General features: G+C 63.3%; 52 protein-coding genes (2 of these 52 cut by a window edge). 25 read left to right on the top strand and 27 right to left on the bottom strand.

All coding sequences use genetic code 11. The features are described from left to right. From ACN0TK_RS09730 to ACN0TK_RS09720, 3 genes are all read left to right on the top strand, one after another. A protein-coding gene (locus tag ACN0TK_RS09730) for a PQQ-binding-like beta-propeller repeat protein (protein WP_417309285.1) crosses the window boundary here: on the top strand, positions 1-2,202 show its 3' portion. Its footprint begins 363 nt before the window's first position; 2,202 of the gene's 2,565 nt are visible here — the last part of the coding sequence; its start codon lies off the left edge, out of view; its stop codon occupies positions 2,200-2,202. A gap of 96 nt (positions 2,203-2,298) precedes the next feature. Beyond that, positions 2,299-2,976: a cytochrome c oxidase assembly protein gene (locus ACN0TK_RS09725; protein ID WP_417309284.1), complete on the top strand. Its 678-nt coding sequence runs from the start codon at positions 2,299-2,301 to the stop codon at positions 2,974-2,976. Next, complete coding sequence (locus ACN0TK_RS09720; protein ID WP_417309283.1) at positions 2,973-3,473, top strand: CopD family protein; 501 nt, start codon at positions 2,973-2,975, stop codon at positions 3,471-3,473. Before ACN0TK_RS09725 ends, ACN0TK_RS09720 begins: the two co-directional genes overlap by 4 nt. Here ACN0TK_RS09720 and ACN0TK_RS09715 read toward each other — a convergent pair. Next, positions 3,454-3,921 carry a DUF2231 domain-containing protein gene (locus ACN0TK_RS09715; RefSeq protein WP_417309345.1) on the bottom strand — a complete coding sequence of 156 codons (468 nt, stop codon included), beginning with the start codon at positions 3,919-3,921 and terminating at the stop codon, positions 3,454-3,456. The two genes, ACN0TK_RS09720 and ACN0TK_RS09715, sit on opposite strands and share 20 nt — an antisense overlap. A 99-nt stretch (positions 3,922-4,020) precedes the next feature. On the opposite strand from ACN0TK_RS09715, the gene coxB reads away from it, so the two are divergent. The 4 genes from coxB (at position 4,021) to ACN0TK_RS09695 (ending at position 8,376) form a co-directional block, all read left to right on the top strand. Beyond that, entirely contained in the window at positions 4,021-4,689 is a 669-nt protein-coding gene (gene coxB, locus ACN0TK_RS09710) for a cytochrome c oxidase subunit II (RefSeq protein ID WP_417309282.1), read from the top strand. Continuing rightward, the gene (gene ctaD / locus ACN0TK_RS09705; protein ID WP_417309281.1) at positions 4,686-7,184 is read left to right on the top strand and encodes a cytochrome c oxidase subunit I; all 2,499 of its coding nucleotides are present in this window, start codon (positions 4,686-4,688) and stop codon (positions 7,182-7,184) included. The genes coxB and ctaD overlap by 4 nt, the downstream gene beginning before the upstream one ends. Next, a complete protein-coding gene (locus ACN0TK_RS09700; protein ID WP_417309280.1) occupies positions 7,181-7,495 on the top strand; it encodes a hypothetical protein in 315 nt (104 codons plus the stop codon). The genes ctaD and ACN0TK_RS09700 overlap by 4 nt, the downstream gene beginning before the upstream one ends. Positions 7,496-7,740: 245 nt before the next feature. After that, on the top strand, positions 7,741-8,376 hold the full coding sequence (locus ACN0TK_RS09695; RefSeq protein WP_417309279.1) for a hypothetical protein: 636 nt from the start codon (positions 7,741-7,743) through the stop codon (positions 8,374-8,376). Positions 8,377-8,402: 26 nt separating this feature from the next. Here ACN0TK_RS09695 and ACN0TK_RS09690 read toward each other — a convergent pair whose 3' ends face one another. The 10 genes from ACN0TK_RS09690 to ACN0TK_RS09645 all read right to left on the bottom strand — a co-directional run bounded on the left by ACN0TK_RS09690 (position 8,403) and on the right by ACN0TK_RS09645 (position 18,305). Further along, positions 8,403-8,537, bottom strand: a complete 135-nt coding sequence (locus tag ACN0TK_RS09690) for a hypothetical protein (RefSeq protein ID WP_417309278.1) — start codon at positions 8,535-8,537, stop codon at positions 8,403-8,405. A gap of 37 nt (positions 8,538-8,574) precedes the next feature. Further along, a complete protein-coding gene (locus ACN0TK_RS09685; protein ID WP_417309277.1) occupies positions 8,575-9,651 on the bottom strand; it encodes an ABC transporter ATP-binding protein in 1,077 nt (358 codons plus the stop codon). 10 nt (positions 9,652-9,661) lie between these two features. Next, positions 9,662-10,507 (bottom strand): carbohydrate ABC transporter permease, encoded by an 846-nt coding sequence (locus ACN0TK_RS09680; RefSeq protein WP_417309276.1) that lies wholly within the window; start codon positions 10,505-10,507, stop codon positions 9,662-9,664. A gap of 4 nt (positions 10,508-10,511) precedes the next feature. Then, positions 10,512-11,468: a carbohydrate ABC transporter permease gene (locus tag ACN0TK_RS09675; RefSeq protein ID WP_417309275.1), complete on the bottom strand. Its 957-nt coding sequence runs from the start codon at positions 11,466-11,468 to the stop codon at positions 10,512-10,514. Between the two features lie 55 nt (positions 11,469-11,523). After that, complete coding sequence (locus tag ACN0TK_RS09670) at positions 11,524-12,711, bottom strand: ABC transporter substrate-binding protein (protein WP_417309274.1); 1,188 nt, start codon at positions 12,709-12,711, stop codon at positions 11,524-11,526. A gap of 92 nt (positions 12,712-12,803) precedes the next feature. Then, entirely contained in the window at positions 12,804-13,964 is a 1,161-nt protein-coding gene (locus ACN0TK_RS09665; RefSeq protein WP_417309273.1) for an enolase C-terminal domain-like protein, read from the bottom strand. 39 nt (positions 13,965-14,003) lie between these two features. Next, positions 14,004-14,894, bottom strand: coding sequence for a carbohydrate ABC transporter permease (locus ACN0TK_RS09660; RefSeq protein WP_417309272.1), 891 nt, complete (start codon positions 14,892-14,894; stop codon positions 14,004-14,006). 8 nt (positions 14,895-14,902) lie between these two features. Further along, positions 14,903-15,748, bottom strand: a complete 846-nt coding sequence (locus ACN0TK_RS09655; RefSeq protein ID WP_417309271.1) for a carbohydrate ABC transporter permease — start codon at positions 15,746-15,748, stop codon at positions 14,903-14,905. A gap of 139 nt (positions 15,749-15,887) precedes the next feature. Further along, positions 15,888-17,150 (bottom strand): ABC transporter substrate-binding protein, encoded by a 1,263-nt coding sequence (locus tag ACN0TK_RS09650; protein ID WP_417309270.1) that lies wholly within the window; start codon positions 17,148-17,150, stop codon positions 15,888-15,890. A 45-nt stretch (positions 17,151-17,195) separates the two neighbouring features. Next, positions 17,196-18,305 carry an ABC transporter ATP-binding protein gene (locus ACN0TK_RS09645; protein ID WP_417309344.1) on the bottom strand — a complete coding sequence of 370 codons (1,110 nt, stop codon included), beginning with the start codon at positions 18,303-18,305 and terminating at the stop codon, positions 17,196-17,198. 226 nt (positions 18,306-18,531) lie between these two features. Between ACN0TK_RS09645 and ACN0TK_RS09640 the strand changes: the two genes are divergently transcribed. Further along, the gene (locus ACN0TK_RS09640) at positions 18,532-19,188 is read left to right on the top strand and encodes a GntR family transcriptional regulator (protein ID WP_417309269.1); all 657 of its coding nucleotides are present in this window, start codon (positions 18,532-18,534) and stop codon (positions 19,186-19,188) included. A gap of 20 nt (positions 19,189-19,208) precedes the next feature. On the opposite strand, the gene ACN0TK_RS09635 is transcribed toward ACN0TK_RS09640, so the two are convergent. From ACN0TK_RS09635 to ACN0TK_RS09620, 4 genes are all read right to left on the bottom strand, one after another. After that, positions 19,209-20,465, bottom strand: a complete 1,257-nt coding sequence (locus ACN0TK_RS09635) for a cation:proton antiporter (RefSeq protein ID WP_417309268.1) — start codon at positions 20,463-20,465, stop codon at positions 19,209-19,211. Between the two features lie 183 nt (positions 20,466-20,648). Continuing rightward, entirely contained in the window at positions 20,649-21,851 is a 1,203-nt protein-coding gene (locus ACN0TK_RS09630; RefSeq protein ID WP_417309267.1) for a mandelate racemase/muconate lactonizing enzyme family protein, read from the bottom strand. Positions 21,852-21,951: 100 nt separating this feature from the next. Continuing rightward, positions 21,952-23,097: a mandelate racemase/muconate lactonizing enzyme family protein gene (locus tag ACN0TK_RS09625; protein ID WP_417309266.1), complete on the bottom strand. Its 1,146-nt coding sequence runs from the start codon at positions 23,095-23,097 to the stop codon at positions 21,952-21,954. A 146-nt stretch (positions 23,098-23,243) separates the two neighbouring features. After that, positions 23,244-23,936 (bottom strand): GntR family transcriptional regulator, encoded by a 693-nt coding sequence (locus ACN0TK_RS09620; RefSeq protein WP_417309265.1) that lies wholly within the window; start codon positions 23,934-23,936, stop codon positions 23,244-23,246. A gap of 262 nt (positions 23,937-24,198) precedes the next feature. Between ACN0TK_RS09620 and ACN0TK_RS09615 the strand changes: the two genes are divergently transcribed. The 8 genes from ACN0TK_RS09615 (at position 24,199) to ACN0TK_RS09580 (ending at position 33,357) form a co-directional block, all read left to right on the top strand. Beyond that, on the top strand, positions 24,199-25,707 hold the full coding sequence (locus ACN0TK_RS09615; protein ID WP_417309264.1) for an ABC transporter substrate-binding protein: 1,509 nt from the start codon (positions 24,199-24,201) through the stop codon (positions 25,705-25,707). 67 nt (positions 25,708-25,774) lie between these two features. Further along, positions 25,775-26,734, top strand: a complete 960-nt coding sequence (locus ACN0TK_RS09610; protein WP_417309263.1) for a carbohydrate ABC transporter permease — start codon at positions 25,775-25,777, stop codon at positions 26,732-26,734. Continuing rightward, positions 26,731-27,618: a carbohydrate ABC transporter permease gene (locus ACN0TK_RS09605; protein WP_417309262.1), complete on the top strand. Its 888-nt coding sequence runs from the start codon at positions 26,731-26,733 to the stop codon at positions 27,616-27,618. The genes ACN0TK_RS09610 and ACN0TK_RS09605 overlap by 4 nt, the downstream gene beginning before the upstream one ends. Before the next feature lie 46 nt (positions 27,619-27,664). Further along, positions 27,665-28,762, top strand: coding sequence for an ABC transporter ATP-binding protein (locus ACN0TK_RS09600; RefSeq protein WP_417309261.1), 1,098 nt, complete (start codon positions 27,665-27,667; stop codon positions 28,760-28,762). Between the two features lie 78 nt (positions 28,763-28,840). Continuing rightward, positions 28,841-30,193: a mandelate racemase/muconate lactonizing enzyme family protein gene (locus ACN0TK_RS09595; RefSeq protein WP_417309260.1), complete on the top strand. Its 1,353-nt coding sequence runs from the start codon at positions 28,841-28,843 to the stop codon at positions 30,191-30,193. Between the two features lie 7 nt (positions 30,194-30,200). Beyond that, entirely contained in the window at positions 30,201-31,412 is a 1,212-nt protein-coding gene (manD, locus tag ACN0TK_RS09590) for a D-mannonate dehydratase ManD (protein ID WP_417309259.1), read from the top strand. 13 nt (positions 31,413-31,425) lie between these two features. Further along, positions 31,426-32,577: a mandelate racemase/muconate lactonizing enzyme family protein gene (locus ACN0TK_RS09585; protein ID WP_417309258.1), complete on the top strand. Its 1,152-nt coding sequence runs from the start codon at positions 31,426-31,428 to the stop codon at positions 32,575-32,577. Between the two features lie 36 nt (positions 32,578-32,613). Then, positions 32,614-33,357 carry a ribonuclease activity regulator RraA gene (locus tag ACN0TK_RS09580; protein ID WP_417309257.1) on the top strand — a complete coding sequence of 248 codons (744 nt, stop codon included), beginning with the start codon at positions 32,614-32,616 and terminating at the stop codon, positions 33,355-33,357. A 109-nt stretch (positions 33,358-33,466) separates the two neighbouring features. Here the strand turns inward: ACN0TK_RS09580 and ACN0TK_RS09575 are convergent, their stop codons facing one another. The 6 genes from ACN0TK_RS09575 to ACN0TK_RS09550 form a co-directional block, all read right to left on the bottom strand. Further along, positions 33,467-33,688, bottom strand: a complete 222-nt coding sequence (locus tag ACN0TK_RS09575) for a hypothetical protein (RefSeq protein WP_417309256.1) — start codon at positions 33,686-33,688, stop codon at positions 33,467-33,469. A gap of 112 nt (positions 33,689-33,800) precedes the next feature. Next, a complete protein-coding gene (locus ACN0TK_RS09570; RefSeq protein WP_417309255.1) occupies positions 33,801-34,640 on the bottom strand; it encodes a DUF2793 domain-containing protein in 840 nt (279 codons plus the stop codon). 61 nt (positions 34,641-34,701) lie between these two features. Continuing rightward, a complete protein-coding gene (mce, locus tag ACN0TK_RS09565) occupies positions 34,702-35,127 on the bottom strand; it encodes a methylmalonyl-CoA epimerase (protein ID WP_417309254.1) in 426 nt (141 codons plus the stop codon). 49 nt (positions 35,128-35,176) lie between these two features. Further along, positions 35,177-37,312, bottom strand: coding sequence for a methylmalonyl-CoA mutase (gene scpA, locus ACN0TK_RS09560; RefSeq protein WP_417309253.1), 2,136 nt, complete (start codon positions 37,310-37,312; stop codon positions 35,177-35,179). A gap of 3 nt (positions 37,313-37,315) precedes the next feature. Next, positions 37,316-38,437 carry a zinc-binding dehydrogenase gene (locus ACN0TK_RS09555; RefSeq protein WP_417309252.1) on the bottom strand — a complete coding sequence of 374 codons (1,122 nt, stop codon included), beginning with the start codon at positions 38,435-38,437 and terminating at the stop codon, positions 37,316-37,318. A 24-nt stretch (positions 38,438-38,461) separates the two neighbouring features. Then, positions 38,462-40,438, bottom strand: coding sequence for an acetyl-CoA carboxylase biotin carboxylase subunit (locus tag ACN0TK_RS09550; RefSeq protein ID WP_417309251.1), 1,977 nt, complete (start codon positions 40,436-40,438; stop codon positions 38,462-38,464). Positions 40,439-40,664: 226 nt separating this feature from the next. On the opposite strand from ACN0TK_RS09550, the gene ACN0TK_RS09545 reads away from it, so the two are divergent. Further along, positions 40,665-41,567, top strand: coding sequence for a hypothetical protein (locus tag ACN0TK_RS09545; protein WP_417309250.1), 903 nt, complete (start codon positions 40,665-40,667; stop codon positions 41,565-41,567). An 81-nt stretch (positions 41,568-41,648) separates the two neighbouring features. Here ACN0TK_RS09545 and ACN0TK_RS09540 read toward each other — a convergent pair whose 3' ends face one another. From ACN0TK_RS09540 to ACN0TK_RS09515, 6 genes are all read right to left on the bottom strand, one after another. Beyond that, complete coding sequence (locus ACN0TK_RS09540; protein WP_417309249.1) at positions 41,649-43,181, bottom strand: acyl-CoA carboxylase subunit beta; 1,533 nt, start codon at positions 43,179-43,181, stop codon at positions 41,649-41,651. Positions 43,182-43,418: 237 nt separating this feature from the next. Further along, on the bottom strand, positions 43,419-44,165 hold the full coding sequence (locus ACN0TK_RS09535) for an ABC transporter ATP-binding protein (RefSeq protein ID WP_417309343.1): 747 nt from the start codon (positions 44,163-44,165) through the stop codon (positions 43,419-43,421). Between the two features lie 23 nt (positions 44,166-44,188). Then, the gene (locus ACN0TK_RS09530; RefSeq protein ID WP_417309248.1) at positions 44,189-44,962 is read right to left on the bottom strand and encodes an ABC transporter ATP-binding protein; all 774 of its coding nucleotides are present in this window, start codon (positions 44,960-44,962) and stop codon (positions 44,189-44,191) included. Between the two features lie 9 nt (positions 44,963-44,971). Further along, positions 44,972-46,174 carry a branched-chain amino acid ABC transporter permease gene (locus ACN0TK_RS09525; protein WP_417309247.1) on the bottom strand — a complete coding sequence of 401 codons (1,203 nt, stop codon included), beginning with the start codon at positions 46,172-46,174 and terminating at the stop codon, positions 44,972-44,974. A 2-nt stretch (positions 46,175-46,176) separates the two neighbouring features. Beyond that, a complete protein-coding gene (locus ACN0TK_RS09520) occupies positions 46,177-47,208 on the bottom strand; it encodes a branched-chain amino acid ABC transporter permease (protein WP_417309246.1) in 1,032 nt (343 codons plus the stop codon). A gap of 91 nt (positions 47,209-47,299) precedes the next feature. Further along, positions 47,300-48,658 (bottom strand): substrate-binding protein, encoded by a 1,359-nt coding sequence (locus ACN0TK_RS09515; RefSeq protein WP_417309245.1) that lies wholly within the window; start codon positions 48,656-48,658, stop codon positions 47,300-47,302. A gap of 189 nt (positions 48,659-48,847) precedes the next feature. On the opposite strand from ACN0TK_RS09515, the gene ACN0TK_RS09510 reads away from it, so the two are divergent. The 8 genes from ACN0TK_RS09510 to ACN0TK_RS09475 form a co-directional block, all read left to right on the top strand. Further along, positions 48,848-50,461 carry a helix-turn-helix domain-containing protein gene (locus tag ACN0TK_RS09510; protein ID WP_417309244.1) on the top strand — a complete coding sequence of 538 codons (1,614 nt, stop codon included), beginning with the start codon at positions 48,848-48,850 and terminating at the stop codon, positions 50,459-50,461. A gap of 97 nt (positions 50,462-50,558) precedes the next feature. Beyond that, positions 50,559-50,939, top strand: coding sequence for a response regulator transcription factor (locus ACN0TK_RS09505; RefSeq protein WP_417309243.1), 381 nt, complete (start codon positions 50,559-50,561; stop codon positions 50,937-50,939). A 4-nt stretch (positions 50,940-50,943) separates the two neighbouring features. Continuing rightward, positions 50,944-51,171, top strand: coding sequence for a hypothetical protein (locus ACN0TK_RS09500; RefSeq protein ID WP_417309242.1), 228 nt, complete (start codon positions 50,944-50,946; stop codon positions 51,169-51,171). Continuing rightward, on the top strand, positions 51,168-53,891 hold the full coding sequence (locus ACN0TK_RS09495; RefSeq protein WP_417309241.1) for an ATP-binding protein: 2,724 nt from the start codon (positions 51,168-51,170) through the stop codon (positions 53,889-53,891). Before ACN0TK_RS09500 ends, ACN0TK_RS09495 begins: the two co-directional genes overlap by 4 nt. A gap of 73 nt (positions 53,892-53,964) precedes the next feature. Beyond that, a complete protein-coding gene (gene cysQ / locus ACN0TK_RS09490) occupies positions 53,965-54,786 on the top strand; it encodes a 3'(2'),5'-bisphosphate nucleotidase CysQ (RefSeq protein WP_417309240.1) in 822 nt (273 codons plus the stop codon). Between the two features lie 151 nt (positions 54,787-54,937). Further along, on the top strand, positions 54,938-55,465 hold the full coding sequence (locus ACN0TK_RS09485) for a PadR family transcriptional regulator (RefSeq protein ID WP_417309239.1): 528 nt from the start codon (positions 54,938-54,940) through the stop codon (positions 55,463-55,465). A gap of 11 nt (positions 55,466-55,476) precedes the next feature. Continuing rightward, entirely contained in the window at positions 55,477-56,694 is a 1,218-nt protein-coding gene (locus ACN0TK_RS09480) for an efflux RND transporter periplasmic adaptor subunit (protein ID WP_417309238.1), read from the top strand. Beyond that, a protein-coding gene (locus ACN0TK_RS09475) for an efflux RND transporter permease subunit (protein WP_417309237.1) crosses the window boundary here: on the top strand, positions 56,691-57,671 show its 5' end (the start). It continues 2,352 nt past the right edge of the window; the window shows 981 of its 3,333 coding nt (coding positions 1-981); its start codon is at positions 56,691-56,693; the stop codon falls past the right edge of the window. The genes ACN0TK_RS09480 and ACN0TK_RS09475 overlap by 4 nt, the downstream gene beginning before the upstream one ends.

The raw sequence follows: 57,671 nt of genomic DNA, 5'->3' as shown, positions 1-57,671 counted from the left end.
ATGCTGGCGGTGGCGCTGTTGCTGGCAGGTGCCGGCTCAGCCAGCATGCTGCTCAACGGCGCCCATGATACGCCGCTGGTGGCGCAGGAAACCGTAATCGTCGCCCCAGCCGATCCGGCCACACCGGCTCAACCGGCGACGCTGTCCGAGCCTGCGACGACCAGCGAGCCAGCTGCGCCAGTGGATTCCACCGAGCCAGCGACACCCGAGGGCCCCGTTAGCGCGCCCGAAGATCCGCTTGCGACTGAGACTGACGTGGCCGAGGCACCGCCGATCACCTACCCGCAGCTCGCGGCGGGCGCCGACTGGCCGTCCTATGGCGGTGGGATGAATGCGGATCGGTATTCTCCGCTCGACCAGATCACGCCCGAAAATGTGTCTCAGCTCGAAAAGATCTGGGAGTTCCGGACCGGCGACCTGCCGGAAGACGGCGAGGCCTTCGGCAATCAGAACACCCCGCTGAAGGTCGGTGAGAAACTGTTCGTTTGTTCGGCGCTGAACAAGGTGACGGCGCTCGATGCTGCGACCGGCACCGAATACTGGACCTATGATCCAAAAGTGTCGCGCGATGCCATCGGCTATAACGCCAGCTGCCGTGGCCTGGCCTATTACGACACGCCAGGCGCCACACGCGGCGATCTGTGTGCCGCCCGCGTCATCGTGCAGACGCTTGATGCCCGGCTCATTGCACTCGACACCGCGACCGGGCAGCTTTGCGCCGATTTCGGCAACGCGGGCATGGTCAATCTGATGGTCGGGATGGGCGACAGCGCTCCGGGCTTTTATTCCCCCACATCGCCGCCGACGATTGTGCGCAACATTGCCGTGGTCTCCAGCCAGGTGAAGGACGGGCAGACCCGCGAAGCGCCTTCGGGCGTGATCCGCGGCTATAATGTCGAGACCGGCGAACTCGCATGGGCCTGGGATATGGTCCGCCCCGATCAGGAGGTGCCGCTTCCCGAAGGTGAGATCTATACGCCGGGCACGCCGAATGCGTGGACCATTGCTTCGGGCGACAACGACCTGGGTTTCGTCTACATTCCCATGGGCAACTCCGCCGTGGACTACTGGGGCGGCGATCGCCGGCCGGCCGAAAACGAGTATTCGACCGCTGTCGTCGCCCTCGACGTGACCACGGGTGACGTCGCATGGAGCTATCAGACCGTCCATTACGACGTGTGGGACTATGACCTCGGTTCACAGGGCAGCCTTGTTGATTTCCCGACAGCTGACGGCGCGGTGCCGGCGCTCATCATGCCGACCAAGCAGGGCCAGTTCTTCATCTTCGATCGCGCCACCGGCGAATTGCTGGTCAATGTCGAGGAACGCCCGGCACCCACAGGCGGAGTCGAACCCGAAAACCTCTCGCCTACCCAGCCCTTCGTCACCGATTTTCCCAGCCAGCTAAAAGCAGATATCGAGGAAAAGGACATGTGGGGCATGACGCCGCTGGATCAGCTGTGGTGCCGGATTCAGTACCAGCAGGCGAGCTACGAGGGGCGTTACACGCCGCCGACGGTGGACCGGCCGTGGATCCAGTACCCAGGCTATAACGGCGGCTCGGACTGGGGCAGCGTCGCCATCGATACCGGCCGCAATATCCTCGTCAGCAACTACAATGACACGCCCAACTACAATCAACTGGTGCCGCGCGAGCGGGTCGACGAACTAGGGATCGTGCCGATCGGCGAGCCTGGCGCTGGCGCCAACTCGCATAGCGGCATCAGCCCGCAGGCGCAGACGCCTTATGGCATAAGCGTCAACGCGGGCTGGCGCGTCCCCTTCACCGGCCTGTTGTGCAAGCAGCCGCCCTACGGCGGCATCATGGCGATCGATCTCGACACCCGGGAGGTGCTGTGGGATCGTCCGTTCGGCACGGCGCGCAAGAACGGTCCCTTCGGCATTCCATCCATGCTGCCGCTGGTCATCGGGACGCCCAACAATGGTGGCCCGGTCGTTACGGCCTCCGGCCTGATCTTCATCGGCGCGACGACGGACGACCTGTTAAAGGCCATCAGCCTCGAGACCGGCGAGACGCTGTGGCAGGTCGCGTTGCCGGCGGGCGGTCAGGCGACACCGATGGTCTACGAGTCGGAAGGCCGCCAGATCGTGGTGATCAACGCCGGTGGTCATGACTTCATGGAAACCCCGATCGGCGACTACTTCATCGCCTATGCGCTGCCCGCCAACGATAATGGCTAGCGTCAGAACTTCATGCCAGCGTCACTCGCCTTTCTGACTTATTGTGGCCCGCCGCCGCTCCCCGACGAGCTCTGGGCGCGGTGGAACCTCGATCCCGTGCTGCTGGCCGTGATGGCGCTCGTCACGGGGCTGTTCTGGTTCAGCCGGGTGCCAACGGCGCGCGATCGCTCCGGTTTTCTCATTGGCATGGCCGTTCTTGTTGTGATTTTCGTCAGCCCGCTTTGCGCCCTCACCGTGGCGCTGTTCTCGGCCCGGGTTGTCCATCACGTCTTGCTGGTTGCGGTCGCGGCGCCGCTGCTGGCGTGGGCGCTGATCGGCCTGTGCAGAGCGCAGACCCCGCGTCTGGCGCTCGCCTTACCCCATCTGACGACGCCCCTGCTCGTCCTGCATACCGTGATCTTCTGGCTTTGGCACATACCGGATGCCTATGCGTTGGCGCTTTCCAGCACATCCCTGTACTGGGTGATGCAGGCAACGCTACTGGGCAGCGCCCTGCTGTTCTGGGCTTCCGTGCTCCTTGCCACGCCCGGTCGCGCCATTGCGGCACTGATTGGGATAGCGATACAGATGGGGCTGCTGGGCGCGCTGCTCGTTTTTTCCGCGACGCCGCTCTATTTCCCTCACCTTGGCACGACAGCTGCATTTGGATTGAGCCCGCTCGAGGACCAGCAACTGGCGGGGCTGATCATGTGGGTGCCCGCCAGCCTGCCATATCTACTGGTCGCCGTCCTGAGGCTCGGGACGTGGCTGCGCAGCGAGGCGCGGCAGGCGTGAGCGCGATTCTGCTGAAGTTCATCCATGTCATCGCCATCGCCGGCTGGTCAGCGGGTCTGATAAGCCTGCCGTTTCTTTACGGCCAGCGACAGCGGCTCACTGGAAAGCCGCTGCATCAACTGCATAATTTTACCCGGTTCTTCTATGTCAGCCTGATCTCGCCCATCGCCTTCGTCGCGGTGGTTTCCGGCACCACGCTCATCTTCGTGGAGGCGACATTCGCGCCGTGGTTCTCGGTCAAGCTGGCTCTGGTGATGGTGCTGGTGGTGATCCACGTCATGAACGGCCTAATGATTCTGCGGCTGTTCCGGCCAGACGAGCGCTATCCGTCCTGGCGCGTTGCTGCCGTCGTCGCAACCACGACCTCGGTCATCGGCAGCATCCTTGTCGTCGTCCTCGGCAAGCCCGCGTGGCTGACCGCCGTCTGGATTACCGATGCCTTTGCGCCGGGGGCCCTCGGCGCGCTGGTGCCAGACTTCATTGCTTGGTGGAGATGATGAGGCCGACCCCGTGATCGAACACGAGCTTCCCCCCATGCCAGCCCGCGAGCCCCGTGAGGACAGAGGCAAGAACGGACAAGAGCAAGCCATGCGGCAGCACAGCTTCCGGTGCGTTGAGCCGCAGGCCCCAGTTCGCCCCGACGACGGCAAGCAGAGTGACGGCGGCAATCGCGTGGTTCCAACTGGCAACGCGCACGCGAATGCCCGGCACGGCCAGCAGTTCGATGGTCCCGGCAATGGACGCCAGAACTCCGAACGCAAAGGCGAATCCGGCGGCCCAGAGGCCGGCCCGCACCCAGAACGGGTCAGCGGTCAGCCAGTAGAGACCATCGGCGCCGAGGGTCGAGATGACGAGGGCGATGGGGAAATGCACCAGCATGGCGTGCACCGGATGCCCTGCCACGGCGACAGCGGATCCGATATCCTTTTCTGCGACCGCACGAATGGCGGGGTTGGGGTCGCTGCTGGTGGCCTCGGGCCGCGATTCCTCGGAGGCCGCCTCGATTTCCTGCGTGGTGGTTTCTGGCAAAACCGGCCTCCCTTTTTGCGATTTGCTGCTGCAGCAGCAACGCTGCTGGCGCTGACTGGTTGCGCGACGCCACTGTCCACGCTGAATCCGGCCGGCCCCGCCGCAGCAAATATCGCCACCCTGTGGTGGGTCATGTTCTGGGGCGCGGTGGTGCTGTTCGTGCTGGTCATGGTGCTGCTGGCGCTGAGCTATCTGCGGCCGTCGCTCCTGGCTGCTATCAAGCCGATCCACTGGGTCATCGGCGGGGGGCTGGTGCTTCCGGTGCCGATCCTGGTCGGCCTGCTGATTGCAGCGCTGATGCTGGGCGAACAGCTCTTGCGAAAGCCGGGCAGCCTGGCGCCGACCCGCATCGAAGCGGTGGCCAGCCGGTGGGAGTGGCGCTTTCGCTATCCCGAAGTGATGGGCTCTGCCGAAAGTGAGACCCTGCACCTTCCAGCCGGGGAACCGGTCGATATCGTCGTCACCGCAACGGACGTGATCCACAGTTTCTGGGTCCCCACACTGGGCGGCAAGATCGATGCCATACCGGGACGGATCAACGTCATCCGCCTGCAGGCGGACAAGCCGGGGATCTATCGCGGAATCTGTGCCGAATATTGCGGCGAGGGCCACGAGACGATGGGGTTCGCCGTCGAAGCGCATCTGCCCGCCGACTATGCCAGTGTCGTCGGAGGCGCCCCATGAGCCGCCCGCAAATGTCGCCCATTGCCCTGCACAAGGCGCTTTCGGCGATCTGGGAAACGCCCCCGGGGTGGGGCCGCCTGTCGGCCGTCAACCACAGCATCTTGGGCAAGCGGTTCATGGTGCTGGCGCTGGTGTTCTTCACCATCGGCGGAACACTTGCGATGCTAATCCGCGCGCAGCTCGCGACACCTAACAGTGCCTTCATCGGCCCCGAGCTCTACAACCAGATCTTCACCATGCATGGCACGGTGATGATGTTCCTGTTCGCCATTCCCATGTTCGAAGGGCTGGCCATCTACATGCTGCCCAAGCTGCTGGGCGCACGCGATCTCGCCTTCCCCCGCATGACCGCCTACGGATTCTGGTGCTACCTGTTCGGCGGCACGATCCTCATCGTCGCCATGGTGCTGGGCTACGCGCCCAACTCCGGCTGGTTCATGTACACGCCGCTGTCCTCCGGCACCTACACACCCGGGATCAATGCGGATGTCTGGCTGCTCGGCATCACCTTTGTCGAGATCTCTGCGATCACCGCTGCGGTCGAGCTCGTGGTCACCATTCTCAAGATGCGGGCGCCGGGAATGTCGCTCACCCGCATGCCGATATTCGCGTGGTATATGCTGGTGACCGCCAGCATGATGCTGATCGGCTTCCCGCCGCTGATCCTCGGTTCGATCCTGCTCGAACTCGAGCGCGCCTTCGACCTGCCATTCTTCGATCCCACGCGCGGCGGGGATCCGCTGCTCTGGCAGCACCTGTTCTGGCTGTTCGGTCACCCGGAAGTCTACATCATCTTCCTGCCGGCGGCGGGGGTGCTCTCCACCATCATCCCGACTTTCGCGCGCCGGCCGCTGGCCGCCTACAATGCGATCATCGTCGCAATCGTCTCGATGGCCTTCCTGAGCTTCGGCCTGTGGGTCCATCACATGTTCACGGTGGGCATCCCGCATCTGGCGCTCGCCTTCTTTTCGGCGGCGAGTGCGCTGGTCGCCATCCCCACTGCCGTGCAGATCTTTGCGTGGATCGGCACATTGGCTTCGGGGCGGCCGAAGTTCGACGTGCCGATGCTCTATGTCGTGGGGTTCTTCATCGTCTTCGTCTGTGGCGGACTGACAGGCGTCATGCTGGCGATGGTGCCGTTCAATACCCAAGCGCATGACAGCTATTTCGTGGTCGCCCATTTGCACTATGTGCTGGTTGGCGGCTTCGTTTTTCCGATGCTCGCGGCTCTCTACTACTGGCTGCCGCATTTCACCGGCCGCAGCAGCGTCTACCGGCTGTCCGTGCCGGCGTTCTGGCTGATCCTGATCGGGTTCAACCTCACGTTCTTCCTGATGCATCTCACCGGGCTGATGGGGATGCCGCGGCGCATCTCGAGCTATCCGTCCAACTGGGGCTGGGACTGGCTGAACCTTCTGTCCTCGTTCGGTGGGTTCATCATGACGATGGGCTTTGCGCTGGTCCTTATCGACATCATCATGCAGTTCCGTTTCGGGCGGCGGACCCGCCGCAACATCTGGCAGGCGCGGACGCTCGAATGGGCCATGCCGACCCCGCCGCCGGCGTATAATTTCGCTGCACTGCCGACGGTCACCACGCGGGCAGACGATCTCGACCCCGGAAAGTTGGGCGCCGCCCTGTCCGGCGGCGATGGCTATCTGGGATTTGCGCGCGCCGGGCGGCAGGAAACACTTGGTGTCGACATGATGTCGGGTGAACCGGATCAGGTCATCATCCTGCCCCGCTCCACCTTTCTGCCGTTGTGGACGGCGCTTGCCACCGGCGTTTTCTTTCTCGGGCTGCTGTTCAAGGTCTACTGGATCGTGCCGCTGGCGGCTGTTGCAGTCGTCATATTGTTCCTCGTCTGGCCGCGCAGCCTTGGCGCCAAAAGCGATATCGGCCCGATCGACATCGGCCAGGGTGCGGCGGTGCCGGCCGATGTCGAAGTCAAGAACAATGTCACCTGGTGGGCGTCGATTGCGGCCCTCGCAGCTGACGGGACGCTTTACGCATCGCTTTTGTTCGGGGCGCTTTATCTCGCCATCGCTGCACCAGGCTGGAGCGGCGATTCCGCGGCGATCGACTGGCTGCCGACCATGGGGCTCGGGACCGGATTTGTGGCGGCGCTGCTGGCACGGCTGGCGCGACGGTTCAATGCGGAGGGTCGGGTGCCGTTTGGCTGGCTGGTCGGCGCAGCTACGCTTTCCGGGGCTACGGTTCTCGCCTGCGTCCTGGGCATGGTTCTCATCGGCGATGTCACCGCGCACGCCAATGCGGCTCTGCGGTTCGCGCTTTACAGCTATTGCGCCGTGCACGCCGGTATCGCCATGCTCGTCGCGAGTCACGCCGCCTGGCGCTGGCGCTCCGGACATGTCTCCGCCACCCGGGCCACAGATCTGCGGCTGGCGGTCCTCTGGACCGACTATGCGGCCCTCGCCCTGGTGCCGACGGCGGCGCTGATGGTCATCCTCGCCGTCGCGGGAGGCGGCGCATGAGCAAGGCTCTGTGGCCGATGCTGGCTGGCTTCACGCTCTGGGCGCTGGCCTTCATTGTCCTTTACACCCTGCAATATCTCGGCTGCCGCTTTGCCTGGCCGGCGAGCCTGCATCGGGCGACGCTGATTGGCGCCTATGTGGCGATACTCGCTGTTCTGGCAGGGTACGCGGCTTTGCAGTTTGCTTCCCTGCGCAAACGCCGCTCCAGCGCCACCGCCGTGCATCGGATAGGTTCAGGCACAACAATCGCCGCGTTGGCGGCCACCGCGGTCACTTTTGGTCCCGTCGCATTCGTCTCCATGTGCACATAGCGGGTTGATGGAGATTTCAAACTCTCCATGGCGCGCTTGCGCGATGGCACGACCGGGCTTCCTCCACATGCAGGTCCTAAAAACCAATGCGGCTTTCGCGATTGTTGCTCGTCTCTACTACTTCCTGTCCGCTCGGCCTCAGAATCGGATTTTCGGTGCGTCCGAATTAAGCGGGACGCGATTTTCGGGTTTCCAATGCTGCCTGGACCCGGGAAGATGCCTGGATTGCACCCGGGGACCTAGTGATGAAGACACCCACCAGCGTGACGGCACTCACGGATTTTGGCCGGGTGCGGTTGTCGCGCTCGTTTTTCATGCGCGATTTTTTGTTTTCGGACATCGCGGCCGTGCATGGCATCAACAATGTGCCGGAGGACCCCGATCTGGCGATTGCTGCGGGCACGCGGCTTTGCGAGGAGTTGCTGGAGCCGTTGCAGGAGCGGTTCGGGCGGATTGCCATCCGGTCGGCCTATCGCTCGCGCGAAGTGAACGGGCTTGGCAACGCGATGCAGAAGGCGGGCAAGGCCGGCTATTCCTGCGCCGCGAACGAAGCCAATTACGCGGGGCATATCTGGGACGTGCGGGACGCGAACGGACATATGGGCGCCACGGCCTGCATTGTCGTGCCGGGGTTCTGGGACCGGTTTCAGGCCGAAGGAGATTGGCAGAAGCTGGCCTGGTGGATCCATGACCACCTGCCGCACGCCGGGCTTTACTTCTTTCCCAAATACTGGGCCTTCAACATCAGCTGGCACGAACAGCCGGTGCGCACGATTGCGAGCTACACCAGGCCCAGAGGCACGCTGACTGCGCCGAGCATGGCGAACTTCGAGGGATCGCATGCGGCGCAATGGTCCGGGATCGAAGCGGCATTCGTCTAGCGACCGCCCTCCCCGCGTGGCTGAGGTCAGGCGCGCTGCGGTTCGTCCGGCAGGTCGACCCAGGCGCGGGTCTCGGCGGACTGACGGGCGGCGTCGAGGACCTGCTGGTTGGCGCGGCCATCGTAAAGTTGCGGCGAGCGCCCATGTGGTCCCTTTCCCAACTTAGTCTGCCCGGCGCGAATCCCGTGCCAATTGTCCTCAAATCCGATCGCCGCTCACTGGATCGAAGAGGTTGATTGCCGCGGTATCAACCGAGAGAGACATGGTGGCGCCGGTAGCAGGGCGATCCTTGGGGCCGAGCCGCGCTGTGATCATCTGGCCACCAACGTTGACGACGACCATCGTATCCGGCCCAGTGGGCTCGATGACGTCCACCCTGCCAGAAAGTGCTGCACTCCCCTCCCCGACCATGAGGGTTTCCGGACGAATACCGGCGACGACCTCGCGGCCAACATAGGCGTCGACGTCTTGGTTGGTGCGGTCGAGCAGGAGGACGCCAGCGGCATGGTGGAGTTGCAGACCGCCATCGGAGCGCGCCAGCGTGCCACGCAGGAAATTGGTCGTCGGCGAGCCGATGAAACCGGCGACGAACATGTTGGCCGGACGGTCATAGATGGTCTCGGGATGGGCGAGTTGCTGGATGATACCGCCTTTCATCACCGCGACCTGGGTGCCAAGCGTCAGGGCCTCGACCTGATCGTGGGTGACATAAACCGTGGTGGTGCCGAGCTGCTCGTGCAGCCGCTTGATTTCGGTGCGCATTTCGACGCGCAGCTTGGCATCGAGATTAGAGAGCGGCTCGTCAAAGAGAAAGAGGTCAGGGTCGCGAACGATGGCGCGGCCCATAGCGACGCGCTGGCGCTGGCCGCCGGAGAGCTGACCGGGCTTGCGATCGAGCAGATGACCGATCTGCAGGAGGTCGGCTGCCTGCTGGACGGCAGTATCACGCTCGTCGGCACCGACCTTGCGCATCTCGAGGCCGAAGCCAATGTTCCGGCGCACGGACATGGTCGGGTAGAGCGCGTAGGACTGGAACACCATGGCGATGTTGCGGTCCTTGGGATGGATCGCGTTGACGTTGCGCCCACCGATGACAATGTCGCCGCCCGAGCTGGTTTCCAGGCCGGCGATGATCGACAACAGGGTCGACTTACCGCAGCCGGAGGGGCCGAGCAGCACAAGAAAGCCGCCGTCCTCCAGGTCGACATTGATATTGTTGAGCACTTCCACCGTACCAAAACTCTTGCGGATGGACTTGATGGCCAGCGTCGCCATGGCGCGTCTCCTAACCCTTGACGGCGCCGGCGGTGATGCCGGCAACCATAATGCGTTGAACGATGGCGAAGAGGATCATCACCGGCAGGATTGAGATCATGCCGCCGGCTGCGAGCATGCCCCAGGGCAATTGAAATTCGCCGATCATCAATTGCAGGCCGACCGGCCAGGTACGCGAGCCTTCGGAGGTGGTGAGCATCAAGGCGAACAGATATTCGTTCCAAGCCGCGATTCCGACGAAGACGCAGGTGGCGACGAGCCCGTTGCGCGCGATGGGCAGGACGATACGGAACATGGCGCCAATGCGCGTGCTACCATCGATGCGCGCGGCGCTCTCCAGTTCCTTCGGTGCCGCATCGAAAAAGCCCTTCAGCATCCAGACGAAGAGCGGCAGCAGGAAGCTGGTGTACGCGATCGCAAGCCCGAAGCTGCTGTCAAGCAGCCCGACGCGGCCCAGCAGGATGAACAGCGGGATGATCATCAATACGGCGGGGAACATGCGGACCACGAGATAGCCCAGCATCAACTGGGTGCGGCCGGGGAAATTGAAGCGCGAGAAGGCATAAGCCGCGACCGTGCCGGTGAGAAAGCAGATCACCACGGTCATCACGGTGGTGATGGCGCTATTGATGACGAGGTTGGGGTAGTTCGATTGCGACCACAGATTGACATAGTGGTCGAGGGTGAAGCGCGTCGGGAAATAGACGAGATCGGCAGTGACGATGTCGGATTCGAGCTTGAACGAGGTCAACAGGGTCCACAGCACCGGCGACACGCAGAACAGCGCGACAACGGTGAGGAAGACATATGTCACGATGTCGAGCATGACATCACCGCGATATCTGGCGCGTGGCATGGACTTACTCCTCGTTGACCTTTGAGATGCGGACATAGGCCCAGGCGAACAGCATCAGCAGCGCGAACATCACCACCGAGAGTGCGCCGGCGTAGCCGAAGTTGAAGTCCTTGTAAGCCGTTTGGAAGGCGTAGAGCGACAGCACCTGGGTGGCGCGGCCGGGGCCGCCCCCGGTCAGGATGAGCAGCAGATCCGGCGAGTTCACGAGGCCGATGACCCTGAGGATCACCGCCGCCGCGATGATGGTGCGCATCATCGGCAGGGTAACGAGGCGCAGTTGCGACAGGCGCCCCGCGCCATCGATGGTCGCGGCGTTGTAGAGATCGGCGGGGATGCCCTTGAGCCCCGCCAGTAGCAGCAGCGTGAAGAACGGGAAGCCGTGCCAGACCTCGACAAGGATGGCAGCTGCCATCGCCGTCGTGGGGTCGGCGAACCAGGCCTTGTAGCCCTCGATCAGGCCGAGCTTGAGCAGCAGGTCGTTGATGACGCCGAGCCGCGGATCAAGCAGCAGGGCCCAGATATTGCCGGCAACGACGTTGGGGAGAAAGTAGGGCACAAGAATCAGGACGCCGAGTAGCTTGCTGCCCACGAGGTTGCGGTTGAGCGCCAGCGCCACCATCAGGCCGAGCGAGAACTCGAGAAAGGTCGTGGCCGTTACCCACAGGGCCGTGTTGCGCAGCGACAGCCAGAAGACCGGGTCGCCCCACATGCGCTGGTATTGCGCCAAACCCGCAAAGCCGTTGTTGGCCGGACGGTTCAGCCGCATGCTCTGAAAACTGAGCTCGACGCCGTAAAAGGTTGGATAGAGCACGACGCCGATGATCAGCGCCAAGCTGGGTAGCAGCAGCAGATACATCCAGAAGCGGGTCTCGCTCAGTTCGCCGAGCAGCCAGACCGGGTTTAGCCTCTGCAGCCCGGTTGGAACGGGCACCGATTTCGCCGAGCGGATCGTCGCAGCCATACGCCATCCTTCACAGATCAAGGGAGGCGGGCTCACGGGGCCCGCCTCGCAAGGGTCAGGGCGCGATTGCCTCTTCGAGGCCGCGGATCATTTCGTCGACCGCGTCTTCGACCGTTGTCTGTCCTATCAGCACAGACTGGAAGGCCGGCAGCACCGTGCTCTCGCTCCAACCGGCAAGGCCGGGGAAGCTGGGCGACAGAATGCCGAAGCCGAGCGTTTCGACGGCCGCCGCATAGATCGGATTGCCAACGATGCGCTCATCCTGGGCGACCTTGGGCGAGGCCGGGAAGTAGCCGGTCTGCTCGAGGAAGGCGACGGCAGCATCGGCCGTGCCCCAGTAGGACACCCAGTCAAAACCGGCATCGGCGTGCTCGTCCTTGGCGAGGCCGTTGTAGGCATAGGACAGCCGTGCAACGCGCCTGGCCGGACCCGCCGGGATCGGCACCGTGCCGAACTCGACGCCCGCCTCGAGGAACTTCTGCTGATCGAGCAGCGAGCCGGTGTGGTGCCAGAGCATGGCGGTCTGGCCGGTCTGGAAAGCTTCCATGATCTGGCGGAAACTGTCGTTGGGGGCCGAGGGCGGGACAACGTGGTGCTCGGTGTGCAGCCCGGTGTACCATTTCAGCGCTGCGATCGCCGGTTCACGCTCGAGGTAGATCGACCCGTCTTCGTGGATGAGCGGCGCGCCGAAGGCCTCCATGACATTGATGACATAGCCGAAGCCGCCGGCGCCGCCCCGCATGCCGAAGCCATAGCGGCCCTTGGCCGGATCGGTGAGCTGGATCGCTGCGTCGGTGAACTCCTCGAAGGTGGTCGGCGGGCTGATGCCAGCCTCTTCGAACCAGTCCTTGCGGTAATACATCCAGTCGACGAAGGTGAAGGCCGGGATGCCATAGATATTGCCGTCGCGCGTGATGCCCTTCCAGCGATCTGCCGGGAAATCATCCTTTTGCGGCCAGGCGTTGATCCGGTCGGTCAAATCGACCAGCGCACCCATTGCGGTCAGGTCGGCGACACGTTCGGTCGAGACCATAGTGGTGTCCGGCAGGCTGTTGGCGACCACCGCAGCGGTCATCTTGGCCATGAACTCGGGATTCGGAATGTTCTCCTGGCTCACCGCGATGTCGGGGTGGGCTTCGTTGAACAGTTTCATCACCGCCTCGAGCCCTGCGAACTCGGTCTGGCTGGTGAAGTGGTGCCAGTAGTTGATGCTGGTTTGCTGCGCGAACGCAGTTTTGGGCATGAGGGCCGCCGCGGCGGCGAACCCTGCCCCGAGTTGCAATACGGTTCGTCTGTCGAATGTCGTCATTGATCGATCCTCCTCATCAATCGAAGTCAGTTGTTCGAGATAAACCTCCGGCGCGGGCGGGCCTCCTCAAGCCGTTCGTTGACGGTGATCTTGCTGATTGCGGCCTTGTCGAGTGCGTCCCAGTCATAGTCGTAGCCAAGGCCTGGCTCATCGGAGACGGTCAGATTGCCACCGACGATCGACAGGGGCCCTTGCTTGTCGAGCCCCATGATCTGCTCCTCGTTCATGACGAGTTGCTCGTAATAGTCGTTGTTTGGGATGGCGGCGCAGAGCTGGGCATTTTCGAGCCCCATGCCATGCACCTGGGCCCGCATGCCGAAACTGGCAGCGGTATGCGCTATCTTCATCGACCCGGTGAAGCCGCCTTTGTAGTGGGTGGAGACCCGGGTCATGTCGAGGGCGCGGCTTTCGATCCAGCTCGCCATGTTCCAGTGCACGCCATCCGAGGTTTCGGCGGCAAGGACCGGGATATCGAGCTTTTCGCAGAGTTTTGTATAGGCGCCGAGATAGAACTCGCGCATCGGCTCCTCGTACCACAGGAACCCCAGGTCCTGGATCGCCTTGCCGAATTCGAGTGCCTCGACATAGTCCCAGCCGGCCGAGCCGTCGAACATCAGGTCGGCATCGTCACCGACCCATTTGCGCAGATTGGTGCTGAGCGCGATATCGCGCTTCACATCGCCCCAGGCGTGCAGCTTGAAGGCGGTGAAGCCGACGTCGCGGCTCATCTTGATGTAGCGCTCGTACTCATCCATCGTCGGCCAAGTCACCGTCGAGGCATAGGCCGGCACGACCCGGTTATGTCCGCCGAGCAGTTGGTAGATTGGCATGTTGGCCTGCTTGGACTTAACGTCCCAGCACAGCATGTCCAGCATGCCGAGCGTGCGCATGTGCACTTCCTCGATGCGGTCGATTTCCCACATCATGTGAAACATGCGCTCGGTGAGCAGCGGGTTCTCGCCGATGAACCAGTGGAAGCGGCGACGAACGAGGTCGAGTACCGCGTCGCCCCTGCCCTGTTCGATCGCGCCGAACACACCGGCATCCGTTTCCAGCCGGATCACGGCCTTGCGCGGGCGCGCGCCGCTGGGGATATCACCGTGCGAGCCGGGAATGCCGTCGCGCCAGATGAACTTGTGGCCCGGGTCGGTTTCAACCAGCCAGCCTGTGAACCCGGTGATCTTCATGTTGTCCTCCAAGACATCGTCATGCGGCACACGGCGCCGCTATCCCTTTTCCGCGCCCGACAGCATGCCGGAGCGGACAAATCGTTGCGCCGCGAGAAAGATGAGCAACACCGGCAGCACAACGAGAATGGCCGCGAGCACCACCTCGGGCTTCTTGATGGGCACATCGTTCGAGGGCAGGTTGCTGAGCGCGCCGGAGCCGGAGACCAGCGCCGTCAGCCCAACCGGCAGGTTGTAGAGCTTGTCGTCACTGAGCAGCACGAAGGCGAGAAAGTAGTTCGACCAGATGGCGAGGAAGCTGAAGAAGGCCACCAGCGCGATGATCGGCCGGGCCAGCGGCAGCGCGATCCGCGTGAACAGCTGGAAGCGGTTGGCGCCGTCGACCCGGGCGGAATCCATCACCCCCTTGGGCAGAGAGGTCGAGAAATAGACATAGGTGAGATAGACGCCGAAGGGGAAAAACCCCGAGGCGAGAATGAGCCCGGCATAGGTGTTGTTAAGGCCCAGCATGTTCATTTCGAGAAAGATCGGCAGCACCACCGCTGTGCTCGGGGTGATCATTGCGATCAGCGTCAGCACCAGAATGGATTTGCGGCCGGGAAAGTCCGAGGCAGCGAGCGCGTAGCCGGCCGGAATGCAGGCGATCAGCGACAGCAACACACCCCCGACGACATAGATCGCCGAGTTGATGGCCCAGGAGACGATCTGAAAATTGTTATAGCTGGTGAGATTTCCCCAGGTCCGGCTGAAGGCCTCCCAACTGCCCAGCGCAAAGGGCGGATCGGACAGCAGCGAGGATTCAGAGCGGGTGCCGGCGAGAAACAGCCAGAGCAGCGGAATGCCGTAAAAGCACACCGCAAAGGCGAGCGTCGCGTAGACCGCGAAGCGGCCCGTGCTGAGACGGAGCGGAGCACGTCTGGTCCTTTCCATCGCGGCCCTCAATCCAGCTTGTAGAATTTGGTGGCGAAGACGATGACCAGCGCGATGGCAACCGAGGCACCGATCAGCAGCGTGCTGAGCGCGGCGGAGGCGCCGAAATCACCCATCCGGAAGGCGTATTGGAACGCCATCTGATTGAGCGACCAGTCGTTCTGGTCGTATTGCGCGCCGGCGAGGCCCATCAGTTGCGGCTCTACGAACATCTGCAGCCCCGCCGCGAAACTAAGAATGCCCATCAGCACCAGCGAACGCCAGATCATCGGCAGCTTGATGCGAGTGGCCAGCTGGAAGCGGTTGGCACCATCGACGCGGGCCGCTTCCAGCACCTCGCCCGGGAGGCTCGCGAGCGACCCACCGAAGACGACTATCCAGCCGCCGGATTGCGAAAAGAACGCCATGATGGCGAAGATACCAGCGAAGCCGAGACCGGCGATCACCTCGGCGCGGGTCCCCCAGCCGATGCCCTGCAATACGGGCTGAAAGGGACTAACGGAAGGGTCGAGGACGAATAGCCAGAGCACAACGATGGCCGACGAGGTGACGGCGCCGGGCAGGAAATAGATGGTGCGCAACGTATTGGCGGCGCGGCGACTGATGCTGTCGAGCATCAGCGACAGGGTGGCGACACCGATGACGGTCATCGAAACCCAGAGCGCCACGAAGGTTAGCACGTTGGCAATACTTGCCGGGACGCGGAAATCCGCGAAGACGAATTCATAGTTGGTGAGGCCCCAGAAGACCATTTCGATGGTGTCGAAAAAGCTCAGACCGAGCGCATAGGCGATCGGCACGATACCGAACATCACCAGCAACAGCAGGTATGGCAGCATCAGCAAATAGGACATGCGGATGTCCCGGCGTCCCTTGCGGCGCGCACGGCGCTGTCGGTCGGCCGATACTATCTTTGCTGTTGCCATGCCTGTGCTCACTGCACGCCTCCCGAGTTGGCTGGACGCAGCTAAGCCGCGTCCAGCCTCTGAACTGCTATTCGACCTGATAGCCGTTGAGTTTGGCGAGGTTGATCAGCTCTTCCTGCAGCGCCGGAAGAGCCGCCTCGACGGTGCCGCCGCCGTTGACGGACTGGACCAAGGTCTTGGCTATGGCTTCCGAGACGCCGAAGCGCAGGCTGGTGTAGCCTGGGTGGCTGTAGTTCGCGGCCTCGACCTGAACATCGAATACGTCAGTCGTGGCATAGTAGGAATCGTCCTTGAGACGGGCGCCCCAGGCCTCAGCGGACGGACGATGGGCCGGCAAGGTAACGGCCTTGGTCTGGTTAGCAACGTCGGTGGCCATCCACTCAATGACATCGACGGTTTCGGCCGGATGCGCGGTATCTTTCCAACCACCATAAGTGCCGCCGCCCCAGCTCCAGGTAAGGGGCTGATCCTGATCGTCCCATTTCAGCGGCGCGGCGGCTGCGAGCTTACCGGCGGGCCATTCATAGGTCGGCTTGATGACATATTCGCCGAACCAGGTCGGGCCGATCATCAGGGGAACCTTGCCATCCTTGGCAAGTGCGACGAAATCGGGCTCGAAAGGACCGACTCTGGTTAGACTGCCATTGGCGATCATGGCGTCGACCATGCGTGCCGGCTTGAGGCAGGCTTCCGAGGTGAGGTCAATCTTGACGGTGTCGTCCTTGCCGTCGACCGGCATAACGATGTCGCAGCCGTCGGAGACGAGATAGCTCAGCAGGGGATAAGGCTCGACGCCGGTCCCGAGGACATAACCGTCGGGAGCCAGTTCGGCGCCGAGGGCCTCGAACTCGCTCCAGGTGGTCGGCACATCCTTGCCCAGTTCGGCCATCAGCGGGGCGTCGTACCACACCACCATGTGCGCCAGATCGTTGCGCAGGCAAAGCAACTTGCCGTTGACGTGGCAGGGCGAATTGCCATTGGGGTAGAACTCGTCCTGCAGGGCCTGCGGCACCTTGTCGGTGAGATCGAGCAGGTAGTTCGACCGTCGGGTCGACAACTGCGCCGTGTAGCCGATGTCGGACATGAAGATCACGTCGGGGATTTCGCTCTTGGCCTGCATAGCAAGCTGCAGCTTGGCGATCAGATCGGCAGGCGCCACCGTGGTGACGTTGAGCGACACGTTGTCATGGGTCTGATCGTAGAGCTCGAACATCGACAGGCGCGGCGTATCCGACCAGACGTTCAGCGTAACGGCGTCCTGCGCGACCGCGGGGCCGAGCAGTGCGACGAGGGAAACGCCCCCCGCCAGTAGACGAGCAAGTCCTTGCATTGGTCTCTCCTCCAATCAATGCGCCCGGCTTGTGCCGGATTGCTTTCAGACTGCCGGCGACATGACAGCGCCGGCAGCGTCGAACAGGTGGACGGCGTGCGGTGCGAGTGCGACCAGCACGTCCTCTCCTGCAGCGATGTCGACATCGCCCATCACCTGTACGGTGATGACCTCCGGCGTACCGCCATCAAGATAGGCGTAGGTGATGTTGCCCAACCGCTCGACCGCCTCGATGCGGGCTGGCAGCGTGGTTGCGCCGGGCACAGCGGGGCTATCGGCGCTGAGGATCTCGACTTGCTCAGGGCGGATGCCGAGCGTGACGCTGGCGCCCTGCTCTGCTCCACCGATGGCCATTTCCAGCTGTGTGTCGGGGCCGGCATCAAGCGCGACGGTTGCGGCACCGGCGCTAGTGGCAATCACGGTGGCCGGGATAAGGTTCATCTTGGGGGAGCCGATAAAACCGGCGACGAACAGGTTGTTGGGACGGGCATAGAGTTCGAGCGGCGGGCCGACCTGCTGAATGCGGCCGCCATCGAGCGCCACGATCCGATCGGCCAGGGTCATTGCCTCGACCTGATCGTGGGTGACATAGATCATGGTGGTGCCAAGTTCGCGGTGCAGCCGCTCGATCTCAAGCCGCATCTGAACGCGCAGCGCCGCATCGAGGTTGGACAGCGGCTCATCGAACAGGAACACTTTTGGATTGCGCACGATGGCGCGGCCAATTGCAACGCGCTGACGCTGACCACCAGAAAGCTGTGCAGGCGAGCGGCTGAGAAGATCCTCAAGCCGCAGAATGCGCGCGGCGTCACGCACGCGGCGGTCGACCTCGTCCTTTGCAACACGCGCCAGCTTCAGGTTGAAGGCGATGTTTTCGTAGACGTTCATGTGCGGATAGAGCGCGTAGGACTGAAAGACCATCGCGATGCCGCGCTCGGCGGGCTCGTCGAAGGTCACGTCCTTGCCATCGATCAAGATATCGCCACCGCTGACCGTCTCCAGACCGGCGATCATACGAAGCAGGGTCGACTTGCCCGAACCGGATGCACCCACGAAGACCACGAACTCCCCCTGCTCAATGGTCAGGTCCACGCCCTTGATGACCTCGACCGCACCGAACGCCTTTCTGACAGCCTTCAACTCGACCGCGACCACGTCAGCAGCCTTCAAGCATATATCTATAAGTCGTCATTTTGCGCAATTTCCCCCACCTTGATATATTATTTGCGTGAATAGATATCTCACGTCAAGTTGAGGCATCATCCGCCATTGGTCGGAGAGCGCTAGATGCTCGGAAATCTGGGGAAATCCTCGCACAGGCTTTGATGGAGGCTGGCGCGGGGCAGGACGACGGCACAGATGGGGGCGTTCACAGGTGAAAATGTCCGATACACGCCAAGACAATGACGGCTATCGCCGCTTCCGCGAGGCCCTGCAGAACGGGCGGCTGCGTGCCGGCATGGTGGTGACGCAGAACGAGCTGTGCGAACTGCTCGGCCTGTCACTGTCGCCGCTGCGCGAGACGCTGGTGCTACTGGAAGAATACGGGCTGGTCGAGATCAAGCCACGGACCGGCATACGGATCGTTTATCCCGAGGTCGCTTTCATCCGCGAGAACGCACAGTTCCGGATCATGATTGAGGTGCATGCGCTGAAAACCTGCGGCGACATGGTGAGTGCCGACTGGCTGGCGAACATGCGCGAGAAACACGAGGAACGCCGTGCCCAGCTGGCCGCAGACGGCGACTTCGAGCAGCTCAAAACCGACCTCCTCGTCCTCGACCGGCAGTTTCACCGCGATCTCGTCAGCCTGCTAGAGAACAACGCCATCTCGTCAACGCATATCCGGCTACAGGACAATCTCGGGATGGCGCGTCGGGTGCACCAGGCGGGCATTTTCCGCAACCAGCTGATGGCGACCATGGACGAGCACATGCGGGTGATCGCAGCGCTGGAGCAGCGGAACGTGCCGGCGGCCGTCGAGGCGCTCGAGGCGCACTTCCGCGCCTCGACCCACCGGACCTTTGCCGCAAACTGAGACAGCCGGGCGGCTGCGGCCTACTCGTCGATGATGCGTTTGACCAGTGGCGCCAGGGTCAGTCCTTGGACGATGATGGTGAACAGCACCACGGCATAGGTTGTGGCGAGAATCACGGTCTTGATCTCGGATTCCGGCAGCGCCAGCGCGAGTGCGACGGAGATGCCGCCGCGCAGCCCCCCCCAGGTGAGAATGCGCACCGTGCCGGGGGTAAATTGCGTCACCCGCTTCAGTGCGAGGACGGGCACGCCAACCGAGATGAAGCGTGCCAGCAGGACCAGCGGAATCGCTGCGAGTGCCAAGTTGATGAAGGACCAGTCGAACCGCAGCACCAACACTTCGAGTCCGATCAGCAGGAACAGCACGGAGTTGAGAATTTCATCGGCCAGGGTCCAGAAGCCGAACAAAAACCGCTGCGTTTCGTCGCTCAGGGCATCGATCGGGCCACGGTTGCCGATGAGAATGCCGGCGACCACCACGGCAATCGGGCCGCTCATATGCAATTTGGTGGCGAGCGCATAGGTGCCCGTTACCAGCGCCAGCGAGATCAGCACCTCGACCGGGTAGTCGTCGATCGCACGCATGGCGCGATAGGCGATGTAGCCCGCCACGAGGCCGAGCACGCCGCCGCCGATGGCATCGACGAAGAACAGTTCGCCGATATGGACGAAGTCGAGCCCCCCGCCTGACACGCTGGCAGCGGCGGCCAGCAACACGGTGAACAGCACGACACCGACACCATCGTTGAACAACGACTCGCCGGTCATAATGATCTGCAGGGATTTGGGGACGGCAACCTGCTTGAGGGTCGACAGCACCGCCACCGGGTCGGTCGGGCTGATGAGGGCCCCGAAAACCAGTGCCCAGGCAAACGGCATGTTGATGCCGAAGAGTTTGGCCAGCAGCCAGAAGCCGGTGGCGACGAGCACGATCGAAATCACCACGCCGAATGTGGCCATGATGGCGATAGGACCGAGGCGCGAGCGCATGGCGCTGAAATCGACGTGCAGGGCACCCGCAAACAGCAGGAAGGCAAGCAGCCCGTTGAGCACGGTCTCTTCGAAATCGACCTGCTGAATCACCGAAACGGCGTCGTCGTAGAGCCCGAGATCGGGGAAGGCCAGTTCGAAACCGATCAGCACCAGCGACGCTGCCAGCGACATCACCAGCAGGCCGATGGTCTGCGGCAGCCGGATCAGCTTGTGGTTGATCCAGCCAAAACCGGCGGACAGCACCAGCAGCACCGCAATGACGTCGAACAGGGAAAGTGGACTCATGTCATCTCACGAAAACGCGTCGCCACAGGATCACCGGTCGCGCGGGGAAACTCAATGGACCAACCTCGTTATATGCAATCGGTGCGGTCGATCCGGCAATGGGATCATTGTTGACGCTACCGTCTCCCAAAATGCAATCGGCCCCCGTGTGGGGGCCGAAAATGATGTTGGTGCGGCGTGCGCCTAGTTGTCGAAGAAGCCGGCATCCTCTTCGCGCAGGTACTTCTTACCCGCCTCGGGATCGATATCGAGGCCGAGGCCCGGGCCCGGCAGCAGCTCGACGTGGCTGTCCTTGACGATCTGGCCCTCCGGCAGGCCGGTGACGATCTCGTGCCAGAAGTCATCCGATGCGCTGGGGTATTCGAAAGCGATGTAGTTTGCCGGCAGCGTGGCGCAGACATTGATCAGCGCGCCGAGGCCGAGCAGGCCATTGGCGGTGCCATGCGGCGCCATCATGATCTGGTGCATATAGGCGTGCTCGGCGACCCACTTCAACTCGGCAATGCCGCCGATATCTGCCGGGTCGGGGCCGACAACGCGGATCGACTGGGTCTCGATCAGTTCCTTGAAATTGTGGCGCAGATAGATCTGCTCACCAGTGTGGATCGGGGTCGTGGTCGAGACGGTGAGTTCGCGATAGGCCTGCGGGTTCACCCACGGCACATAGTCGCCGGTCAGCATGTCCTCGAGCCACATCAGATTGTGCTTTTCAACGCCTTGGGCGAAGCGGATGGCGTCGTTGAGCATCCAGCCGGGGCCGCAATCGAGCGCCAGACCGACCTTGTCGCCCAGAACGTCCTTCATGGCCGCGACGCAATCGAGCATGTGACCCATGGCGTAGGTGCTGATCTGCCCCTGGTCCATGGCGCCATGATAGCCCGGGGGCTGGCTGAGACCATAATGGAAGTCTGGGATGTCCTTTTTCATGCGCGAATGAAAGCCGATGCCCTGCTTCACCATGAAGAATTTTTCGGGCAGCTCCATCATCCATTTGACGTCGGCCGCATAATCCTCGGGCGTGCTGCCCTGCATGGGCCGACGCAGCGAGCCGTTATAGACCCGCACCTTGTCGCGCACCTTGCCGCCCAGCAGCTTGTAGGTCGGCACGTTGGCGGCCTTGCCGGCGATATCCCACAGAGCGTGCTCGATCGCACTGACGGCGGCGCCGTGTGGCTTGAAGCTGCCGCGCTGGCGGATTTTGAGCATGCAGCGCTCGACGTCGGTCGGGTCCTCGCCGATCAGCGCCTCGCTGAAATGCATGACCCAGGGCTTGAGATAGGGCTTGGTATATTCGACTTCGCCCAGACCATGGATGCCCTCGTCAGTTACGATGCGGACGATGGGATGTTTGCCGATGACGGCACAGCGCAGTGCGGTAATTTTCATCTTGATGTGACTTTCGATAGAGGTCGCCTGCCGTGCGACGACCGGGGCCCGTGGTTGAAGATGTTGGGCAGAGCCGCAGGCCGGAGCCCGCGGCACGGCGCTAGTAGTCGATCTCGTTGGCGGCGAGGAACTCGCGGTTCATCTCGATGCCGAGGCCCGGCGCACGGTTCAGCTTGAGACTGCCATTTGAGTTGTCGAGTGGCTTGTCGATCAGTTCGTCATATTTGGACAGGTTCCATTCCGAGGTTTCGAGCTTGTAAAAGTTCGGCACCGTCATCATCACCTGGGCGCCGGCGACGACGTTGATCGGGCCGGCCGCATCGTGCGGCGAGATCGGAATGAAGTAAGCCTCGGCGAGAGTCGCGATCTTTTTCAGCTCGGTGATGCCGCCGGTCCAGGTGACGTCGGGCATGACATAATCGGTGAGCTTGTTTTCGAGGATCGGTACAAAATCGAACCGTGTGTGCGCGCGTTCGCCGACCGAAATCGCCACGTTCACCTTGTCGCGCACCTGCTTGAGCGCATTGAGACTTTCCGGTGGCACCGGCTCTTCGAACCAGTCGATCTGGCCGGCGTCCTCGAGCGTGTTGCACAGCCGGATGGCGGTCGGCACGTCAAAGCGGCCATGGGCATCGATCAGCACTTCGATATCGGGGCCGGTGGTCTCGCGAATGAGTGCGGTGAGTTCGGCGGCAGTACGCTCGTCCTTGCGGCTCATGGCACCGTCCAGATAGCCGTCACGCTGTTCCCGCGAGCCCTGATAGGGGAAGGGATCGAACTTCAGCGCGGTATGACCGGAGCCAACGATCGCCTGGATCTCGGCGATCACGCCTTCCTTCGAGGTGAACTTGCGCTGGTCGGGATGGGTATAGAGCGCGATCTCGTCGCGCACCGGCCCGCCCAGCAGTTCGAAGATCGGCTTGCCCAGCGATTTGCCGTAGATGTCCCACAGCGCGATATCGATGGCGCTGATGCATTCAACGGCGGCCCCGCGGCTGCCCATGTAGGTGAAGTTGCGGAAGAGCTTTTGCCAGATCCGCTCGATGTGGGTCGGGTCCTGCCCCTCCAGCACCTCGCCGATGCGGCTCAGGATCGCGCAAAGCGCCCGATTGGCCAGTTTGGTGGTGGTGGTGATTTCCCCCCAGCCGGTGATGCCCTCGTCCGTCGTCACTTCGACGAAGAGAAATTCCCCCCAATAGGACGCGCTCGATTTGATGAGCCACGGCCTGACGCCTGTGATCTTCATTTCCTAAAGCCTTTTCAGCAGATTTGTTTGTTGAGATTCCCGTTCGCGCCACAACGGCGCGGCGCTGCCGCTTGGCCGCGCCTCCTCCACTCTCCCTCGTCTTGCAGACAGGCTGGCCTCCTCGCCAACGGCCGTCCGCTTTCAATTCACTCCATCGGCCGCCGAAAGGCATTGCGATTGGCCATGCCCATCTGTTCGATAATGTGCCGGCCGGATCCCTCGACATGCCGGGACACGCAGGCAGCGGCCGCGTCGGCGTCCTGCGCCTTGATGGCGGCGATCAATTCGCGATGCTCACGAAACACGGCAGCGCGCCGGCTCAGAGATGTCGGGAAGCGGCTGCTGATGGCGCGCAGGATTTCGCGGTGCTTCCACCACAATTCCGCAGCGTGACGATTGTAATGGCGGTCGTAGATCAGTTGATGAAAGCGCGTATCGAGCTGACCGTGCAGCAGCCGGTCAGAATAGTCATTGGCTTCGAGCTGATCCTGAATAGCTTCTAGTGCCGCGACGTCTGCAGCGGTGGCCACCGAAACGAACCAGCGCGACAAGGCGCCCTCGATCAGCACCTCGATTTCCATGATGTCGCGGACAAAATCTGCGTCGATCGCGCGCACACGCGCCCCGCGATTGGGCTCCATCACCACAAAGCCCTCGCCGCGCAGCTGCTGTAGGGCTTCGCGCACGGGGTTGGTGGAGGTGCTGTAGCGCTCGGCGAGCTCGGCGACCTTGAGCCGTTCATTGGACGCAAGACGGCCCGCGACGATGTCCTCGCGGATCATCTCGTAGATGGACGCCTGCGCTTCGAACCCGTCGCCGCTTGCAGCGTCCCTGCTCATCACCTCATCGCTCATGCGCAAGGTTTAGGCATATTGACCGGCCAAGCCAAGCCCCAACACGTATGTTCCGCACGCGATGCAATAAAAATAATGTACGATCTTGATCTCGTTGACACACGCTGGGGACTCTGTAGTGTTTGTTTTGAACGTCGAGAAGGGTCGTGGGGGCCGAACATCGACGATGCAATACAGCGCAAGCTGTTTCGGGCACCGCCTACCGGAGGGTCAGGGAGGTGCCTGCTTCATGGAGGAGGAACTCACTATGACGAAATCTCGCATTCGTGAGACACGAACGGGCACGCGGACTCGCACCGGTGTGCTCGGTTACACGCTCGCCTTGGGCCTGAGCGCGTCGCTCATGTCCGGCACGGTCTACGCACAGAGCGTGGATGTCAGCCAGTGGTCACCAGAATACGTTCGCTCGATCGCCGGCACCGAAGAGTTCGACACGGTCGGCCATTGTAACGACGTGACGCCCACCGACTACGAGGGTCGCGTGACCTTCTGGTATCAGGGGGTGTTCGAAGGCGACCCGCAGATCATGCGGGACAACTACGACGACTTCTTCAAAACCTTCCGCGAGACCTACCCGAACATCGAGCTGGTCGAACAGGGCATCACCTACAACGAACTGCTCGACAAGTTCCGCACCGCCCTGCTCGGCAATGCCGCGCCGATGGTGGTTCGCCTGCAGATCCTGGGCGGCACGGAATTCGCCGCCAAGGGATATCTCGAAGAGTTGCGTCCCGAGGACGTCGGCTATGATACGGCGGATTTCTGGCCTGGCGCGATGAAGGCCGTGACCTGGGAAGGTGTCACCTACGGCATTCCGACCAACAACGAGACGATGGCGCTCATCTGGAACGCCGACATCTTCGAAAAGGCCGGACTCGACCCGGAAAGCCCGCCGGAAACCTGGGACGACGTCGTCACCTATTCCAAGACCATTCACGACAAGCTCGGCATCGCCGGCTACGGTCTTGTGGCGCGTCAGAACGCCGGCAACACCCCCTACCGCTTCATGCCCCAGATGTGGGCGTACGGCGGCGGCGTGTTCGATGAGGCCGATGCCAATCCGACCTATGACGAGGTCCGTCTCGACAGCCCAGAGAGCAAGCAGGCCCTGCAGGCGTCATACGACATGTATGTCCGCGACCAGTCGGTGCCGGTTTCCGCGCTGACCAATACGCAGGCCGATAACCAGGCGCCGTTCATCTCCGGCCAGCTGGCCATGGTGATCTCGCATCCGTCCGAATATGCCCGCATGATCGAGCTGGCCGAAGAGGCCACCGGGTCGGACAAGGAAGTCGCCGAGAGCGTTATCGAGAACATGCGCTACGGGCTGATCCCGAAGGGCCCCACCGGCCGTCGTGCCGTGGTGTTCGGTGGCTCCAACATCCACATCCTCAAGCCCGAGTATGTTGATGGCGGCGAAGTGGACACGCCGGCAGCCAAGGCGCTGATCTGCATGTACACCAGCCCCGAGTGGTCGCTGAAGCTCGCTTGGGCGGCATCGAACCCGGGTCACCTGGGTGGCTTCCGCACCAAGTGGATGGCGGACCGTCTCGATCAGATCAAATTCCTCGACGTGACCACGTCGATGCTGGTCGATGGCATCCCCTTCCCGGCGATTCCGGAAGCTCCGGAAATCATGAACATCATCGTTCCGGACATGCTGCAGAACGCATTGACGGGCGCCATGAGCGTTGATGAAGCAGCCGAAAATGCTGCCGAGCAGGTCCGTAGCCTGGTCGACGGCGGCGGCCTCTAAGCAACCGCACAAAGTCCGGCGGCACCATTAGTGCCGCCGGCTCCGCCTTCCAAGTAGGAGCTCCATAGTGAGTACTTTAACCGGCCAGGCCGCGCGTTCCCGTCCGTCGGAACCGGCTCGCCTCGGGTTTTTCCAGCGTGTGTGGGAGCATCGTGCCGACTACGGCTACGTCCTCCCGGCGCTGGTGGTGATGATGATCGTCATCGCCTACCCCATTTATTACACGATTGAGCTCTCGTTTTTCAAAACGCCGCCCAGCCTGCAGCTGCGCGACAAGATCTTTACAGGCCTCGACAATTACTCGGCCATTCTGAGCAGCCGGGTCTTCTGGAAAGTCACCTGGAACACGGTGATCTGGACGGTTGCGTCAACGGTCTTCGCCTTTGCGCTCGGGCTGGGTTCAGCCTTGTCGCTGCATCGTGCCTTCATCGGCCGCGGCGTCATGCGCGCCATCCTGCTGATCCCGTGGGTGGTGAGCGCGGTGGCCGCCTCCTACATCTGGCGCTGGCTCTATCATTCCGATTTCGGTGTCATCGGCGCCGCCTTGGTCCAGATGGGCCTCGTCGAGCGGCCGCCCAATTTCATCGACAACATCCATACGGTTCTGCCCTCGCTGATCGTGGTGAACGTCTGGCGTGAATTCTCCTTCGCCATGATCATGCTGATGGCCGGGTTGCAGACGGTGCCGGAGCAGTTGCTGCGTGCCGCGCAGGTGGACGGCGCCAATGCCTGGCAGCGGTTCTGGCATGTTACCTTCCCGCAGCTGCGGGGCGTGTCGACCATCACCGTGCTGCTGCTGGCAGTGTCGAACTTCAACGGCTTCATCATCCCGTGGATCATGACCAGCGGCGGGCCGTCGAACGCCTCGCATATCTGGATCACGCATATCTATGAGCTGGCCTTCGGGCGTCAGCGCTGGGGCGTGGCGGCAGCCTATTCCGTGCTGCTGTTCCTGATCCTGATGACGCTTGGTTATTTCTACGTGCGGGCCCTCACCAAGGGCGACACTTCGAGGCAGGGCTCATGACGGCCATATCAACGACACCGGCCGCCCGTCCCCGGCCGCGCAAGAAGATCGATGGCTGGCGCTGGACCGGTCGCATCTTCCTGTTCTTCATGCTGGTCTACACCGTCCTGCCGATGGCATGGATGCTGGTCACCTCGCTGAAGACCGGCTTTGCCGCGATGCAGTTTCCGCCGCAGTGGTGGCCGGCCGAGCCGACGCTGGAGAACTACTGGAAACTGCTCGACCCGGCGAATTCGGTGGGTCAGGATTTCCTGCGCTACTTCTTCAACAGCATGTGGGTGTCGACCATCACCACCATTCTGGCGGTGGCTGTGGCGGTTCCGGCGGCCTATGCGTTCTCGCGCTTTAGTTTCCCCGGTCGCACCTTCCTGTTCTTTGCGGTGCTGCTGCGCAACATGTTCCCGGCGGTGATCTTTCTGGTGCCGCTGTTCATCCTGATGCGCTGGCTGGGGCTGGTGAATACGCATGGATCGCTGATCCTCACCTACCTGACGTTCGGCCTGCCGCTCGCCATCTGGCTGCTCAAGGGATTTTACGACAACATCCCGATCCAGCTCGAGCAGGCGGCGCGCATCGACGGTGCCACGCGCATCAAGGCGTTCCTTTATGTGGTGATGCCACTGTCGACACCGGGCATCATCGCCACGGCGATCTACAGCTTCATCGGCGCGTGGAACGAATACATCTACGCGTACACCTTCCTCACCCGGAACGACCAGATGACCCTACCGGTGGGCATCCAGCGCTTCTTTTCCGAGAACACGACGGACTGGCCGGGCCTGATGGCCGCGAGCTTCATGATGAGTGTTCCGGTGGTCGTGCTGTTCCTCGTTTTGCAACGCTATTTCGTCCAGGCGCTGACCGAAGGCGCAGTCAAGCACTGACGACCGCGGCTCGCAGAGCGCGGATGACTTTTAAGGGGTATTTCGAATGGCACAGGTGGTCCTCAAGGACGTGGTGAAGACCTACGGCAGCGTTTATGCCGTCAACCACGTCTCGCTGACCGTAGAAGACGGCGAATTCGTTGCGCTGGTGGGCCCTTCGGGCTGCGGCAAGACGACAACGCTGAATCTGATAGCGGGCCTGATCCCGATGAGTGGTGGCGACATCACCATCGGGGACAGGCTGGTGAATGACCTCGATCCGAAGGATCGGGACATCGCCATGGTGTTCCAGAACTATGCTCTCTATCCGCAGAAGTCGGTGTTCAAGAACCTCGCCTTCCCGCTGCAGATGCGCAAACTGCCCAAGGAAGAGATCGACAAGAAGGTGCGCGACGCCGCCAAGGTGCTCGACATCACGCATCTGCTCGAGCGCAAGCCGCGCGAGCTGTCGGGTGGCCAGCAGCAGCGCGTGGCCCTGGGCCGGGCACTGGTGCGCGACCCGCGGGCCTTCCTGATGGACGAGCCGCTTTCGAACCTCGATGCCAAGCTGCGCGTGCAGATGCGCTCGGAGATCAAACGCTTCCATCAGGATCTCAATGCCACGGTCGTCTATGTGACGCATGACCAGCTCGAAGCCGTGACCATGGCCGACAAGATGGCCGTGATGAATGGCGGCTATCTGCAGCAGTACGATGCGCCCGCCAATGTGTTCGAAAATCCCAAGAACATGTTCGTCGCGAGCTTTGTCGGGTCGCCGGCAATGAGCCTGATCCCGCTCGAGGCGGTAACACGCGGTACCGATGTGGCACTGGCCAGCCCCGAGGGCTGGGAGCTGCCGCTGTCGCCCGAAAACAGCCGCAAGGCTCTCGGCGCGTCGTCGAACAAGGTGGTGCTGGGTGCGCGGCATTCGACCATCAAGCTGCATAAGACCCCGCAGCCGGGCACCGTGCCGGGCAAGGTGTATACCGTGGAACCGACGGGCGACGTGACCTTCGCCCAGGTGTTCGTGTCTGGTGCGACAGTGAACGTCAGCATGCCGCCGAGCTTTGCGATCCATACCGACGAGGAGGTCTACGTCGAGTTCGATCAGGCGCGGATTCACCTGTTCGACGGTGAAACCGAAATGGCTCTGGCGGCTCGCTAGCCGTCAGACCCGACCTCTCAACCCTCAGACAGCTGGCGCCACGGGACGCCAGTTGCCAGTTTCCAGGCAGTGCCGAATATGACCACAACACCCGAAGACGCCCTCGATCGCGTCAACACCAGTTCCAAGCCTTCCGATCTGCGCATCACCGATATTCGCGTGGCGGAAATCACCGGTGCGCCCTTCCGGTCGGCGCTGCTCAAGATCTACACCAATCAGGGGATCGTCGGGCTTGGTGAAGTGCGCGATGGGGCCAGTGCCACCTATGCGCTGATGCTGAAGAGCCGGCTGCTGGGCGAGAACCCATGCGATGTCGACCGGCTGTTCCGGCGCATCAAGCAGTTTGGCGGGCACGGGCGACAGGGTGGCGGCGTTTCGGCAGTCGAGATCGCGCTGTGGGACCTCGCGGGCAAGGCCTATGGGGTCCCGATCTACCAGATGCTGGGCGGCAAGTTCCGCGACAAGGTGCGCGTCTATTGCGACACCGACGCCGACCGGCCGAGCGGCACGGAAATGGGCAAGCGCCTCAAGAAACGCATGGACCTCGGCTTCACCTTTCTCAAGATGGACCTGGGGCTGATGGAAATTGCCGACGTGCCTGGTGCGGTCGTTGGTCCGGCCGGCTCACTCGATGCCTTCCGCCAGCACGCCGGCAGCATCCGTGCGACGAATGATGACGAACGCAAGCAGCGCAATCTGATCTACGATGCGCAGAACGTCATGCACCCGTTCACTGGCCTGCACTTCAGCGACAAGGGACTCGACCTGCTCGAACAGTATATCTCCGAAGTGCGCGAGGTGATCGGGCCCGAGATTCCGCTGGCGATCGACCATCTGGGGCACATCTCTTTGCAGGATGGGGTGCGGCTCGCCCAGCGGATCGAGAAATATACGCCGGCCTGGCTGGAAGACGTCATTCCCTGGCAGCACACGGAACAGTATCGCCGGCTGCAGGAAGCCACGTCGGTGCCGATCTGCACCGGTGAGGACATCTATCTCAAGGAGGCTTTCGAGCCGCTGCTCAACTCCGGCATTTCGGTGATCCACCCGGATCTGCTGACCTCGGGCGGCATTCTCGAGACCAAGAAGATCGGCGACGCGGCCCAGGATCATGGCGTGGCGATGGCCATCCACATGGCCGAAAGCCCGATCGCCGCTCTCGCCGCTTCGCATGTTGCGGTGGCGACAGAGAACTTCATGGCGCTCGAATATCACTCGGTCGACGTGCCGTGGTGGGATGACATCGTCACCGGCCAGTCGGGCCCGATCGTCGATCGCGGCTTCATCACGCTCAGCGACAAGCCGGGTCTCGGCATCGACGACCTGAACGACGAGGTGCTGCGCGCCCATCTGCAACCGGGCGTTACCGATATCTGGCAGCCAACCGACCAGTGGGACGACGACGTTTCCTGGGACCGCACCTGGAGCTGATGGCATCATGAAGATCAAGGACATCAAGGTTATCGTCTGCTCGCCCGGACGCAATTTCGTCACCGTCAAAGTGATCACCGACGAGGGCGTCTACGGTATCGGCGACGGGACGGTGAACGGTCGCGAGCTGGCCGTGGTCAGCTACCTCAAGGATCACATCGCGCCGACGCTGATCGGTAAGGATCCGCTGCGCACCGAGGACATCTGGCAGTACCTATACAAGGGCGCCTACTGGCGCCGCGGCCCAATCACCATGGCCGCGATCGCCGCGATCGACATGGCGCTGTGGGACATCAAGGCGAAAGTCGCCAACATGCCGCTCTACCAGCTGCTGGGCGGCAAATCGCGCGACAAGGTGATGGTCTACAAGCATGTCGGCGGACTGGAAATCTCCGAGGTCGTCGAAGGCGTTCAGAAGCTGCGCGAGCAGGGCCTCGACGCCATCCGGGCGCAGGTCTCGATTCCCGGGTTGCCGCCGATCTATGGCACCGGCGCCTCAACCGATCAGGCCGCCGGCGGCATGATCAAGCCGATGCCGAACGAGGAGGTCTGGGCGACTCACAAGTATCTGCCACTGGTGCCGAAGCTGTTCGAACAGCTGCGCGACACGGTGGGCTGGGACGTGCACCTGCTGCATGACGTCCACCACCGGCTGACGCCGATCGAGGCGGCCCGGCTCGGCAAGGATCTCGAGCCCTATCGCCTGTTCTGGCTTGAGGACGCCATTCCGGCCGAACTTCAGGAAGGCTTCCGCATCATCCGCCAGCACACCACGCAGCCTCTGGCCGTCGGCGAGATCTTCAACTCGGTCTACGACACGACGACGCTGATCTCCGAGCAGCTGATCGACTTCATCCGGGTCACCGCCGTGCACGCGGGTGGCGTCACCGGCATCAAGAAGATCTTTGACTTCGCCTCGATCTACCACGTCCGTTCGGCCTGCCACGGCCCGATGGACATGTCGCCGGCGACCATGGGCGCGAACATCCATGTCGACACGGCGATCAACAATTTCGGCATCCAGGAATTCACCGGGTACACCAAGGACACCTACGACGTCTTCAAGTGCGACTGGCGCTACGACCGGGGCTATCTCTATCCCAACGAGACGCCGGGCCACGGCACGGACATCGACGAAGAGCTGGCCGCGAAATTTCCCTATGAAACCGCCTATCTGCCGGTCGCCCGGCTCGAAGACGGCACCCTGACCAGCTGGTGAGAGACGAGACGACATGAAGATCACCAATATCATCCCCTACCCGACCTGGGTGGCCCACCGGAACCAGTTGATCGTCAAGGTCGAGACCGACGAGGGCATCTACGGCTGGGGCGAGAGCGGGCTTTCGGGCCGCGAGAAAGCCGTCGTCGGCGCCATCGAGCATTACCGCGAATGGCTGATCGGCAAGGATGCCTTCAACATCGGTGCCATCTGGCAGGAGATGTATCGCAGCCAGTATTTCGAGGGCGGGCGCGTGCTGCAGGCAGCGATCTCGGCGATCGACATCGCGCTGCACGATATCAAGGGAAAAGCGCTCGGCGTGCCGGTCTACGAGCTGCTCGGCGGCAAGCAGCGGGACCATATCCCGACCTTTGCCTCGACCGGCATCTCGCCCAGCGCCGAGATGATCGACCAGGCCAAGGAGCTGAAGGAACGCGGCTGGAACGTCATCCGCTTCTTTCCGGCGCAGGACACTGATGGAATCTTCGAGCCGCGCGAATCCATCGCAGCGACCGTGCCATGGCTGATCAAGGCGCGCGAAGAGCTGGGCGACGGCGTGGTGCTCGGCATCGACTACCACCACCGCCTGTCGGTCGCCGAAACCGCGAGCTTTTGCCAGAAGATGCCCTCGGGCACGCTGGATTTTCTCGAGGAGCCGATCCGCGACGAGACGCCTGAAGCCTATGAATCACTGCGCACCATGACCGACGTGCCCTTCGCCATCGGCGAGGAGTTTGCCTCGAAGTGGCAGTTCCTGCCCTATATCGAGCGCGGCATCCACCAGTACAACCGCATCGATGTGTGCAATGTCGGCGGGCTGACGGAATCGATGAAAGTCGCCGGGTGGAGCGAGGCGCATTACGTCGACATGATGCCACACAATCCGCTGGGGCCGATCTGCACCGCGGCGACGATCCACTTTTCAGCCGCGGTTGCCAACTTCGCGTGGCTCGAAACACGCGCTTCGCCGGCCGAAAGTTACATGGGCCGCGGCGAAAGTCCGCTGTTCACCGAGCAACCCAAGCTCGACGGGGCAGTATATAAGGTTCCCGACACCCCGGGTCTTGGAGTCGATGTGGACGAAGAGGCCATCCAGGCGCAAAGCTTCAAGTTCTGGGAAGCGCCGCACTGGAAACGGCGTGACGGATCGGTCACCAACTGGTAGCCGCAAAGAGTTTTATAGGGAGAGAGTTTCCACCAAATGACGCAAACGTCCGATATTACCCGCCCGCCCAAAGAGATGGTCGCAGCCCTCAAGGAACTGGGCGCGGCCACCATCGCCGGTACGCTCGGCCACATGGGCTTCCGCAATCCGCACATGACCGGCATCCTGCCGCAGACCAAGGGCAAGGTCATCGCCGGCCCGGCGCTGACGCTGCAGTGTCTGCCGCAGCGGCCGGACCTGTTCTCCGAAGGCGAATATGCCGACCCCGAGACCCAATTGCACCGGCACGTGCTCTATCACGTGCAGGAAGGTGACGTGGTCGTCGTCGATGCGCGTGGCGACATGCGCTCGGGCATTTTCGGCGACATGATGAGCACCTATTTCAAGGGTCGTGGCGGCGCCGGCATCATCATCGATGGTGTGATGCGCGACCGCCCCAATGTCGAGCAGCTCGACCTGTCGCTGTGGCTCAAGGGCTGGAGCCCGAACTATCACGTGCAGACCGACATCTATCCCAATGCGGTGAACGTGCCGATCGCTTGTGGCGGCGTCACGGTCATGCCCGGTGACATCATCGTCGCCGATGACGATGGCGCCGTGGTCGTGCCGGTCTCGATGGCCGAAGCGATCATCGAAGACGGCAAGAAGCACGCCGAGTGGGAAGTCTTCTCGCGCGAGAAGCTGATGGCTGGTGCCGACCTGCGCCGCTACTACCCACTGCATCCCGATGCGGAGGAGGAGTACCAGGAGTGGCGCAAGGCCAAGGGGCTCACGTCCTGATCTGAATTCGGTCTTGCCGGGGCGATCGACCCGGTGACCGTACTGGGCCCGGTGTCGAACGGTCACGTCGTTCGCTCCGGGCCTTTTTCATGACCTTTCGTACCCTGCCCTATCTCTCGAGCATCGCCCGCAAGGTGGCATCGCCCGGCGCGTAGTCGGCCTGGCCGGCCTCGTCGCTCAGCACCTGAAATCCGATCCAGACTGTCGCCAGCACCCCGAGCCCCAGAGCGGCGCTGACATAGGGACGCCGTCGCACCGTGCCCACGACCCTGACGGGCAGGCGCACCAGCCAGATCAGCGGCAAGACCAGCAGCAACAGCAGAAATTCCATTCCGGCCCCCTTCAGCCGAATGCCATGGTGCGCCGTCATGGTTAAGAACCTATTGCCTGATGACATGTGGCTGACGCCATGAGGTGGGACCTGGCGATTACCTGGCCGGCGCTCATGACACCACTGCCCGGTCGGTGACACGCCGCCAGTTGGTGCCGTCGGAGAAGGCGAGGACCGGACCGCCGGCCTCGTCTGCAACAAGGATGATCTGGCCCGCTCCGGCCGATGCCGCCGGCAGCGTGGCGAGCGTATAGCTGGCGCAGCGGATCGGGCCGGCAACATCCATCGTCACTGCGGGCGCGGCTGTGCCGATGCCGACCTTGCCGCTGGCGTCTATCACCCAGGCTTCCGACCAAACGGCCCCATCGGCGCTGAGCTTGAGATGCAGCTTGTCGTCGCCAGCGGTGCCGAGTTCGGCGCGCCCTGAAAAGCCGGTCTGAAACAGCAGCGCCGCCGTGTCGCCAGGAGCGGCCTTGTTGAGCTTTAGATGCACGCCGCCGGTGCCCGGCGTGACATCGTCATGGCTGAGCAGCATGGCGTCGGACTTCAGCGCCAGACGGTTGGTGGCATCCGGTGCGGCATTGATGCCCAGCAGCGGCAGCACACCGCCGAGCCCCGCCGTGACCGCCCAGCCGGAACCGTCCCAGGCAATCAGACCGGCCTCGTCCACCACCCAGGCGAGCCAGCCTTCGGCCGGCCCAAAGAACTGCCAGGCGCTGCCGTCCCAGGCGGCGATGTCCATTTCGTGCCCGGACCAGTCGCCGACGGCCGGCGCGGCGACGATGTAGCGATCCCCCGGTGTGGGCTCGGTCGGCGGGGCGGTCAGATCGCGGTCGATGACAGCGAGCTGCGTCAGCGTATCGAGCGCTACAATCGCCTCGTTATGGGTGATATGCTTGCCGGCCTGGGCCGGAACTATGAAGGGCAGGCCAAGATTTGGGCTCGTGGTCATCGCGGATCTCCTTGCCGCCCAGTTTAGTGGCCGGCGTGGAGACGGGGATAAGTCGAGCCGCTCAGGCCGGATCGAGCGCCGGCTTCACCTCTTCGAGCTCGATCAGCGTGCCGTCGAAATCCTTGGGATGGAGGAACAGCACGGGCAGGCCGTGCGCCCCGGTTTTCGGTTTGCCGTCGCCGAGCACGCGCGCGCCCCCGGCGGTCAGCCGTTCGGCGGCGCTGAGAATATCCGGCACCTCGAAACAGACATGATGCATGCCGCCCGACGGATGTTCCGTCAGGAACTTTGCGACGGGCGAATGCTCGCCGAGCGGTGTCATCAGCTCGATCTTGGTATTGTCGAGCGCGACGAAGACGACCGTGACGCCGTGGTCGGGCAGATCGCGCGGCGGCTGTACCTCTGCGCCGAGCAGATCGCGGTATTTTGCGCCCGCGGCGGCGAGATCGGGCACTACGATGGCGACGTGGTTGAGACGGCCGATCATAGGTAAGCCCTGACCTTATTATGGGCGGCGGGAGAGGCGGGTCCTTCGATCATCTGTTGCTCAGCCTGCCCTCGATCTGCCCGAGCACTGAGAAGGCCGCTTCGAGCACATTGGTGCCGGGGCCGAAGATCTCGGCAACGCCGGCCTCACGCAGGAACGGATAATCCTCTGCCGGAATGACGCCACCGACGATCACCGTCACCTCGCCGAGCCCCCTGCCCGCGAGTTCGGCGATCAACTCGGGCACCAGCGTCTTGTGGCCGGCGGCGAGCGAGGAGACGCCCACCGCATCGACCTTCAGTTCGGCAACATGGTCGACCACTTCGGCTGCGGTTTCGAAGAGCTCACCCATATGCACGGTGAAGCCGAGATCGGCGAAGGCGGTCGCGATCACCTTGGCGCCGCGGTCGTGACCGTCCTGGCCCATCTTGGCGATGAAGATTGCCGGCGGGCGGCTATTCTCATCCGCGAAGCTTTGGATGCGGCGGCGCAGTTCGGCAAACTGCGGGTCGTCGGCATAGGTTTCGGCGTAGACGCCCGAAATCACCCGGGTCACCGCGGCGTGGCGCCCGTAGACATCCTCGAGCGCCTGGGAGATTTCGCCCAGGGTGGCACGGGCGCGGGCCGCGGCGATGGCGGCATCGAGCAGGTTGCCCTCGTTCTTTGCCGCGTATTCGCGCAGCGCCGCCAGCATCGACTGGCACAGGCCCTCGTCGCGGCTGCGGCGCACCTCGGCGATGCGGGCGATCTGCTCGGCACGTACCTTGGCATTGTCGATCTGGCGCACGTCGAGCGGCGCCTCGTTCTCCAGCCGGTAGCGGTTGACGCCGACGACGACATCCTCGCCGCGGTCGACCCGGGCCTGGCGGAGGGCCGCGGCCCGTTCGATCTCGCGCTTGGGCGTGCCCGCCGCGACGGCAGCGGTCATACCCCCGGCGGCTTCGACTTCAGCGATCATTTCTTCGGCGCGGGCGACCAGATCGGCAGTGAGCGCCTCTATGTAGTAGGAGCCGCCGAGCGGATCGACGACGTCGGTGACCCGGCTTTCGTGCTGCAGGATCAGCTGGGTGTTGCGGGCAATGCGGGCAGAGAATTCCGTTGGCAGCGCAATGGCTTCGTCGAAAGAGTTGGTGTGTAGACTCTGCGTGCCGCCCAACACCGCGGCCAGTGCCTCGATGGTGGTGCGCACGATATTGTTGTGCGGGTCCTGCTCGGTGAGCGAAACGCCCGAGGTCTGGCAATGGGTGCGCAGCATCTTGGACCGCGGATCCTTGGCCCCCAGGTCGCCCATGATCTTTGCCCAAAGGGTGCGTGCCGCACGGAGCTTGGCCACCTCCAGGAAGAAGTTCATGCCGATGCCGAAAAAGAAGCTCAGCCGGCCGGCGAAGCGATCGATATCGAGGCCACGCGCGACGGCGGCACGCACATATTCCTGCCCGTCCGCCAGCGTATAGGCGAGCTCCTGCACGGCGGTCGCTCCGGCTTCGTGCATGTGGTAGCCCGAGATCGAGATCGAGTTGAACTTGGGCATGTGCGCGGCGGTGTGGGCGATGATGTCGCCGACGATGCGCATCGAGGGTTCGGGCGGATAGATATAGGTATTGCGGACCATGAACTCCTTGAGGATGTCGTTCTGGATGGTCCCCTGCAGCTGGTCCGGCGAGACGCCCTGCTCTTCCGCCGCGACGATGAACATCGCCAGTACCGGCAGCACGGCGCCGTTCATGGTCATCGACACCGACATCTGATCGAGGGGAATGTCCTCGAACAGGATCTTCATATCCTCGACACTGTCGATCGCCACACCGGCCTTGCCGACATCGCCGGCGACACGCGGATGATCGCTGTCATAGCCGCGATGCGTCGCCAGATCGAAAGCGACCGACAGGCCCTTCTGCCCGGCCGCCAGGTTCTGGCGATAAAAGGCGTTCGACTCACGCGCGGTCGAAAAGCCGGCATATTGGCGGATGGTCCAGGGGCGGTTGGCATACATCGTGGCGCGGACGCCGCGGGTGTATGGTTCGGCCCCTGGAATGCCGGGATCAGCGGGCGCGTCTTCCGGCAGGTAGAGGGGCCGGATATCGATGCCGCCGTAATTGCGGTCGAGGGCATCGAGACCGGTGTCGCGGAGTTCTCGCTGAGCCAGTTCGGCCCATTCAGCACGTGTGGGCGGTTTGTCGCTCATGCCTCAGTCCAAGGTCGGATCAACAAGGAATTTCTCGCCAGTCGCCCGTGCCTGAAACGCCCGGAAGATGTCGGGGTCGAGAACCTGCCTGAGGCTGACGACGCGCGTGTAGCTGCTGGCGAAAGTCGTGGTGAGTTCATCGAGGACCCGCTGCTGAAGACTGGCACGCGTCGCCGCGTCCGTCCGCTTCATGAAGTTGAACAGCAGCCAGCCGCCGATATCCCAGGCAAATCCGAAGCGCCGATCCAGAACGGTCGGCCCGCCTTCGAGACCGCCATAAATATAGACCCGCTTGGGAACGTCGGTGCCATAGACCATATGTTCCGCGTCAGGTGGCGTGAGCGCCGCTTCCATCGCCGCCAGCATCTGCCCTGCGAGCCGTCCGCCACCGGTTGGATCGAAACCCATGGTCGCACCGGTTTCGGCTATGGCGCGAACAAGGTCGGCTTCGAAATCCGGGTCCGCAGAATTGACCACATGCGTGGCGCCAAGTCCGCGCAGGAGCTCCACCTGGCTGGGCTTGCGCACAATGTTCACCAGAGGAATATTGTCGGCAAGGCAGACCTTGAGGAGCATCTGGCCGAGGTTAGACGCCGCAGCTGCGTGCACCAGCCCCGTGTGCCCCTCTGTCTTCATGGTTTCGACAAAGCCAAGGACCGTCAGCGGGTTGACGAAGATCGCCGCGCCATCGGCGCTGCTGGCGCCCTCGGGAAGCGGCACGCAATCGGCTGCCTTTGCGAGCCGATATTGCGCAAACATGCCGCCCGGACGAAGCGCGACGCGCTGGCCCATCAGATGGTCAGCCTCCCGGCCAGCAGCGACAACAGTGCCCGCGCCTTCGGTGCCTATCGGGCGCGGCTGCCCCACCCGTCGTGCGACGAAGGGCATGGCCGCCTGCGGCACCGTGGCCAGCAGCACCGGGCTGTCGCTGTTCCCGTCCTGGCGGAGCGTCGAAAGATCCGCGGGGCCCGTCATCTGATAATGGTCGGTCGGATTGAGCGGGGCCGCTTCGATGCGCACGATCACCTCGTCTGCCGCCGGATCCGGCAGCTCGGATGGCTCGAGGCTCAGCCGCAATATGCCATCCGCAGTGATGAGCGACTTGAGTTCCAGTCCCGTCGTCATGTCATGTGCTCCTGCGCCGCTTGCTCATATCGCCTCGAACTCCAGGATCACTTCGTCCACCGCCAGCACGGTGCCGGGCTGGGCACGGATGGCGCTGACGCGGGCGCGCTTATCGGATTTGAGCACGTTTTCCATCTTCATCGCCTCAACGATCGCGAGGGGCTGGCCGTCCTCGACGATATCGCCCTCGGCCACATCGAGCCGCACCAGTTGCCCCGGCATGGGGCAGAGCAGGAACTTGCTGAGGTCCGGTGGGACCTTGACCGGCATCAGGGGCATCAGATCGGCGACATGCGGCAGCAGCACGCGGGCGGTGAGGTCGGCGCCGCGCCAGCGCAGGCGGAAGCCGCCGGTCACCCGGTCGAGGCGCACGTGGTGCAGCTCGCCATCGACCCGCGCGATGCACAGGCTCATGCCGGGCCGCCAGCCGCTTTCGACCAGCAGCTTCTTTCCGTCTGGCGCGGTGAGCCAGTATTCGATGCCGTCGGCGCGCACCGAGAAGTCCCAGCGCTGATCGCCGATCAGCACGGCGCGGGGTTCGGGGGTTGCGGGATAGAGCCGCTGGTCGAGCGCGAAGGCCGAGCAGCAGGCGAGCGCGGCGAGGTGCGAAAGTGATTCCGCCCCGAGCTCTACGCCGCTGAAGCCGTTGGGAAATTCCTCGGCGATATAGCCGGTGGTGAGGCGCCCTTCACGGAAGCGCTCCTGCGCCATGACGGCGGACAGGAAGGGGATATTGTTGCCCACGCCTTCGAGTTCGAACTCGTCGAGCGCGTCCTGCATGGCCTCGATCGCTGCGATGCGGGTTGGGGCCCAGGTGCACAGTTTGGCGATCATCGGGTCATAGAAGGTCGAGATTTCGCCACCTTCCTGAACGCCGGTGTCGTTGCGGATGAACGGTGCCTGAACGCTGTTTTCGGCCGGAGGACGATAGCGGGTGAGGCGTCCGGTCGAGGGCAGGAAGTTGCGATAGGGGTCCTCGGCATAGATGCGGGATTCGATGGCCCAGCCATCGCGCTTCACATCGGCCTGCGTCAGCGGCAGCTGCTCACCGGAGGCGACACGCAACATGAGCTCGACGAGATCGAGACCGGTGATCAGCTCGGTCACGGGATGCTCGACCTGCAGCCGGGTGTTCATTTCGAGGAAGTAAAAATTGCGGTCCTTGTCGACGATGAACTCGACCGTGCCGGCCGAAGTGTAGCCGACGGCCTTGGCCAGCGCGACGGACTGCTCGCCCATCGCCACGCGGGTCGCCTCGTCGAGGAAGGGCGAGGGCGCCTCCTCGATCACCTTCTGGTTGCGGCGCTGGATCGAGCATTCGCGCTCGTTGAGCCACAGCACGTTGCCCTGGCCATCGCCGATCAGCTGGATCTCGATGTGGCGCGGTTCGGTGACGAATTTCTCGATAAAGATGCGGTCATCGCCGAAGCTCGAGGCGGCTTCGGACTTTGAGCGGTCGAAGCCCTCGCGCGCCTCCTCGTCGGTCCAGGCGATGCGCATGCCCTTGCCGCCACCGCCGGCCGAGGCCTTGATCATCACCGGATAGCCGATCATGGCGGAGATGCGCGCCGCCTCGTCGGCATCGGCGATCAGCCCCATGTGTCCCGGCACGGTGGACACACCCGCCTCGGCTGCCAGCTTCTTGCTGGTGATCTTGTCGCCCATCGCCTCGATGGCCTTGACCGGAGGGCCTACGAAAATGATCCCGGCCTCCTCGAGCGCCTTGGCGAAGGCGGGGTTCTCGCTGAGGAAACCATAGCCGGGGTGCACCGCCTCGGCGCCGGTCTGCTTGCATGCGGCGATGATCTTTTCGATCGACAGATAGCTGTCGCGCGCCGCCGCGCCACCGATATGCACGGCCTCGTCGGCCATGGCCACATGCACGGCGTGCCGATCCGCATCGGAATAGACCGCAATGGTGCGAATCCCCAGGCGCTGCGCCGTCCTGATGACCCGACAGGCAATTTCGCCGCGATTGGCGATGAGCAGCGATGCAATCATTGAGTCTTACCCATGCTCCCCTAATGGCGACGGACGATATGACCGCGCCACCACCTTAGTCCGGCCCCTCGCCAATCGTGGCCGACAACGGCGCAAGCATTACCCGCTTCGCCGCCCGGCGCATGATGGCAATTGAGCCAAATGCGATCTCGCCAGACATAAGTTCTTAAAGCGAACCATTCGTAGTTTCGCTGACGAGACCGAACCTTAGAGGACACCCCCTGCAATGCGCTACCCCTTCCGCAAGGCCTTGCTGCTATCGACCGCGACCTTTGCACTGATCGCCGCGCCCGTGCTGCTGAATGCCACCCCCGTTTCCGATATCACCACGGTGGCGGCCGGCAACGACAAGGGCAAGAGCAGCAAATCGAAGGGGAGTTCGAAGAGCAAATCCAGTTCCTCGAGCAGCAAGTCGGGCGGCGCATCGGGCAAGAGCAAGTCCGCCGCATCACGGACCGCCAGCGTCGGCGTTGAAGCCAAGGGCGGCAAGCAGAAGAACATTCATGCGCAACTCGCTGGCCTGAATTCGCTGAAGCGCAACATCAACGGACTGATGAACAGTTCCGATCCGCGTATGGTGCAGCTGCGCAGCTATGTCGCCAACAGCGCGGCGCTCGAAATCGCGACCCGTGATCTGATCGCGGCGCAGACGGATCTGGGGGCGGCAGTTGGCGCCTTCGACAGCTATGTCGACGCGACCGTGACGAATGCCGGCCTTGTGGCCTATGACGGTTCGGGCGTCTACAATGACCCCTCAGTGTCGGACCTTCAGGCACGGCAGGCCGAGCTGAGCGCAACGCTTGCCAACGACCCGGCGAATGCGGCGGCCCAGGCGGAATATGACGCGCTGAATGCAACGCTGCAGACGATCGCCAGCAGTGCCGAACTGGAGGCGATCCGCACGCAGCAGGGTGTGATCAGCGGGCTGGAAAGCGACATCGCCGGCTATCAGTCGCTGACCACCGAGGACTCGCTGCGCGCCGCCCTGCTCGCCGCCGCCAACGACAATCGCATGGCGGATGCCGGCGGCGACGCCTATCTGACCCCGGAAATCATGAACTGGGCCGAGCAGACCCTCGGCGTCGGCGACTCGCGCGGGCTGATCGACGCTTACGTCGCGCAGCAGTAAGCGCTTCTGGCGCGCTGCGCCCCCACACTTGATCCCTCCCCACATGGGGGAGGGAGACGACTGCGGGTACAGCGCTAGCGCTCAGAGCGGAATATTCCCGTGTTTCTTCACCGGCATCACGGCCTTCTTGCCCTTGAGCATTTCGAAGCTGCGGACGACGCGGCGGCGGGTTTCGCGGGGGAGGATGACGTCGTCGATGAAGCCACGTTCGGCGGCGACGAAGGGGTTGGCGAAGCGGGCTTCGTATTCGGCGGTGCGCGCGGCGATCTTCTCCTTGTCGGCCAGATCGGCGCGGTGGAGGATTTCGGTGGCGCCCTTGGCGCCCATCACGGCGATCTCGGCCGTCGGCCAGGCGTAGTTGACGTCGGCGCGGATATGCTTTGAGGCCATCACGTCATAGGCGCCGCCATAGGCCTTGCGAGTGATCACCGTCACCTTGGGCACGGTCGCCTCGGCATAGGCGAAGAGCAGCTTGGCGCCATGCTTGATGATGCCGCCATATTCCTGCGCAACGCCGGGCAGAAAGCCCGGCACATCGACCAGCGTCAGGATGGGGATCGAGAAGGCGTCGCAGAAGCGGATGAAGCGCGCGGCCTTTTTCGACGAGTTGATGTCGAGGCAGCCGGCCAGCACCAGCGGCTGGTTGGCGATGACGCCGACCGTGGCACCGTCGAGCCGGATGAAGCCGACGAGGATGTTTCCGGCATGCTCGCGCTGGATTTCGAGGAAATCGCCCTCGTCGGCGAGCTTTTCGATGACCTCGCGCATGTCATAGGGCGTGTTGGCGCTGTCGGGGATCAGCGTATCGAGGCTGGTTTCCTCGCGATCGACCGTGTCGTTGACGGCCACGCGGCGCGGCTGGTCGACGGCACTCAGGGGCAGGAAATCGAACAGGCGGCGGATTTCGAGCAACGTGTCGATATCATTGTCGAAGGCGGCATCGGCGACGGCGCTGACCTTGGTGTGGGTCGAAGCGCCGCCCAGTTCCTCATGGGTCACGACTTCGGAGGTGACGGTTTTCACGACGTCCGGGCCGGTGACATACATGTAGGAGGTGTCGCGGACCATGTAGATGAAGTCGGTCATCGCCGGGGAGTAGACCGCGCCGCCGGCCGTGGGGCCCATCACCACCGAAATCTGCGGGATGGCGCCCGAGGCCTGCACATTGCGCCAGAACACCTCGGCATAGCCGCCGAGTGCCGCAACGCCCTCCTGGATGCGGGCGCCGCCGGAATCATTGAGCCCGATCACCGGCGCGCCGTTCTGCACGGCGAGGTCCATCACCTTGCAGATCTTCTGCGCATGAGTTTCGCTCAGCGAGCCGCCGAAGACGGTGAAATCCTGCGAAAAGACATAGGTGGGGCGGCCATTGATGGTGCCCCAGCCGGTGACCACGCCATCGCCGGGGATGATGGTCTTGTCCATGTCGAAGTCACGCGCGCGGTGGGTGACGAACATGTCGTATTCTTCGAAGCTGCCCGGATCGAGCAGCACCTCGAGGCGCTCGCGCGCGGTGAGCTTGCCCTTTTTGTGCTGGGCATCGATGCGGCGCTGCCCACCGCCAAGACGGGCGTCGGCGCGGCGCTGGTCGAGCGCGGCGAGAATATCGGTCATGAGGCCCCCTGCCCGGTTTTTTGGTCTTCGTGCCAGAATGTTACGGGGCGCGGCAAAAGGCAATGATGAGGGCGCGCGGTGGCCGCCATCGTGGTTCGACGGGCGAGGCGGCGTGCATCATACGCCGTGGGGTCAACGGATCCCTGCGCCGTCATGTGGGCATGTCCCGGCCATCCATGCTGGATTACCGGGACGAGCCCGGTGATGAGGGGTGCGAGGAAGGAATGTACAGCGGCCCTAGATCGCGAGGTATTCGTGCCGGAGGTCGGCGTTGTCGAGCACGTCCTTGGCCGGGCCGGTATAGGCGACCTCGCCGGTATCGAGGATCACCGCGCGATCGGAGAGGCGCAGCGCCGCGACGGCGTTCTGTTCGACGATGATGGTGGTGATGCCGAGGCCGCGGATCTCCATCAGGATCTTTTCGATCTCCTGGACGATCACCGGCGCCAGCCCCTCATAAGGCTCATCGAGCAGCAGGAGCTTGAGGTCACGCGCCAGCGCGCGGGCGATGGCCAGCATCTGCTGTTCGCCGCCCGACATGGTGACGGCGTCCTGCTTGCGCCGTTCGGCGAGGCGCGGAAAATGGCCATAGATGCGATCGAGTTCCCAACCGGCGCCGGGCGCCACCTGGGCCAGGATCAGGTTTTCCTCGACGGTGAGGCCCGAAATGATGCGGCGGTCCTCGGGCACCAGCTGGATGCCGAGCCGCGCCGCCTCGAAGGAGCGCATGGTGTGCACGGGCTGGCCGTCGAGCCAGATTTCTCCGCTGCGCAGTGCGGGTGTGTCGATGCGGGCGATGGTGCGCAGGGTCGAGGTCTTGCCGGCGCCATTGCGGCCGAGCAGCGCAAGGATTTCACCCTCGCGAACGTCGAAGCTGATGCCCTGCACGATATAGCTTTCACCGTAATAGGAATGGATATCCTTCACCGAAAAGAAGGCAGGCCCCGTGTCGTCGATCGGCGGGGTCGCAGCGGCGCGATCCATCGTGGTGGTCGTCGAGATCGTGCTCATGCCGCTACCGTCCCCAGATAGGCTTCCTGCACCTTTGGATTGCCGCGCACGTCGTCGGGCAGCCCCTCGACGATGATGCGGCCGCCGGCCAGAACGCTGATGCGATCGGCCAGCGAGAACACGACATGCATGTCGTGCTCGATGATAATCTTGGTCATGCCGCGCGCCTTGATCTTTTGCAAAAGCTCGATGGTGGTGTTGGTGTCGTGCCGGCTCATGCCGGCGGTGGGCTCATCGAGCAGCAAGAGGCGCGGTTTCTGGATCAGGCACATGGCGAGCTCCATGCGCCGCTTGTCGCCGCGGCTGAGCGCGCCGGCGTGGGTGTTGCGATGCCCCTCGAGCCCGACATCCTCGAGCGTTTCTTCGGCGAGCTCACGGATTTCGCGCTCGCTGGCCAGTGCCTTGAGGAAGTTGAGCCTGAAGGCGCCGTCGCGTTTGGCGAAGGCCGGCGTCATCACATTTTGCAGCACCGACAGGTCGGGGAAAATTTCGGGGGTCTGGAACACCCGCGCCACGCCGAGCTGGTTGATCTGGTGCGGCTGGCGGCCGGTCAGCACCTGACCATCGAACACCACCGCGCCACTGGTGGGCGCCAGCCGGCCGACGATGACATTGAGCAGTGTCGATTTACCGGCGCCGTTCGGGCCGATGATGGCCAGGGTCTCGCCCTCGCGCACCGACAGGTCGATATCGGCCAGCGCGTGCAGGCCGCCAAAGGTCTTGTGCACGTCATCGACATGCAGAACGACATTGGTGTCCGTGGTTGCCATATCCGCCCCCTATTCCGCCGGCTGAGACGTCGCCGCCTCAGTCGTCGATTCCTTGGTTTTGCTCGGTTTGCGTGAGCTGAACAGGGCCCCGATGCGCTGCGCACCCTCCATCATGCCGCCGGGCAGGAAGACCACAACGAGGACGAAAACGAGGCCGAGCGTCAGGTGCCAGCCCTCGCCGACGAACGGGGCGACCAGCTTGGTGGCGAAATCGGCCGCGCCCTCGGGCAGCCAGCTGAACCAGGTGTGCAGGATGTTCTCGTTGATCTTGGAAAAGATGTTCTCGAAGTACTTGATGAAGCCGGCACCGAGGATCGGTCCCATCAGCGTGCCGGCGCCGCCCAGAATGGTCATCAGCACCACTTCGCCCGAAGCGGTCCACTGCATGCGCTGGGCGCCGGTCAACGGGTCCATGGCCGCCAGCAGGCCACCGGCCAGCCCGGCATACATGCCGGAGATGACGAAGGCCGTCAGCATGTAGGGTTTGGTGTTGATGCCGGCGTAGCTCAGCCGGGTGCGGTTGGTCTTGATGGCACGCAGCATCATGCCAAAGGGCGAGCGGAAGATCCTGAGCGAGATGTAAAAGCCGATGATGGCGACCACGGCGGTGAAATAGAAGCCGTTGTTGAAGGTGAACACCCAGTCGCCGAGGCTGATCTTGGTGCTCTCGTTCATCACGAGCCCGAAAAAGTGCGGCGTTTGCGGTGCGCCCGGGCTCATCAGGATCTGCGGGTCATTGGCATAGACCTGCAGGCCGGTCTCGCCGTTGGTCAGCGGCGTCAGCACGGAATAGGCGAGGTTGTAGCTCATCTGCGCGAAGGCCAGCGTCAGGATGGAAAAATAGATGCCCGAGCGGCGCAGGGAGATGAACCCGATCACCAGCGCGAACAGGCCCGAGACGACGATCGCCAGCAAGAGGCCCGGCAAGACGTTGTAATCGAGCAGCTTGTACATCCAAACGACGCTGTAGGAGCCGACGCCCAGAAAGGCCGCGTGGCCGAAGGACAGGTAGCCGGTCAGCCCGAACAGGATGTTGAAGCCCACAGCGAACAGCCCGTAGATGGCGAAGCGCTGCATCAGGTCGGGGTAACCGGCGTTGAACTGGGCCCAGCCCGAACTCTCGGGAAACGGCTGCAGCAGGATCGGCGTCGCCAGCGTCAGGCCGATGACCAACAGCATCAGGCCCATGTCTTTTCTACTCAATCCCAGCATCGTCAGTTCTCCATCACGCCCTGGCGGCCAAACAGGCCGCGGGGACGCGTCAACAGGATGAGAATGGCGACGAGGTAGATGATGACCTGATCGATTCCCGGGATCAGCGCCTTGATCTCATTCATCGAGGCGAAGGACTGCAGGATGCCGAGCAGGAAGCCTGCTGCGACCGCGCCGGGCAGCGAGCCCATGCCGCCGACAACGACCACGACGAAGCTGAGCACCAGAAAATCCATGCCCATGTGATAGTTCGGCGACAGGATCGGCGTGTACATGACGCCCGCAATGCCGGCGACCACTGCGGCCAGCCCGAACATGATGGTGAAGCGGCGATCGATGTTGATGCCGAGCAGGCCCACCGTCTCGCGGTCCGCCATGCCGGCGCGCACGACCATGCCGAAAGTGGTGAAGCGCAGGAACAGGAACATGCCGGTGATGATCACCGCGGCGAAGAGGAAATAGACCATCCGCCAGTAGGGATAGATGATGGAATTGGCGCCGAAGCCGACCATGGCGCCGAAATCGAAAGAGCCGGAGAACAGGCTCGGTGCCGGCGTCTGGATGGGGTTGGCGCCAAAAAAGTAGCGCACGATTTCCTGGAGGACGATTGCAAGCCCGAAGGTCACGAGGATCTGGTCGGCGTGCGGACGTTTGTAGAAATGCTTGATCAGGCCGCGCTCCATGGCGAAGCCGACGACAAGCATCACGGGAATGGCGAGCAGGATGGATAGCGGCACCGACCAGTCGATCAGAAAGGCACCCAGCTCCGGCCCGAACCAGCCCTCCACATAGGGCACCTTGACCGCCAGTGGATTGCCAAGAAAATCGGTGCGTGTGGGGTCGATCTCCTCGTAGGAGAGACCGATGAGGCGCTGCATGGCGACGGCGCAGAAGGCACCGATCATGAACAGCGCGCCGTGGGCGAAGTTGACGACACCAAGCGTGCCGAAGATCAGCGTGAGGCCAAGGGCGATCAGCGCATAGGCCGATCCCTTGTCGAGGCCGTTCAGGATCTGAAGAATAATTGCGTCCATGGCTCCCCGCCGCTTGCGCCGTCTCGTTCATGGCACGAAGGCACCAAGCGCGCCGCGGCGCGCCTGGTCGATTTGGTTGAGAACCGGGGCCTCAGGCGCCCGAGTTGCAGCTGCCGAGCGAGGCTTCGTCACCACCGAACATCGGATGGTTGGGCTCGTACTCGACCTGAGCGCGCGGGGTCACTTCGACCAGTTCGAGAATGTCGAACTCGGTCGCCGGGCTTTCCTTGCCCTTCATGACCAGCACGTCCTTGAAGCACTGGTGGTCCTCGGCGCGATAGAGCGTCGGGCCATTGCCCATGCCGTCGAACTGGAAGCCTTCCAACGCCGCGGCAACGCCACAGGGATCGAAGGTTCCGGCCCGCTGCACGGCATCCGCATAGAGCAGCGTCTGCACGTAGCAGGTGTGGGCCGAGTTCGAGGGCGGACGACCGTACTTCTCGCCGAAGGACTTCACGAAGGCCTTGGTGCCCTCATCCTGCAGCTGCCAGTTCCAGTTCATGGAGCCGTAGACGCCCTTGATGTTCTCGCCGGCGCCCTCGGCCATCAGCTCGGAATAGAGCGGCACGACGATCTCGAACTGCTTGCCGTTGACCATCTTGTCGCGCAGGCCGAACTGCACGGCCTGGGTCAGCGAGTTGACCATGTCGCCACCGTAGTGGTTCAGGATCAGCACGTCGGCGCCCGAGTTCAGCACGGGGGCGATATAGGCCGAGAAGTCGCCCGCACCCACCGGCGTGAGCACCGTCTCGACGGTTTCCCAGCCAATGGCCTCGGTCGAGGCGACGAGCGATTCCTGCTGCGTCCAGCCCCAGGTGTAGTCGGCCGTCAGGTGATAGGCGCGACGGTCGGTGCCATAGGCATTCTTCAGCACCGGTGCCAGGGCGGCGCCCGACATATATGCGTTGAAGAAGTGGCGGAACCCGTTGGCCTTGCGGTCCTTGCCGGTCGTGTCGTTGGAGTGCGTCAGGCCGGCCATGAAGATGATGCCGGCTTCCTGGCACAGCCCCTGCACGGCCACGGCCACGCCCGAGGACGACCCGCCGTTGATCATGACGACGCCATCCTTCTCGATCATCGAGCGGGCCGAAGCACGCGCGGCATCCGAGTTGGTCTGGGTGTCGCCGGTGACGAACTCGACCTTCTTGCCGAGCACGCCGTTGCCCTGCAGCTCCTTGGAGCTGAAGGTGTTCAGCATGCCGCCGTCGCCTTCGCCGTTCAGATGCTGAACCGCGAGTTCCTGAGCCCGCAATTCGTCGAGACCTTCAGCCGAGTAGGGCCCGGTCTGTGGCACGTTGAAGCCGAACTTCACCGTGCCACCGGTGGGTTCATTGGTATAGGCGTAGGCACCGCGTGTGAAAACGAGCGGTGCGACGCCGGTCGCAATAATACCGGCAAGTCCGGCCTTCACCACCGATCGGCGGCTCAGACCCTTCACGGAATCTGTCATTAAACTCCTCCTTTTTCGCGGGAGGCCGGTGCATAGCCGACGCATCTACCGCTGCCGGCACTATTCGTGCGTTAGCGAATGTTTTCAATAGACCATTGAAATACATGATATATTCTGTCAATTGTTGATCTTTAAGCGGCTGCTATCTGTCAATTTGTTGACAATCCGGGGTTTGCAGAGGGGGGCAGAATGCGCGCACCGATCGGGATCAGGATCAGCTCGCGGCGCCGCGTTCTGAAAATCTCGCAGGCCGAGCTGGCACGGCGCATCGGCATATCCGCGAGCTATCTCAACCTCATAGAGCGCAACAAGCGCGACGTCGGCGGCGCCATACTGATGCGCATTGCCGAACAACTGGCGGTCGACATCGGCGAGCTCACCGGTGAGAGCGAGCACAAGCTGGTGCATGACCTCGAAGAGGCGTTTTCAGATCCGGTATTGGCGCAACTGGAGATGCCGGACACCACGCCGCACGATCTGGTGGCGGCACAGCCCGATGCGGCCCGGGCCATCGTGGCGCTGCACCGCGCCTATCAGGTGGCGAGCGCCAGCGCCGATTCCTTCGCCAACCGGCTGCGCTCCGACCCGATGTTCTCGCAACTGCTGCACCAGATCCTGTCGGGCATCACCGCCGTGCGCTCGAGCGCGGAAATTCTCGAGGATGTGCCCGATCTCGACGAGGCCGAGCGCAAGCGCTTCCTCGGCTCGATCACGCGCGACACGATGGGGTTGAGCGATGTGGCGCAAACGCTGATCGGCCAGTTCGACCGGACGAGCGAAACGCGGCGATCGGTTTCGCCCGTGCGCGAGCTCGACGACCTGATCCTCGAAGAGAACAATCACTTCCCGATGCTGGAGAACGCCGCGACGCGCCTGCGCAGTGAAATCAGCGACCAGGGCCCGTTTGGCGAACCCGCGCTGAAGGCCGCGCTGGCGCAGCGCTTCGGCGTCCATGTGACCGTCAGCAGCGCCCGCGCCGTCGATGCCGTCGGGTTTCCCGGCCAGTATCGCTACGATCCGAACACGCGCGAGATGTGGTTTCAGTCGACCGCCATCGCGGCAACGCGGCAGTTCCAGCTGTCGCGGCTGTATGCCGAACTCGCGGCGCCGGAGCTGCTGGCACAGGCGACCGCGGCCAATCAGTTGAGCAGCGCCACGGCCAGGCGGCTGGCGCGCCGTGCCTTCGGGTCCTATCTCGCCGGTGCCATCGTCTTTCCCTATGACGCATTCCTCGAAACCGCTGAAACCCAGCGCTATGACGTGATGGCGCTGGCGCAGATCTACACCGCCAGCTTCGAGCAGGTGGCGCATCGGCTGGTGACGCTGCGGCGCCCCGGCAGCGAAGGGGTCCCCTTCGGCTTTCTGCGCTCCGATCCGGCGGGTCGACTGACCAAGCATTTCCCCCTGCCCGGCCTGCTGCTGCCGAGTGCCGGTCATGCCTGCCCGCTGTGGGCCATCTACGGAGCGTTCCGCAGTGGTGGCGCGCTGGTGCGGCAGGTGGCTCGGTTTCCGGACGATTCGCGCTACCTGTTCATCGCCCAGGCCAGCGCCCGGCGGGTCGCGCATTTCGGTGAGCAGATCGCGCCGACCTCGATCATGCTGGCCTGCGACGCGCTCGACGCCGACCGCACCGTCTATGGCGACGACCTTGATCTGACGACGGAACATGGCGACGTGCCGGTCGGCCCGACCTGCCGCTTATGCACCCGCCGGGACTGCGCAAGTCGTCAGGAGGAGATGATCAATCCCGGCGGCGAGCCGGCGGCCATCCGCGCCCCACTTGTACCGGGCGAGAGCGGTTGAGTCTTCACCGGCGCCATTTGCATTGCGCCGACATTTGAGGCTTTACTTCACCAGCCTTTCGGGACGGGAGACCCGGGAGGCATCAAAAGGGGGGACTGTGGCCGTCGATGTGCTGATCGCCGAGGACGAGCCGTCCATTCTGGATTCGCTCGAGTTCATCCTGCGGCGCGCGGGATTGAGCTGCTCTGCCGTGACCGATGGGGCGGCGGTGGTCGGCGCCGTGCGCCGGCTCGCGCCGCGCCTGCTGGTGCTCGACGTCATGCTGCCGCATCGCACCGGGTTCGAGGTGCTTAAGCAATTGCGTGGCGATCCGGTGACGGAGACGCTGCCGGTGCTGATCCTGACCGCCAAGGGCCAACAACAGGACCGCCGCATTGCCGAGGAACTGGGCGCCTCGCGCTTCATCACCAAGCCCTATGCCAATGCCGATGTGGTGAACACGGTGCAGCAGTTGCTGAACGGGGCCCGGGCAGGCTAGCGCCATGGAACGGCGGAAACTCGTCAGCGCCGCGCTGTTTCTGACCATCTTCGGCGCCATGCTGTTCACCCCGCCCCTGACGCAGCTGTTCGATGTGAGGACGCTGCTGTTCGGGGCGCCGGTGCAGTTGATCTATCTGTTCACCGCCTGGCTGCTGCTGGCGCTCGCCTCCTGGTGGCTGGGTCGGCGGTTGCCGCACGACCCGCCGGCGAGCGGCGAGGACGCCGAATGACGCTCAGCGCCAACCTGGTGATCGCCACCGGTGTCGCCTATGTGGGCGTGCTGTTTCTCATTGCCTATCTGGGTGACCGGCGCGCCCGCACCGGCCGCGGCAGCTTTCTCAAGTCGCCCTTCGTCTACACGCTGGCGATCTCGGTCTATTGCACCAGCTGGACATTCTACGGCGCCGTAGGGTCGGCGGCGCGTTCGGGCGTCGAGTATCTGGCGATCTATTTGGGTCCGACGCTGGTGTTCATCGGCTGGTGGTTCGTGCTGCGCCGGCTGGTCCGCATCAGCCACACCCAGCGGATCACCTCGATCGCCGACCTGCTGAGCTCGCGCTTCGGCAAGTCGAGCCGGCTGGCGGTGCTGGTGACGGTGATCGCGGTCATCGGCATGGCACCCTATATCGCGCTGCAGCTCAAGGCGGTGACCTCGTCGATCCAGGCCATTGCCAGCGCCCAGCAGGGCGCAGACCCGAGCGTCGGGACGATCAACGAGGTGACGCTGGCCTTCGGAATCGCGGCAGGCATGGCGGTGTTCACGATCCTGTTCGGCACGCGCAATGTCGATGCCAAGGAGCAGCATCACGGCGTGGTCGCCGCCATCGCCTTCGAGGCCGTGGTCAAGCTCGCGGCGCTGATGGCCGTCGGGCTGTTCGTGGTCTGGGCCGGCGGCGGGCTGGAGGCGATCTTCAGCCGGGCCGCCGATGCCGGCGTCGAGATCTATGGCAACGAGACGATGTCGAGCCGCTGGATCGCCCTAAACATCCTCTCGACCGCCGCGATCATCTGCCTGCCGCGGCAGTTCCAGATCACCGTCGTCGAAAATGCCGACGAGACGCACCTGCGCACGGCCGGTTGGGCCTTTCCGCTCTATCTGCTGGCGATGAGTCTCTTCACCCTGCCCATCGCCCATTACGGGCTCAGCGCCATGCCGGCCGGCGCCAATCCCGACATGTTCGTCCTCACCGTGCCGCTGGCGGCGGGGCAGGATTCGCTGGCGCTGTTTGCCTTCATTGGCGGGTTCTCCTCGGCGACCTCGATGATCATCGTCGAATCCATCGCGCTCTCCATCATGGTCTCGAACCATATCGTCATGCCGATCATGCTGCGCATGACGCAGGGACGCGGGCTGGATGGCGGGCAAAGCGTCAGCCGGCTGCTGCTCGCGGCGCGGCGGCTGTCTATCGCGCTCATCCTGTCGCTGGGGTTTCTCTATTTCTACTTCACCCGCGGCTCGGACGCGCTGGCACCGATCGGGCTGATCTCCTTTGCGGCGGTGGCACAGTTCCTCCCCTCGATCCTTGCGGCCCTGTTCTGGCGCGAAGCCTCGATGAAGGCGGCGACGGCGGCAGTGGCGGTCGGTTTCGTGGTCTGGGCCTGGTCGAGCTTTCTGCCCTCGTTCGGCGGCTCGTCCCCCGAGGTCGCGGCGATCATGGCGGAAGGGCCGTGGGGGATATCCTGGCTGCGACCCGAAGCGCTGTTCGGCCTCGACGGGCTCGACCCGCTGGTGCACGCGGTGTTCTGGAGCCTGTTCCTCAATACCGCGACGCTGGTCATCGGCTCGCTGATCTCCAGCCAGTCGGCGCTGGAGCGGATCCAGGCCACGGCCTTTGTCGATGTCTTCGGGCGTCAAGGTCCGGGGCGGCAGGCGGTGATGCGACCGACCGCGACGGCGGACGATCTCTATTTCATCGCCCAGCGTGTGCTCGGCTCGGTGCGGGCGAGCAGCCTGTTCCAGACCGCGTCCGACGATGCGGGCGTCGAGCGCGGGGACCTGCTGCCCACGCCGAAGTTCATCGACCGGCTGGAGCGTGAGCTCGCCGGCTCGATCGGCGCGGCCTCGGCGCATGTGATGCTGTCGAAAGTCGTCTCCGGTGATGCGGTGTCTCTCGAAGAGGTCATGCAGATGGCCGACGAGACGCAGCAGGCCATCGAATATTCGCAGGAGCTGGAGCGCACGTCGACCGAATTGCGCTCGACTGCGCTAAAGCTTGAAGAGGCCAACAGGCAGTTGCGGGCGCTCGACGTGCAAAAGGATGATTTTCTCAGTCAGGTCAGCCACGAGGTGCGCACGCCGATGACGGCCATTAGGGCCTTTTCGGAGATCCTCAGCGAGGAAACCGGCCTGACCCGCGAGGAGCAACAGCGCTTCGCCACGACCATTCAGCGCGAAAGCCTGCGGCTGACGCGGCTGCTCGACGAAATCCTCGACCTGTCGGCGCTGGAGCGCGGCGAACGCGACTGGCAGACCAGCACGGTCGACGCATCCGAAACGATCGAGCGCGCCGTGAGCGTGTGCAATGCGCTGGCCCGGCAGCGCGGCGGCAGCATCCAGGTCGGCGCGCACGACGGCGATGCACTGGTCGTGGCCGAACCCAACCGGCTCAGCCAGGTGGTGATCAATCTCATCAGCAATGCCATCAAGTACAACACGGCGCCGCGCCCGCTGGTGGAGGTGCGCAGCTGGCAGCAGGGCACCGAGTTCTGCATCGAAGTCAGCGACAATGGCCCGGGGATTGGCGCCGAAGACGCCGACAAGATCTTCGACAAGTTCTACCGCGGCCGACATGGCACCAGTTCGACCCAGCCCGGGGCGGGTCTCGGCCTCGCCATCAGCCGCGAACTGATCGCCCGGATGAATGGCCGGCTTGATCTCGCCCCGCATCGTGAGCGTGGCGCGGCCTTTGTCATCACCCTGCCCCGCGCCGACGCCGCAGCTGCGGAATAATCCGGCGCAGCGCTGGACACGCTTCCTCAAGAGCCTTAGATCGCCCGGTCCGTCACGAAAGCACGCGCCACCGATGACCGCTTTGCCTGACCACGCCGCACTCGCCTCGATCATGAACACCGCCGCCATTGCCGCGGGCGAGGCGATCCTGACGATCTACAATGAGGGCACGGTGGCCGAGAGCAAGCTGGACGGCTCGCCGGTGACCGAGGCCGACCGGCGCGGCGAAGAGGTGATCCTCGCGGCGCTGGCGGAGACCGGCATCCCCGTGCTCGCCGAGGAAAGCTGCGCGGCCGGCCATGTGCCCGAGCTGGGACAAAGCTTCTTCGTCGTCGACCCGCTCGATGGCACCAAGGAATTCCTCAAGCGCAATGGCGAGTTCACGGTGAACATCGCCTATTGCGAGAATGGCCGACCGGTGCGTGGCGTGGTGCTCGCGCCGGCAACCGGCGAAATCTTCTGGGGCGGTCCCGATGGCGCCTTCACCGGCATGGTGGTCGGCGGCGAGATCACGCAGGTAAGCGCCCTTATGGTGCAGACGACCGGCCCGCTGAAGATCGTTGCCAGCCGTTCGCATGGTCATGCGGCCCTGTCGGTGCTGTGCGCGAGCATGGGCGTGGCCGATGATGTGTCCGTCGGCTCTTCGCTTAAATTCTGCCTGGTCGCCAAAGGCGCCGCGCAGCTTTACCCCCGGTTCACCCCAACTTGCGAATGGGACACCGCGGCGGGTCAGGCCGTGCTTGAAGCAGCGGGCGGGATCGTGCTCGGTCTCGATGACCTGCCGCTCACCTGCGGCCACCCGGACCGAAACTTTCTCAACGGTTTCTTCGTGGCTGCAGCCAACAGAGACCTTGCGCTGTCGGCCAGCGCCGAGATGCGCCGCGCTCTGGGCTGACGATCAACGTCCGACCGCCATTCGCCCAGCGCATGGCAGCTGCAGTGACCACGGTCTTGTACCTGTATCGACAATGCATATATAGGGTCGGCATATGCTGGTCCGTCATATGACGATTAGATAGAGGCTCATGAACGTAAGAACCATCTGCATGGCGATCCTTTATGACGGGGACGCCACCGGGTATGAGATCCGCAAGCTGTCGGTGGAGGGCGAATATTCGTACTTCATCGATGCTTCGTATGGGTCGATCTACCCTGCTCTGGCGCGGCTGGAAAAAGACCAGCTGGTGACGAGCCGGGTCGAGACGCAGGAAGGCAAGCCTGCCAAGAAGGTCTACTCGCTGACGCCGGACGGGCGTAGCGCGTTCCTGAATTCCCTGTTCGATACGCTTGAGGCCGACGAGTTCCGCAGCGAGTTCCTGCTGTTCCTGCGCTTTGCGACCGAGTTGCCTCAGTCGTTGGTCGAGCAAAGGCTCAACGAACGGCTGGAGGATATCGCTGGCCGGATCCGGGATTTTGACCAGCTGAGCAGCAAGCACACTCATCCAGGCGACCAGTGGGTGATCAATTATGGTCGCGCCTGCATTGTCGCGGCCCAAGACTATATCCAAGCCAATAAATCCAAATTGATAGAGCTGGCGCGTCCCGATAGCGGGACAGCGGCCGCTGCCGAGTAGAGGTAAAGAATATGCGTGCGTTGTTTTCCTATGGGGTGGCACTGGTCGTCGTCGTTGTGGCGGCCCTGTGGCTCGGTGCCGGCACGTTTGTCAGTGGCGGCAACGGTCCGGGCAATGGTGAAACGCCGATCGTCGCGCTCATCACCGGCGAGGAAACACCCGAGCACGAGGTCAAGGAGGGCGAGATCGACCCGCATCTGACCATTGCCGAACGCGTTGCCCAGTCACAGGGGGGCGATCAGGAACTGCAGCTGGTGCGCACCCAGACCTTCACGGTGCAGCCGATGCCGCTGCAGGTGCCGCTGCGCGGCCGCACCCAGGCGAAGAACACGGTGACCGTCACGCCCGAGACCAGCGGCATTGTCCAGGAAGTTCTGGTCGACAAGGGTCAGACGGTTGCGGCCGGCGATGTGATCTGCCGGCTCGACCAGGGTACGCGCGCTGCTGCTGTGGCTCAGGCGGAGGCAGCGCTGGCGCAGGCGCAGGTGGCCTATGACACCAATGCCGAGCTGCGCGAAAAGGGCCTGTCGCCAAAAAACACCGCCCTGCAGTTCGAAAGCACGCTGAAGCAGGCCCAGTCGGCGCTTGATAATGCCAGGGCCGAATTCGAGCGCACTGAAGTCACCACCAATGTGGGTGGCGTCGTCCAGGCCCCGCTGGCCAATGCCGGCAGCATGCTGAGTGCCGGTCAGCCCTGCGCCACCGTGGTGGAGCTCGACCCGATGCTGTTCATCGGCACCGTGCCCGAGGCGCGCGTGGCTCTGGCGCGTACCGGCCTGCCCGCAACCATCAAGACTGTGACCAACCAGACGGTCGAGGGCACGGTGAGCTATATCGCCTCGGTCGCCGAGGATGCGACCCGGTCGTTCCCGGTCGAGATCGAGATTCCCAATGCCGAGGGCAAGGTTCTGTCGGGCATCACCGCGACCGCTACCGTGGATATGGGGACGATGCCCGCGCATCTGCTGCCGCAGTCGGTCATGACGCTTGATGACAACGGAACGCTGGGCGTGCGGGCTGTAGAAGACGGCAAGGTCGCCTTCTATCCGATCACGATCGTGTCCGACAGCCGCGAAGGCGTCTGGGTCACGGGGTTGCCGGCCAGTATCGATGTGATCACCGTGGGACAGGAATTCGTGCAGCCGGGCCAGATGGTCCGGGCTGACAATGTCACCGGCACATCAGAAGCACTAACCACCGAAGCCGCCGCTGAAGGGGTGCAGTCATGATGAATTTCCTTGAGCGCGTCCTGCGTATGCCGCGGGTCGTGCTGACTGTAATGGCGCTGCTGCTGCTCGCCGGCTTCGGAGCCTATACGTCGCTGCCGAAGGAGAGCTTCCCGGCGATCGACATCCCCTATTTCTACGTTTCGGTCAGCCAGACCGGTGTCAGCCCGCGCGATGCGGAGCGTCTGCTGGCCAAACCGATCGAAGACCGGATCAAGGATGTCGACGGGCTCGAGAACTACACCTCGACCTCCTCGACCGGCCATGCCTCGGTGTTCCTCGAGTTCAACGTTAATGCCGACAAGGATCAGGCGCTGGCCGATATCCGGGCCAAGCTCGATGGCGTTGCCAGTCAGCTGCCGGATGATGCGACCGAGCCGAGCGTTTCGGAAATTTCCTTCACCAACGTGCCGTCGATCTCGGTGGCGCTGTACGGCAATGTGTCCGAACGCCAGCTGGTGCAGCGCGCCAAGGACCTGCAGGACCAGCTGGAGGCCATCCCCACCGTCCAGAGCGTGTCGCTGTCCGGCTCGCGCAACGAAATGCTTGCCGTCACGATCGATCGCGAGCGGCTCGAGGCCTACAACCTGACCGCCAATGAACTGTTCGATGCGGTCTCCAAGAACAACATGGTGGTTCCGGGCGGCACGCTCGATACCGGTAATGGCTCGTTCAACGTTGAAGTGCCGGGCCTGATCACCACGGCCCAGGACGTCTTTTCGCTGCCGCTCAAGACCGATGGCGACAATGTCGTCACCTTCGGGGACGTCGCCACGGTGACGCGGACCTTCGAGGACGCCACCGAATATGCGCATGTGAACGGGCAGCCCGCGATCACGCTGGGCGTCACCAAGAAGCTCGGCACCAATGTCATCGACATCTCCGAGAGCGTGCGCAAGGTCACCACGGAATATGTCGCCGACTGGCCGAATGCCATTCAGCACAGCTTCCTCGTCGATCAGGCCGAAACCACCCAGAAC

It is taken from the genome of Devosia sp. (genome assembly GCF_048261455.1).
Taxonomy (GTDB): Bacteria; Pseudomonadota; Alphaproteobacteria; order Rhizobiales; family Devosiaceae; genus Devosia_A.
Note: the sequence above shows the minus strand (reverse complement) of the source record. Positions and strands in the feature narration are given on the sequence as shown.

Coding starts and splice junctions, on each gene's coding strand:
- ACN0TK_RS09670 (WP_417309274.1), bottom strand. CDS start 12,711: ATGCCCAAAACTGCGTTCGCGCAGCAAACCAGCATCAACTACTGGCAC.
- ACN0TK_RS09510 (WP_417309244.1), top strand. CDS start 48,848: ATGCGCGCACCGATCGGGATCAGGATCAGCTCGCGGCGCCGCGTTCTG.
- ACN0TK_RS09525 (WP_417309247.1), bottom strand. CDS start 46,174: ATGCTGGGATTGAGTAGAAAAGACATGGGCCTGATGCTGTTGGTCATC.
- ACN0TK_RS09695 (WP_417309279.1), top strand. CDS start 7,741: ATGAAGACACCCACCAGCGTGACGGCACTCACGGATTTTGGCCGGGTG.
- ACN0TK_RS09580 (WP_417309257.1), top strand. CDS start 32,614: ATGACGCAAACGTCCGATATTACCCGCCCGCCCAAAGAGATGGTCGCA.
- ACN0TK_RS09540 (WP_417309249.1), bottom strand. CDS start 43,181: ATGACCGATATTCTCGCCGCGCTCGACCAGCGCCGCGCCGACGCCCGT.
- ACN0TK_RS09605 (WP_417309262.1), top strand. CDS start 26,731: ATGACGGCCATATCAACGACACCGGCCGCCCGTCCCCGGCCGCGCAAG.
- ACN0TK_RS09535 (WP_417309343.1), bottom strand. CDS start 44,165: ATGGATCGCGCCGCTGCGACCCCGCCGATCGACGACACGGGGCCTGCC.
- mce (WP_417309254.1), bottom strand. CDS start 35,127: ATGATCGGCCGTCTCAACCACGTCGCCATCGTAGTGCCCGATCTCGCC.
- ACN0TK_RS09520 (WP_417309246.1), bottom strand. CDS start 47,208: ATGGACGCAATTATTCTTCAGATCCTGAACGGCCTCGACAAGGGATCG.
- ctaD (WP_417309281.1), top strand. CDS start 4,686: ATGAGCCGCCCGCAAATGTCGCCCATTGCCCTGCACAAGGCGCTTTCG.
- ACN0TK_RS09595 (WP_417309260.1), top strand. CDS start 28,841: ATGACCACAACACCCGAAGACGCCCTCGATCGCGTCAACACCAGTTCC.
- ACN0TK_RS09570 (WP_417309255.1), bottom strand. CDS start 34,640: ATGACCACGAGCCCAAATCTTGGCCTGCCCTTCATAGTTCCGGCCCAG.
- ACN0TK_RS09680 (WP_417309276.1), bottom strand. CDS start 10,507: ATGCCACGCGCCAGATATCGCGGTGATGTCATGCTCGACATCGTGACA.
- ACN0TK_RS09685 (WP_417309277.1), bottom strand. CDS start 9,651: ATGGCGACGCTGGCCATCAAGTCCATCCGCAAGAGTTTTGGTACGGTG.
- ACN0TK_RS09585 (WP_417309258.1), top strand. CDS start 31,426: ATGAAGATCACCAATATCATCCCCTACCCGACCTGGGTGGCCCACCGG.
- ACN0TK_RS09550 (WP_417309251.1), bottom strand. CDS start 40,438: ATGATTGCATCGCTGCTCATCGCCAATCGCGGCGAAATTGCCTGTCGG.
- ACN0TK_RS09630 (WP_417309267.1), bottom strand. CDS start 21,851: ATGAAAATTACCGCACTGCGCTGTGCCGTCATCGGCAAACATCCCATC.
- ACN0TK_RS09495 (WP_417309241.1), top strand. CDS start 51,168: ATGACGCTCAGCGCCAACCTGGTGATCGCCACCGGTGTCGCCTATGTG.
- ACN0TK_RS09665 (WP_417309273.1), bottom strand. CDS start 13,964: ATGAAGATCACCGGGTTCACAGGCTGGCTGGTTGAAACCGACCCGGGC.
- ACN0TK_RS09655 (WP_417309271.1), bottom strand. CDS start 15,748: ATGTCCTATTTGCTGATGCTGCCATACCTGCTGTTGCTGGTGATGTTC.
- ACN0TK_RS09515 (WP_417309245.1), bottom strand. CDS start 48,658: ATGACAGATTCCGTGAAGGGTCTGAGCCGCCGATCGGTGGTGAAGGCC.
- ACN0TK_RS09575 (WP_417309256.1), bottom strand. CDS start 33,688: ATGGAATTTCTGCTGTTGCTGCTGGTCTTGCCGCTGATCTGGCTGGTG.
- ACN0TK_RS09545 (WP_417309250.1), top strand. CDS start 40,665: ATGCGCTACCCCTTCCGCAAGGCCTTGCTGCTATCGACCGCGACCTTT.
- ACN0TK_RS09650 (WP_417309270.1), bottom strand. CDS start 17,150: ATGCAAGGACTTGCTCGTCTACTGGCGGGGGGCGTTTCCCTCGTCGCA.
- ACN0TK_RS09660 (WP_417309272.1), bottom strand. CDS start 14,894: ATGGAAAGGACCAGACGTGCTCCGCTCCGTCTCAGCACGGGCCGCTTC.
- ACN0TK_RS09700 (WP_417309280.1), top strand. CDS start 7,181: ATGAGCAAGGCTCTGTGGCCGATGCTGGCTGGCTTCACGCTCTGGGCG.
- ACN0TK_RS09675 (WP_417309275.1), bottom strand. CDS start 11,468: ATGGCTGCGACGATCCGCTCGGCGAAATCGGTGCCCGTTCCAACCGGG.
- ACN0TK_RS09620 (WP_417309265.1), bottom strand. CDS start 23,936: ATGAGCAGGGACGCTGCAAGCGGCGACGGGTTCGAAGCGCAGGCGTCC.
- manD (WP_417309259.1), top strand. CDS start 30,201: ATGAAGATCAAGGACATCAAGGTTATCGTCTGCTCGCCCGGACGCAAT.
- cysQ (WP_417309240.1), top strand. CDS start 53,965: ATGACCGCTTTGCCTGACCACGCCGCACTCGCCTCGATCATGAACACC.
- ACN0TK_RS09485 (WP_417309239.1), top strand. CDS start 54,938: ATGGCGATCCTTTATGACGGGGACGCCACCGGGTATGAGATCCGCAAG.
- ACN0TK_RS09615 (WP_417309264.1), top strand. CDS start 24,199: ATGACGAAATCTCGCATTCGTGAGACACGAACGGGCACGCGGACTCGC.
- scpA (WP_417309253.1), bottom strand. CDS start 37,312: ATGAGCGACAAACCGCCCACACGTGCTGAATGGGCCGAACTGGCTCAG.
- ACN0TK_RS09640 (WP_417309269.1), top strand. CDS start 18,532: ATGTCCGATACACGCCAAGACAATGACGGCTATCGCCGCTTCCGCGAG.
- ACN0TK_RS09600 (WP_417309261.1), top strand. CDS start 27,665: ATGGCACAGGTGGTCCTCAAGGACGTGGTGAAGACCTACGGCAGCGTT.
- ACN0TK_RS09635 (WP_417309268.1), bottom strand. CDS start 20,465: ATGAGTCCACTTTCCCTGTTCGACGTCATTGCGGTGCTGCTGGTGCTG.
- ACN0TK_RS09555 (WP_417309252.1), bottom strand. CDS start 38,437: ATGACGACGGGACTGGAACTCAAGTCGCTCATCACTGCGGATGGCATA.
- ACN0TK_RS09500 (WP_417309242.1), top strand. CDS start 50,944: ATGGAACGGCGGAAACTCGTCAGCGCCGCGCTGTTTCTGACCATCTTC.
- ACN0TK_RS09480 (WP_417309238.1), top strand. CDS start 55,477: ATGCGTGCGTTGTTTTCCTATGGGGTGGCACTGGTCGTCGTCGTTGTG.
- ACN0TK_RS09625 (WP_417309266.1), bottom strand. CDS start 23,097: ATGAAGATCACAGGCGTCAGGCCGTGGCTCATCAAATCGAGCGCGTCC.
- ACN0TK_RS09530 (WP_417309248.1), bottom strand. CDS start 44,962: ATGGCAACCACGGACACCAATGTCGTTCTGCATGTCGATGACGTGCAC.